The sequence below is a fragment of the uncultured Holdemanella sp. genome (assembly GCF_934754935.1).
Taxonomy (GTDB): Bacteria; Bacillota_I; Bacilli_A; order Erysipelotrichales; family Erysipelotrichaceae; genus Holdemanella.
The window spans coordinates 1-57671 of record NZ_CAKVJB010000005.1 but is presented as its reverse complement, the minus strand read 5'-3'; the positions used below and the strand labels follow the sequence as shown (position 1 = coordinate 57671).

The window sequence follows — 57671 nt, the reverse complement described above, 5'->3', positions numbered from 1 at the left end:
TTTCGATTTCTTTAAACATCTTCTTAGCTTTCTTAATAGATTGCTTTTCCGCCATCTTTTGTTTCCAAGCAGGAACATTTTGAGAAGATACATTTTCATATACTTCTTCATAGGTCACTTTAATTTTTGATTCATTTAATGCTTCAATCTTATATGAAATCGTTGTATGATCAATGGCTGTATTAAAGGTTGCCACATATAATTCATTTGGAACCAATCTTTTAATATGCACTGTAATTTCAGATCCAACCCCTTTTCTTTGGGTTGATTTTTTCTTATATTTCAATCCTTCTTTTAATTCCAATTTTTTCTTTGAAACATGGTTTAATTCTTCCTGCAATGATTTCATCATCACATTGTAGAACTCTTTATCACTCACATTTAATTCTACACTTACTTTCATGTTGCACCTCACTTAACACAATTATATACTATTTTAAGAAAGAAGGTTATTTATGTATACAGATAGTCATTGTCACATCACTTGTGATCGTTTATATACTCGAATTGATGAAATCATAGAGAATATTCAAGCCAAGAATATTACATCTTGCATGATCATGTGCACGAGTCCAGAAGAATTAGAACGTGCAAAAAAAATAAAGGAAAAGTATCCATTCTTTAAAGTCGCGTTTGGATGGTTTCCAAGTGATGCTAAAGAGATAAAAGAAAAAGAAATTCAATATTTAATTGATCAAACTCCATACTTAGATTGTTTAGGAGAAATTGGATTGGATTACTATTGGGATACAAGTTTTAATGATTTACAAAAAGAGCTATTTATCAAACAAATTCAAATTGCGAATAAACACAATCTTCCTATTTCTATTCATATGCGCGAATCAACAAAAGACTGCATGGATATTTTAAAACAATACGCAAAAACTAAAATCATCTTCCATTGTTTTAGTGGAAGTAAAGAAACGATGATGGAATGTTTAAAAATGAATTCTATGATTTCTTTTGCGGGACCTATCACTTTTAAAAATGCTAGACAAGCACCTGAATGTATAGAAGCATGCCCAATCGATAGAATTATTACAGAAACAGATTCTCCATATCTAACACCCGTTCCATATAGAGGTAAAGAAAATGAGCCTATGTATGTAGAATATGTCGCAAAGAAGATTTGTGAAATTAAACATCTTGATGAAGTAAGTGCGTGTAAACAAATAGAGGAGAATTTCAATTCCATTTTTAGATAAAGAAAGACCTGTCAGTGACAGGTCTATTTTTGTAAATTTTCGTATTCTGAAACTTTGTTTCCTATGATAATCATATCGCCTTGGATCACAATCGGTCTTTTTACTAACATACCATTTGAGGCAAGTAAATCAATCAATTGTTCTTGTGTATATGTCTCACGTTTTTCTTTTACATTTAATTCACGATACAACATACCACTTGTATTAAACAATTTCTTTAATTCTACACCTCGATCGATCCAACTTTGAATTTCTTCTTTTGTCGGATTTTCTTCTTTAATATTTCGATATGTAGCTTCAATCCCTAAATTCTGTAAAGCCTTATATGCTTTTTTACAAGTTAAACAAGGTGGATATCCAATGAACAATGTTTCCATATTAGTCATCAAAAGCGTGTGCTAATACTTCTGATAATGAAGAGTTTTCTTCAACTGCATGAATTAATCCAGCTAATAATGGTGCCATAGAAAGTACAGTCATTTCTGGATAGAGCTTTTGGTTTTCTGTTTGATCAATTGTATTTGTACAAACAAATCCAGCTAATTCAGCAGCTTTTAAACGATCGATAGCAGGTCCTGAAAGGATACCGTGTGAACATGATGCATAAACAGCTTTTGCACCTTTGTCTTTTAACATTTTAATACCAGCAGTTAATGTTCCAGCTGTATCTACCATATCATCAATGATAATTGCAGTTTTTCCATCCACATCACCAATTAAGTTCATAGCTTCAGCTACGTTTGGTCTTGGACGACGTTTGTCGATGATTGCGATTGGTGCACCCAATGCATTTGCTAAATTACGAGCACGTACAGCTCCACCGTGATCTGGAGATACAACAACGATTTCTCCTAATCCTTCTTGGTGTTTGAAGTAATCAGCAATCAATCCATTGGCAGTAATATCATCTGCTGGAATATCAAAGAATCCTTGAATCTGAGTAGCATGTAAATCAACTGTTACAACACGATCAGCTCCAGCTCTTTCTAATAAACTAGCTACTAATTTAGAAGTAATTGGTTGACGAGGTTTTGCCTTACGATCCTGACGTGCATATCCAAAATATGGAATAATAGCTGTAATACTAGCAGCACTTGCACGTTTACAAGCATCAATACCAATTAGAATTTCCATTAAATTTGAGTTTACAGGTTTATTTGTACTTTGTACAAAATATACATGTTTTCCACGAACAGATTCGCCTAATTCTACCAAAATTTCTCCGTCCGCAAAATGTTTTACTTCACATTTTCCTAATTCCAATCCTAATTCTTTACAAATATCTTCTGCTAAACCAACGCTAGATGATAAAGCAAATACAACAGTGTTTTTCATGATTTATCCTTTCTCATACCCTATCAGGCTTATTTTATAATTTTATTGTTACTTACATAAGACATAGGTCCCACAATAGTTCCTTCATCTATGCAAGAGTCAACGACTTTACTTGAATCTACTACAGCATGATCTTCAATTTTTGAATTATTCAAATAAGAACCCGGTAAAATTTCAACGAAATTTCCAATCTCTGTTTTACCTAAAATTTCAACATTTGGATGAATAATGACATCATGTCCAATTTTTACATCCTTTCCAATAACTGTACGCTTAGGATCTACAATTTGTACTCCTTCTTTCATCCAGTTATTGTTGATTCGATTTCGCATCCATTCATATGCCTTATTTAACTCTACACAATCATTGATTCCCATGACTTCATCACGATTTTCAACAACTAATCCTTTAACAACTTTACCTTGGTTAGCCAAAATCTTAACTAAGTCTGTTAAATAATATTCATTTTGAGCATTATTTGTTGTTAATTTATCAAGATTATCAAATAAATCTCTATTTTTGAAACAATACATACCCGCATTGATTTCACAGATTTTCTTTTGTTCTTCTGTACAATCTTTTGCCTCTACAATCGCTTGAACATGACCATTTTCATCACGAACAATACGGCCATAATGAGCTCCATCATCTAATACAGAAGTTAATAAAGTTAATGATGCATCTTGATTTGTTTGGAATAGTTTTTCCAAAGTTTCAGGTTGAATACAAGGACCATCACCATTGATAATTAATGTGTCTCCATCTTCATCCTTTAACTGTGTAGCCTGCATAACCGCATGACCAGTCCCTAATTGGGGTTGCTGCAAAGCAAATTCAACATCCGGAAAAGCCTCTTTGATACTTTCTGCTTGATATCCAACAATCAAAACGATTCTTTGTACAGATACAGCTCTTAAAGCATCAATGATATAAGCCAACATTGAACGATCAATAATCGTATGCATGAGTTTGCTACGATCTGATTTCATTCGAGTTCCTTTTCCAGCCGCCAGAACAATCGCATTACGCATATTTTCACCTGACTTTCCTTATCTATTCTAACAAAAATCGCAAGACATTAAAAGCTTACAATAGAAAAAGACAATACAAAAATGTATTGTCTAGTCTAAATCATCCAATTGACTTTGATAATCATTGATTTGTGAATTTAATGAATCCACTTTTGATTGTGCATCCTTCACATCTGAACCAGCACTATCTAATTTTGTTTGTGCTGTACTCAATTTATTTTCTAAAGAAGACACATTTGAATTCTTCTGCGCAGTGCTCAAAGCCGCATTAGCTGCATCCAAATCATCTTTAGCTGAATTGACTTCATTTTCTAAGTTTGGATGGTTTGTTCTAATATCCGATAATTCTGAAAGTTCATCCTGACTAATTTGATCATTTGGTATATTATCAAGTTCTGCTCTTCGCTTTAATATACTAACCAAATTATCGTACTCAGATTGTGCACTATTTACTGCGCTTTGCGCATCCTTTAATGAAGAATTCGCAGAATTGATTTTGGAAGTTAAAGAATCCACATCACTCTGTGCAGATTCCTGTGCTTTTTGTGCACTCTCTAAATCCGCTTTTGCCTTTGAAAGCTGATCCTTTAAATCACTGATTTTTTTCCTTAACTCTGCTTTCTTTTCGGCAATTTCAGTATTGTTGTTCTTCTTCTTAGAATTTGTTTTCTTGTTAGCCTTTGCAAGCAATTCATTAAAGTTTTTGCCCGTAGCCTTCTCTAAAATTTCATCAATTTTTTCTCTTTGTTTACGAGTCAAACTGTTATATTTACTCTCAAGATCAACAATTCCTTTCTTCTCGCTTGAAGATAATGAATCATAGTTGTTCGCAAAATCTAATAATTCTTGGTAATTCTTCTTTTGAACTTCTTCTGTTTTTTCATCCGAACCCGATAATCCACTTGTTACTAGTTTAATACCACCAAAAATCAATAATGAAATCAATAAAACACCCACAATACCTAAGCCAATGTATAATCCTGTCTTAGAGTTATTTTTCTTAGATGCTTTTTTCTTAGAATCCTTCTTCTTATTGATAACCTCTCTTTTTAGTTGAGGCCCCTTACCTTCTTCTAATAAAGATTGAATCTCATCATCATCGATCACAACGGTTTTGTTTGTAGCATCCGCTTCTTGTTTTAGTTCATCTGCATTCCACATCACTGTGCGTGTTGCAGATAAATCTTCTTTAGACTCAGGCTCATTTAAATCCTTTGATCCAACCACAAATGTATCTCCTAATGATGGTTCTACTTTTTTTGATTGAAACGGAATCTCTGGTTCAGGTTTATGTTTCTTAACTCGACTACGATTTTGAGTCTTTTTAAACTGATCCATCTTTTGTTCTAATGTATCTTCTTCATCCATTTGAAACGAATCTAATAATTGAGAAATCTCATCATTCTCATTCTTTCTTTTCTTATCCATAGCTTCTATCGCCCCTTTGAAACTATTTTACCAAAACCCCTTTGATTTGACCACTATGTTTTCTTTATTTGCCTTAATCCATAAGGGATGCGCCGCTATCACAAATACACAATCTGGATGAATCAAATCTATAGCTGCATATAATGTATTTCCCGTTGTACAAACATCATCCACCAACAATATTTTCTTTTTTTTAGGCAGTGGATACATCTCTTTTAAAGCTAATACATCTTTTATATGTGCTCTTTCAAGCCTGGATTTTGAAGATTGTTTTACATTTTCTTTTTTATAAAATGGCGAATGCACAAAGACACCTAAAGTCGCATATATATCCACCACTGGCTCAAATCCTCTTTCCATGCGCTTAGCATCACTACTACATAAACTACACACACAATAATGTTTAAAAGTCTTACTCAAGTATTTATGAGAATTTAAAAAAACATCTTTTAAAACAATATCCCTCTGTTCTTTATATTGAAAAAACAATCTTTCTAAAAATTCATCATATTCATACAATACATACATGAACGTTTCCTTGATTCTGTATGTCTGTTTATGCACTTTAAAATTTTTCATACAATCCGGACAAACTATCAAATCATTATAAAAGAAAATATCAAAATTTCGTATTTCACTCATTTTTTTGTGGCAGCATAAACAGTATCGTTCATCTTCGATATTTGATAAACACAATCTTTGATAGATTGACTTGAAAACTGACATAGACATATACCTTCTCCTTTAGGATCTTTAAAACTTCTTCCCACACGACCAAAAATCTGAATTAAACTAGCCGTTGTAAATACAGAATGATTCCCTTTAAAAACAACAACCTGAACACTTGGTATTGTGATTCCTCTTTCTAAAAGTGTTGTACAAACTAAAACATCTAATTCTTTATTACGAAAACAATCTAATATTTCATCCTTATTTTCAGTCGAAGAATGAACCAATGATGTTTTCACAAAGAGATTCAAAATCATTTTTAACCATGTTCCATCTCTTTTACGAGGCACAAACACAAGGGTTTGTTTATTATCCCTACAAAATTTTATGCATTCATAAATCACAATAAGGACTTGTAAAAACACAGAAACCTGAATCACTTTAGGCACAATCAAAGGATGCTTATGAGGCCTTTCAAATAAGCATACAAGTTCTGTTTTTTTCTCTTCTACAAGCCTCATACTTTCTTCATCCGGTGTTGCACTCAACATTAGCTTCTGACCAACACACGCCTGATTCGCGATGGCTTGCAATACTTCATTACCCGCAAAAGGAAAAGCATCTAATTCATCTAAAATCAATAAATCAAACGCATATGGATATCTATAAAGTTGATGAGTCGTACACACAATAATGTCTGCATCTGTTATTTGTGTATATCCTTGGGCCACCTCACATATACTCAATTCTGGAAATGCTTTTCTAAGTCTTGTAGCTATTTCAAGCACCACTTGTCTACGACTAATCGCAAATCCTACCTTTTTGCCTTGCGCTAAATATCCACATATACTTTCAAAACAAATCTCTGTTTTACCTGCTCCGGTACTCGCGTAAAGAATCACATCCTTTCCGTTACTTAAATGTTTGTATACCTCATGACTAGCTGATTTTTGCGAAGTAGTCAGTTCATAATCAAGTTTTGGCTTTCCTTTCCACGTTTTATGCATTAATTTTACTGGTTTTATTTTTTCATTAACCTCCAATCTAGAAAAATCAATGCACTTACGACAATAATAGACTCCATGATCATACGCAAATAATTTTGGATCTTCATTTTGACATCGATTACACTTCATATACTCTTATACGAAAAAAAAGTGCAAAATTTGCACTTTATTTAAAAATTTCTGATTTTTTTATTCTTTGAGCCGCTTCTTTAATATCTTTTATATCTTGTACTAAAGCTAAACGAACATATTTTTTCCCGTGGACTCCAAAAGCTTGACCAGGCGTTACGACTATTCCTGTTTTTTCTAGCAGATCTTTTGTGAAGGCATAAGAATCTTCATATGGATCTGGAATTTTTGCCCACGCAAACATTGTTGCTGGACTTGAAGCAATATGCCATCCGACTGAGTCAAATATTTCACATAATGCATCTCTTCGATCTTGATAAGCCTGACAAGTCGAGTGAATGCTAGCTCCACCATGCCTTAAAGCTTCTATACCAGCATATTGTACGGGTAAGAAAATGCCATAATCCATATTTGATTTAAGTGTGTTATAACATTCGATTACTTCTTTATTTCCTACACATACACCAAGTCTTGCACCTGCCATTCCATATGTTTTAGAGAATGAATTTAACTCAATTCCAACTTCTTTAGCACCTGCAAAAGATAAGAAACTCTTTCCTACCTTTCCATCAAATACCAATTCACTATATGCATTATCATGTAATACAACAATATCGTACTTCTTCGCAAACGCAATTAATTCTTCATAGAAAGAATCTGGAGCAATTGCGCAAGTTGGATTGTTTGGATAGGATACAATCATCATCTTTGCCTTTTTTGCGATTTCTTCATCAATTTTATCCAATTGAATAATATAATTGTATTCTTCTAACAAAGGCATATATTCTACTTTAGCACCTGCAATTTTAGGTCCATCACTAAAGATTGGATAATATGGATCTGGAACCAATACAATATCACCTGGATCACACATAGCTAAAAACAATGTGCTTAAAGCTTCTTGGGAACCTTGTAAACAAATCATTTCATCATTTGTAAGTTCTACTTGGTAACGATTTTTATACCAATCATGAATAGCTGCCTTCATTTCAGGTAATTCATTGATCGCATATTTATAATTTTCTGGAACCATGATTGCATCTTGTAAAGCCTTCATAATTGATGGTTCTGGTGCAATATTAGGTGAGCCTACAGAAAAATCAATTGTCGTATTTCCTGTGCGTTTCATATAGTCTAGTTTCATATTTTTTAATTCTGTGAATATAGAAGATTGAAACAAATCCATTCTCTTCGCTCTTTTCATTTCAAAATACCTCGCTATTTCTTAATGTATTGCCTTTATTATAAGCGTACAAAACAAAGTTTTCAAACACCATAGTGATTTCTATTATATTTTGTACACATTTTGTATTTTTAATATAACCAAACAATCATAATAAGCTTATTTTAAAGGATATTAAAATTTAAACCATAATTTTTTTATAACCAAAATAAAAAACAGTGCCATCTCTGACACTGTCATTATATTACTACTTCAAACCATATTTCTTGTTAAATTTCTCAATACGTCCCTGAGCAGCAGCGAAACGTTGACGACCTGTGAAGAATGGGTGGCAGTTACTGCAAGTATCTACACGTAATTCATCACCTTTGATTGTACTACCTGTTTCGAATTCTGCACCACAAGATGTACAGATACATTTAACTTTATGATAATTAGGATGAATTCCTTGTTTCATATCGATGTATCCTCCTTCCGCCTTAAGTCATATCGACCCAAAGTAAGTGCTATACAATTATAGCAAGCCTTTTTTCAATTCGCAAGCTATTTTTTTAAAATTGTGAATCATCTGCATTTTCAAACCATTCACGAACTAATTGTACAGTATCTTTTAAACATCCAGATTCAAAAGGAACTTTTAATCCTGCTTCTTTTACAATTTTTCTAAATGGCAATGTTCCACCAATCTTACAAATGTGTTTGTAGTCTTCAAAAGCTTTTTCATCTTTCTTTTGAATACGAGCCCAGAATTGTAATGCACAAACTTGAGCTAATGTGTAATCAATATAATAGAATGGATCCATGAAGATGTGAAGCTGACGCATCCACCATCCACCTTTTTCTAGAATCTCAATTCCTTCATAATTCTTTTGAGGTAAATATTGTTTTTCTAACTTTCTCCAAGTAGCTAATCTTTCTTCAATAGACATTTCTGGCTTTTCATATACTTCATGTTGGAAATGATCCACTAACACTCCGTAAGGCAAGAACTTAACAGCTCCTGATAAGTGGTTGAAATAATATTTATCTACATCTTCTTCAAAGAAAGATTTCATCCATGGATATGTAAAGAATTCCATTGACATAGAGTGGATTTCACAAGACTCATATGTAGGCCATACACAATCAATTGGGAAAATATCCTTACTTGAATATACCTGAAAAGCATGTCCTGCTTCATGCGTTAATACTTCAGCATCATGGCTAGTTTGATTGAAGTTTGCGAAAATAAATGGAGATTGATAGTTAGGAATGAATGTACAATATCCACCAGCTGCTTTACCAGGTTTTGAATCTAGATCCAACAATTCTCTTTCTGTCATAAATTCAAAGAATTCCCCTGTTTTAGGATCTAATTCCTGATACATCTTTAATGCACGTTTCACTAATTCTTCACGACTATACTTAGGTGCTGGATTCCCTGAAGTAAATTCAAACTTCTCATCCCAAGCATGCAAAGTATCATAACCTAAACGTTTTTGTTGACGAGCATATAACTCATTATCCAAAGGAACAACATCTTCTAATACTTGTTTACGATAGTTTTCAACATCTTCCTTATTATAATCAAAACGCATCATGCGATAGTAACCAAGTTCGATATAGTTTTCATATCCTAATTTCTTAGCCATACGCGTACGAACTTGCACTAATTGATCATAAACTTCACCAATTTCTTTAGCATGTTCATCATACCATCCCCAATAGGCTTGCATTGCACGTTTACGAGTATCTCTATCTTTATCATTTGTCTTTACTTCTAAAGCAGCAAGAGTATATGTTTCACCATCAAACTCAATTTGTGCGCTTGCAATGATTGCTTGATATTTAGAAGCTAATTTGTTTTCTTCTTGCATTTCTGGAATGATAATAGGATCAAATGATTTTTCTTCCATTTCTCTTTGTAAGAAATATGTTTCTGGTACTTCTTTTCTTAAATCAGAAACAAAAGTACTAGCCATAACTGCTTTATTACAATTGACAATATCTTCCTTCAACACGGGAAGCATTTCATTTAAGAAATCATTTTCTTTTGTGTAATATTCATCTCTTGTATCCACTGTATGACGTACATCAACTAGAGTCTGATTTGTATTGATATATTTATTAACATCATTCAATTCAATAAACGCATTTTTAAATTCTTCATAAGAAGCTGCATTCTGCAATTTTGAACAAATTGTCTTTAATTGTTCCTGCAAAGCTTCAATATCCATATGTTCATATTTATAATCTGTAAATTTCATATTCTTCTCCTAAAAAAATAGAGAAGCCGAAAGCTTCTCGTATTATGCAAAGATGGCATTCCAACCAAAAATTAATAGCGCTAAAATAACAATCGCACCTAATAAAATTGGCCAGAATGTACTACTAGCAGCAATTAATAAGGCTAGAAAATCCCCTTTTTCAAGACGATCTTCTTTACCTTTTTGTTTATCTTTTTTTTCTAACATCTCACGCATCGTTGGGCGCTTAGACATTAGAATTCACCTCCAAAGTGACACTTAACGAAGTGGTTTGGCTTAACCTCTTTAGTTGCTGGTTCTTGTTCACGACAAATGTCTTTCGCAAATGGGCAACGAGGGTTGAATTTACATCCCTTAGGAATATTTACGTTACTTGGAATTTCACCTTGAATAACTTTCATTTCTTTACGTTTTGTAGGATCTGGTAAAGGAATTGCACCAATCAACGCTCTTGTATAAGGGTGTTGAGGGTTCGAATAGATTTCATTCTTATCAGCAAGTTCCATCATACTACCTAAATACATTACACCTACACGGTCAGAAATATGTTTTACAACTGACAAGTCGTGTGAAATGAAGATATAAGAAATATTCTTTTCTTCCTGCATGTCTTTCATTAAGTTGATGATCTGTGACTGGATAGAAACGTCCAATGCACTTACTGGTTCATCACAAATAATGAAGCTTGGATCTAAAGCCAAAGAACGTGCGATACCAATACGTTGTCTTTGTCCACCTGAGAATTGGTGAGGATAACGATAGCAATAATAGCTTGGTAAACCACAACGGTCCATTAAGTTTTTAACATATGCATCTAGTTCTGGACCACGTTTGAATTTTCCGTGAGCAATCAATGGTTCAGCCAAAATATTAAATACAGTCATACGAGGATTCAATGAAGAATATGGATCCTGGAAAATGAACTGCATTTCTTCACGTAAAGCACGCATTTCTTTACGAGATTTTTTTGCGACATCTTCACCTTCGAAGATTACTTCTCCACTTGTTGGTTCATAAAGACGAATAATTGTACGACCTAAAGTAGATTTACCACAACCTGATTCACCTACTAGACCTAATGTTTCACCTTCATATAAATCGAAAGTAATATCGTCTACGGCCTTAACACATGGGTCGCCTTCTTTATATTTTCCTTTTTTTAGAGGGAAGTATTTTTTTAGGTTTTTAACTTCAAGAATTTTTCTTTTTTCTGCCATGACTATCCCTCCTGTTTCATTTCTTCTTCAACTTTGAAGCACCATACGTGGTGACGTGATTTAACCTTTGTATCTGTTGGTTGACCTTTTTTACAACGATCTGTTACATATGGACAACGATCTGCAAAGTAGCATCCTTCTGGTAAATACAATGGGTTAGGTACGCTACCTTCAATTGTATTTAAACGTTTACCTTCTTCAGCTAATGAAGGCATTGAATTCATTAATCCAATAGTATATGGGTGTTTAGGATTGCTGAACAATTCTTCAACTGGAGCTGTTTCAACAACTTTACCTGCATACATAACGTTAACATTATCAGCAACCTGGGCAACTACACCTAAGTCGTGTGTAATCAACATGATTGATGTACCTGTTTCATTCTTTAATTTGTTCATTAAAGAAAGAATCTGAGCCTGAATTGTTACGTCTAGGGCTGTTGTAGGCTCATCCGCAATCAATAATTTTGGATGACAAGATAAAGCCATCGCAATCATAACACGCTGACACATACCACCTGATAATTGGAATGGATAGTTATCAACAACTTTTTCTGGACGAGAAATACCAACTTCTGACAACAATTCAACTGCACGCTGTTTTGCCTCTTCTTTAGAAACTTCTTCGTGAGTTAAAATGTTTTCCATAATTTGATCCCCAACTGTAATAACTGGGTTCAAACTTGACATTGGTTCCTGGAAAATCATAGAGATTTCGTTACCACGAATGTGACGAATTTGTTCATCTGTAGCTGTAGCCAAGTTTAAACCATCTTCATCACGATCTACATTTCCCATATATACGATTTTTGATCCAGGCATGATTTCTCCTGGTTCACTTACTAAGCCTAAAATAGACATGGCAGTTACTGATTTACCACAACCTGATTCACCTACAATCGCAAGTGTTTCATTTTCATACATTGTAAAGTGGTTTCCATCAACTGCTTTTGAATCACCTTTTTTTGTATGGAAGTATACACGAAGGTCTTCCACTTTAATTACTTTTTTATTTACAGACATTGTGTATCCTCCTTACTACTGTAATTCTTTAGGGTCGAATGCATCACGTAAACCTTCACCAATTAAGTTGATAGAGATTACAGTTAATAAACACATTAAACCTGCAGGGATCCATTCCCAAGGATAGTTTTGGAACACGTAAGAATCACGTGCCAAGTTCATTAAGTTACCCCATGAAGGAGTTGGTGCCGTAACACCCATACCTAAGAATGATAAACCAGCCTCAGTCAAGATAGCACTTGCCATTTGAAGTGTAGCATTTACGATTACTAAAGAAATAACGTTTGGAAGTAAGTGTTTAAAGATTTTTGAAAAATCTGAAATACCTAAAGCTTCACAAGCTTGCATAAATTCTTGTTCACGTAAAGTCAAAATCTGTCCACGAACTAAACGAGCAAGTCCTGGCCATGATAATAAACCAATCAATAATGATACAGTGTACATTTTTTGACTTTGTGGAACCCACAACATTGTTGCAGCAACCGCAATAATCATTGGTGTAAATGGTAATGAATAAACAATTTCTGCAAAACGCATTAATAAGTTATCCAATTTTCCACCATAGTATCCAGAGATACCACCAATAGTACATCCTAAAATTACAGTAATAACAGCGGCAATAACACCAACCATAATTGAAATACGTCCACCTAAGAATAGACGGAATAAGCAGTCACGACCTTGTTTATCTGTACCTAACAAGTGTTCGCCTCCTGGAGCTAAGTTAGGATTTGATAAATCATAGTCATTTACGCTATATCCAAGCATTGGTGGAATCACAATAACAGCAATAACAATTAAAATAAAAATAATCAAACCTGCCATGGCAACACGGTTTTGTCTAAACTTACGCCATGCGATGGTCCAAGGACCTATAGATTCAATTTTTTCACCAGATTCTAAAACAACAGCATCTTTTTTAGCCATCTATAGTTCCCTCCTATTCATCAACCTTGATACGTGGGTCAACTAATGTATAACAAACGTCAGACAATAAGTTACCTAACAACATCAACAAGGCACTAAACATCAAACAAGCCATAACTAAAGAGTTATCACGTTGGTTGATCGCATCGATTAATACTTTACCAATTCCTGGCCAGATAAATACAGATTCCAAAATTACGGCTCCTGAGAACAATGATGGAATGTATAATCCTAGTAATGTTACTAAAGGAATTTGAGCATTTTTAAATGCATGTTTGTAAATAACAGTCTTTTCTTTAAGACCCTTTGAACGTGCTGTACGAACATAATCCATGTTGATGACTTCAACCATAGAGTTACGTACATAACGTGAGAATGACGCAAATGAACTAAACGCCAATACGATTACAGGTAAAATTGAGTGTAATGCGATATCTCCAATTTCTTGGAAAATACTTGAGTAACCAAAGCTTGAAAGCATTGTGTCACGCATTCCATTGATTGGCATACCTGGGATGTTCAAACCAATGAAGAAAATTAATACTAAGGCAAAGAAGAATGTTGGAACACTTATTCCTAACAATGAAAATACTGTCCAGAAGTTATCAAACACTGAACCTTTCTTTACGGCTTGCTTAATTCCAACTGGAATGGCAAAAATCAAAGCCACTATTAAAGAAACAACATTCAAATAGAATGTATTCCATACATAGTCACCAATAATAGTTCCAACTGGTTTTTTAAGGGTAATACTTGACCCTAAATCTCCTGTACACATACGTCCAACCCAACGTACATATTGTTCAGGTAACGATTTATCCAATCCTAACAACTCACGAACGTGATCACGTTGCTCTTGTGTAACCTTTGAACCGGCTCCAAAGTAAGCTGTTACCTCATCACCTGGCATCGCCTTTACGGTACCGAAAATAACGATTGAAATGATGAAAAGGACAGGAATCATCGCTAAAATTCTTTTTAATACATACTTTAGCATAGTTATCGATCCTTTCTATCCACTAAATGCATATAAGAGCAAGTCAATACGGCTTGCCCTTAATTTTATAAACAATCCACGAGTTTTCATGCAGACTATTTAACGTTGCAGCGTTTCTGTCAATGAACATTCGTCCTTTAACATCCACTATTTTAACACATCTTTGTGCAATTTTTAAATTTATTTTACAGTAATTGTATCCATTGATTGAGACCAGTTACGTAATGTTCCTGTTCCAGTCAAGTCAACTCTCTTATTGTAAAGGTTGAACTGCATACCTGAGTAAACTGGCATGTATCCTGCATCATCAGCAGCCATCTTCATAGCTTCAACATAATCAGCTTTTGATTGAGCAGCATCTGAATCAGCACGAGCTTTTGTCAATTGGTCAACCAATGCTTGATCATTAACACGAGAGTAGTTATTTACAGCCATGTTATCTGGATTATTTGTATATGAATCATTAGCTGAAGTATCTTGGTTATTTGTAAATCCAGTAGCTAAGAAACACATATTCCATTCGCTATCGTGGCTTTCATCTTGAATGTTGCTTAATAATGTAGAGAAGTCAACTGTAGTTTGTTTCAAATCAACACCTAAATCTAGATAAGTTTTCTTAACCATAGGAATTAATGTTTCAAGTACTGAGTTACCTTCTGAACATAAGAATTTGATTTCTAATTTTTGTCCGTCTTTTTCACGGATTCCATCAGCACCACGAACCCAACCAGCTTCATCTAATACTTGGTTCGCTTTATCCATATCAAATGCATATGTATTTAATCCATCGATTGTTTCTTCATTACGAACAACGGCACCAGAGTTTACTGATGCTGGATTCCAGTATGCAGCTGGTACATATCCACCTTTAACTTTTTTAACTTCGTCACTTGCTTTTTTATCCCATCCGAAGTATGAATCACAGAATCCTTGACGATCTGTCGCATACATCAATGCTTGACGTACAGCTTTGTCAGCTGTAGCTCCATTGTTAGCGTTCATAGCTACAAAACCAACAGCACTACGAGAGTAGTAGTTGAATGCCATGTTTTTATCTTGACTCGCTTCACTTACTTTATTTGTTTCAATTACATCTGGAATTAAATCAACTGTTCCTTTTTTCAATTCAGAAACTTCTGTAGTTACATCTGTTTTCTTAATAATGATTTGATCTACTTGGTATTGTCCCTTTTCACGTTTGAATTCTTCATTACGAACAAATGAAGCTCCACTTGCTTTATCATAGCTCTTTATTTGGTAAGCACCAGAACCACATGATTCTTCTTGGTTCTTTTCAACAACTTTTACTTTACCTTGTTTGTATTTTGAGTAGTGATCTGCACTAGTGATTCCCATTCCACCAAATGTTGAGACTGCATCGATTTGAGGCGATACTAAGTGGAATACTACTGTGTAATCATCTGGAGTTTCAATACCAGTTAATTCTTTAGCAGCTCCGCTATTATATTCTTTATATCCTACTAGGTTTTCCAATCCACCACCATTAGGACCAGCATAGCTTGGGTCAGCTAATGTTGCGAATGTAAATTTAACGTCTTTTGAAGTTACTTCAGTTCCATCACTGAATTTGTGTCCTTTTTCCAATTTGTAAGTTAATGTTAAACCATCTTCACTTACTTCTGGTAAATCTTTAGCCAATTCTGGTACCAATTCGTTATCCGCATTGTACTTTAACATTGATTCATAGCATAAGTTTACTACATATTGATCATAAGCACTTGATGCATATTGAGGTGTAAACTGTCCAGTTAAACTTTGGTTTACAGATACTGTTAATGTTTTTGCGTTACTGCTAGATCCGCCTGAACATGCTACTAAAGTAGAAGCCATTGCTACAGATGCTAAACCAGCAACAATTCTTTGTTTATTCATTTCTCTTTCCTCCTATAGTCTGCTCACTATGTGTGATGAAATTATACTATGTTAGAAACACGTTTTCAAGGGTTTAAGAAAAATTTTTACATACAATTTTACATTAATGTATATTTTTCATGAACATAACGCATCATTTTGTCTTTATATCAAGTATTTTCATTGTATTCGCTTACAATTAAGTTTTCGTGTTTTTCTTATAAACATTTGTCTATAAACACTAGATTTTTATGTAAATCATGAAAATCTAGTTCATTTTAAATCCAATCATCCTTTATTCATATTTCAAGAAAAAACTTATTCTAACTTATGAAAATGGTTTACTTTACAATTTCACATAATTCATTTTGATTTCACAACATTTACCAAAGTTATACTAAATTTATGACAACATGGAATGATATTCTATAAGTGCCTTAAAGATAAAGCAATGAATATAGAAATAAACCAATATTCATATCTCTCTCCTAATAAATAATAATAATAAACAAAAAGAAGCCATTCTAGACGCCAACACTAGAATGGTTTTCTTGTTCTATGCTAAAATAATCAAGAAAGAAGTGAAGTTATGAATAAAGCATTAGCCCATTTACATACAATCAATAAACACAAAGTAAAAGTTACATACTTATGTTTTCGCTGTCATTTATATAAACAAGGATTACTCCATGACTTAAGCAAATATTCCTATATCGAATTAAAAACAGGTTTTCATTACTACCAAGGATTCCGCTCTCCTATTGATGCTGAAAAAGAAGAGAAAGGCTATTCTTTAGGATGGTTACACCACAAAGGAAGAAACAAACATCATTGGGAATATTGGCTTGATTTTGGCGTAGATGGTATTTATGCATGTAAAATGCCTACAAATTATGTCATTGAAATGTTTTGCGATCGAGTCGCCGCAAGTATGATCTATCAAAAAGAAAAATATACGGATTCTAGCGCATTAGAATATTATGAAAATGGACGAGGTAAAATTCTGATTCATCCCGAAACAGACGCCCTCATCCATCATTTATTAAAATATTTATCTGAACATGGTTTAGATCAAACCATTCACTACATTATTACTGAAATTAAAGAATAATTATTCTACAGTTACACTTTTCGCAAGGTTACGAGGTTTATCAACATCGCAGCCTTTTTCTTTTGCGACATAATATGCAAGTTCTTGCAACAAGACAGTTGCTGGAATACAACTCAATAGTGGATCCACATCTGGAATGCGAATTACATAATCAAAGCCATCTGCATTCTGATTTTTTGAAGTGATCAAAATAACTTTTGCCCCACGAGCCACTGTTTCTAAAATATTTGAAATTGTCTTTTGTGCAACACTAGGCTGCGTAGCTAAGGCAATCACTACCGTATCTTTTTCAATCAATGCGATAGGACCATGTTTTAATTCTCCAGCCATATATGCATCGGCATGTACATAAGAAACTTCTTTTAGTTTTAATGCCCCTTCTAAAACACTTAAATAATCCAATTGTCTACCAATAAAGTAAGCATCTTTTTGATTCGTTAATAGTTTTGCAAATTCTGCCATTTTATCTTCTTGTTGAAGCATTTCTTCTACCACTTCTGGCATTTGTTTCAACTGATCGATCATATTATATTTGTTTTCTACATCCCCATTACATAATGCTGCAAGTTTTAAACATAAACATGCCAACAGCACAAGTTGTGTTGTATATGCCTTCGTACTTGCGACTGCAATTTCTGGCCCAGCACAAGTATATAATACAAAATCAGATAAACGAGCTAGACTAGAGCCTAATACATTTGTCACAGCTAATGTTTGTGCTTTGTTTTCTTTTGAAAGTTTTAATGCCGCCAAAGTATCGGCTGTTTCTCCAGATTGTGAAACAAAGATGCATAAAGTGTTTTCATCAATTCGATAATTTCCATATCTAAACTCACTTGCACTAATGCAGTAAATTGGTTGATTGATCCATGTACGCAATAAATATTGAGCATATAAACTAGCATGATAAGCTGTTCCGCATGCAACAAAGTAGATTTGATTGATTTTTGAAGCATCTAAACCCGATAATTCTGGCATTGCCAAATTATTTTCAATATGAGCTCTTAGTGTTTCTTTGATTACATATGGTTGTTCATGCATTTCCTTCTGCATAAAAGTATCATATCCACCTTTTTGAGCTGCACACGCATCATACGAAATATGTGTCCATTTCATATCTACTGGATCTCCAAAGAAATCATACAATTCAATACTTCCTGGTTTCAAAATAGCCATTTGATCATCTTCTAAAGCACAAATATCCTTTGTGTAATCTAATACAGCCGGAATATCACTTGCACAAAAAGCAGCCGTATCGGTTTTTCCAACAATCATTGGACTTTCTTTTTTTGCGACAAATACGCAGTCTGGATAATCTGTACAAACCACACATAACGCAAAACTTCCTTGAAGATATTGTACACATTTCTTTAAGGCATACATCATATCTCCTTGATAGTAATAATCCAACATATGAACAATGACTTCACTATCTGTCTGTGATTGAAATTTATATCCCTGTTCCAATAAGCATTCTTTGATGGATGCATAGTTTTCGATGATTCCATTATGTACAATTGAAATTGTCTCACTCTCATTTGTATGTGGATGTGAATTCATATTACTTGGAACACCATGTGTTGCCCAACGTGTATGTCCAATTCCTGTATGTTCAGGATGTTCTTTTTCGGATAATATTTCCTCTAAATTTGTTAAGCGTCCCTTGGCCTTATACGTTTCTAAATGATGACTTGAAACTAATGTCACTCCTGCAGAGTCATATCCACGATACTCCAGTTTTTCTAACCCCTGCAATAAAAATGGTAAAGCATTTTCTTTACCCGCGTAAGCTGTGATTCCACACATTATAAAAAAATCCTCCTATTATATTATTTTCATGGAGGATACTAAATGGCTTTGTTCAATATTCACACATTGGTTTTGTCCATCGTTAAAGGTTGTATCAACCTCCAGACTACCCGCCGAATCTTTCGATAAGTCTGGTCCTCGTCAACTAGTTTCTAGTCCTGGCGCTATTTTTTTACTACAACTCCATGAATAATGAATATTATACAAAAAATAATACATATGTCAAAAAAAGAAGACTTATTCTTCTTCAACTAGATTCAATAATTCTAGTATTCGATTTAAGTCTTCTTTATTTTCATAATGAATAGAAATTGAATTTTTACTGATAGATACAGATGTTTGGAAGAATTCTTGTAGCTTTTCTTTCGCTGCTTTCACATAAATATCTTCCTTTGGTTTTTCTACCGTTTTTTTATTATTTGTATCCTTTACAATTTGTTCTACTTTACGCACAGACAACCCTTGATCAATGGCCTGCTTAGCAATCTTACGCATGCTAGATTCCGTTTTAAGACCCAACAAAGCACGAACATGCCCCATACTTAATTGTTTATTTACAACATATTCCTGTACATCTTCAGGAAGTTTTAATAGACGCAATAAGTTTGTGATATGTTCACGTGATTTTCCCACACGATGAGCCAATTGTTCTTGTGTATATCCTAAACGCTGAATCAATTTTTCATAAGCTTTTGCTTCTTCAATTACATTTAAATCTTCACGTTGAATATTTTCTAACAACGCAATTTCCATCATTTCCTGATCATCAAAATCAACAATGATAGCTGGAATATTCTCTAATCCAGCAAGTTTTGAAGCTCTAAGTCTTCTTTCACCGGCAATTAAATCATATCCCTGAATACTTTTTTTAACTAGAATAGGCGTAAATACACCATGTTGTTTAATGGATGAACTTAATTCTTTTAATGCTTCATCATCAAATACTTTACGAGGCTGATATGGGTTTGGACGAATTTCATTTACAGGAATCTTTGACTGTTGTTGACTTTCGACTTCCATATCTCCATTTTGAATATCATCTAATACCTTGGAAACATCTTGCCCAAAAATACTAGACAAACCTTTTCCTAAACGAGCATTATTTTTGTTATCCATAAATTATGCCTCCTTTGAATTACGTTTTAGTACTTCTTCAGTTAAACCAGCATATGCCTTGGCACCTGTACTTTTTGGATCATATTCAAAAATCGATATACCACGACTTGGTGCTTCAGACAATTTTACATTTCTTGGAATTGAATTTTGATATACAAGCTTTCCAAATGTTTGACGAACATCTTGCGATACATCAACACTCAATCTTGTACGAATATCAAACATCGTTAATAAAATTCCTTCGATTTTCAAATTACGATTACTTGTTCTTTGTACAAGACGAATTGTAATCAACAATTGCGTTACACCTTCCAATGCATAATATTCACATTGTACTGGAATCAAAATACTGTCAGCTGCCGTTAATGCGTTTGTATTTAATAAGCCAAGTGAAGGTGGACAATCAATAATAATATAATCATATTGATCTCGAATGGGTGCAATTGCCTTTTTCAACAATTCTTCCTTGCCATATTCCATTTTATCCATATCCAAATCAGCTCCAGCTAAATTAATGTTAGCCGGTACAATATCAATTCTAGGATTCACCTTAGGCACGATAGCTTGCTGTATTGGAACACCTTCCATTAAAACTGAATAAATCGTTGCTTGTGAATTATTTTGATTCGCACCCAATCCCTGTGTAGCATTTCCCTGTGAATCGAAATCAATCAATAATACTTTTTTACCTACATGTGCAAGTCCACTCGCCAAATTTATAGAAGTTGTCGTTTTTCCAACTCCACCTTTTTGATTCGAAATCGCCATTACTTTTCCCATACTTAACCCTCCAAAGGTTTTTTCTTGATTTGCCCATACGCCCTAGGATATTTACTAGGTGTATGTTTTACCTTTTTAAAATATAAATTAATACGTGTTGCATCCTCTTCAATCATGAATTTTTCTTCATCAACCAATTCAACACCTAATGTATCAATTGCCTTTTTCGCATTTAATAATTCTTCATGTCCATTTTTTCCTTTTAGTGCCACCATTGTACGATTCATTTTCACAAAAGGAACACAAAGTTCTAATAAAATCGATAATTTCGCAACAGCACGTGCACTGACCACATCAAAACATTCACGTTTTTCTTTTGCCAAATCTTCAGCTCGAACATTCAATATATCTAAATTTTCTAAGTTTAGTTGAGTTTTCACTTCATTTAAAAAACGACAACGCTTTTGTAAAGGCTCCACCAAAGTCATATGCACATGTGGAAACGCAATTTTTACTGGAATTCCAGGAAAACCTGCCCCCGAACCAATATCACACATTGTTTCAAAATCAATATTTGAAAAAGGCATGATTGAATCATAAAAATGTTTCTCCCACACTTCTTCTTCCTGTGTAATTGCCGTTAAATTCATCTTCTCATTCCATTCAACTAGAAGATGCATATATTTTTCAAATTGATTTATTTGTTCTTCATTTAATTGGATGCCAGCTTCTAAACAAGCTTTTTGAAATTCTACTTTAGTCATGAAAACCCTCCACGCTAACCATTATACCATATAATCGTTTACGTCGTATTTTTACTATACGCAATAATTTGACACTATGAATGTCAATTTATTAGTTTTATTCATTTATGTTACAATTTTAAAGAGGAGGTAACTTATGAAAAACTTTAAAAAGATTTTATTCATTCTTATATTTATCTTAATTGCCTTTATTGGTGGAATGTTTTTTGCGAATAAACAAACAGAACCAGAAATCACATCGACATTGATTCAAAATCGAATTGAACAAGCTAGTGATTTAGTAACGACAAAATATCATTATACGAAAGTAGGAAAATTTGAAAATTCATTAAATCTAAATGGATGGTCTATCCCTTTGACAAATAAATACTTCATCTTAACATTTGAAGGAGAAATTCAGTTAGGAACTGATTTATCTAAGGCAAATGTAGAAATCAACGACTCTACTATTCATGTAACTGTTGATAAACCTGCTGTTATTTCGAATGTAATTGATGAATCGAGTATTGAAGTTTATGATGAAACAAAAAATATATTTAATCCAATTAGTGTGAGTGACTATAAAGCCTTTGCGCTAGAACAAAAAGATAAAGCTTTATCTGAGGCAAAAGAAAAAGGATTAATGAAAACGGCTCAAGAAAACACAAAGAAAAGTATTAAACAAATCATTTTCATTATCCCAGATACAGATGATTATAATATCGAAGTAACATTTAAGGATTAATTATGCCAAATTTAAAATTAGTTGATGCATTCACAGATTTTGTAGAAGAAAGTACGCTTCCATATCGTCAAATGATGACCTACTACAATTGTGCATTAATGGAAGTGGAAACTAAATTTAAAGTTCTTAACGAACAATTTTCACTATTTTATGATCGTAATCCTATTGAGTCGATTCATACACGAATTAAATCGCAATCTAGTATCTTAAGAAAACTTCAAAAGAAAAACTTGTCACTTACAATATCAAACATTGAAAACAATCTGTTTGATATTGCCGGTGTGCGTGTTGTGTGTTCTTTTACAGAGGACATTTATTCTTTGGCCAATTCTTTTCTTAGCCAAGACGATGTTCGATTGATTGAAAAAAAGGATTACATTCAAAATCCTAAAGAAAATGGATATCGTAGTCTTCATTTAATTGTAGAAATCCCTATCTTTTTATCCGATGAGAAAAAATGGGTTAAGGTAGAAGTACAATTTAGAACGATTGCGATGGATTTCTGGGCAAGTCTAGAACACAAGATTCGCTATAAGAAAAACTTGTCTAAAGAAAGACTTGATGAAATTGATAAAGAATTATTAGAATGTGCGAAGATTTGTAAGACACTGGATGAAAAAATGCAAGAAATAAAGACGGGAAATTAATTTTCCCGTCTAATTTTCTTCATACACTTCTTCAAAAGATACTTTCGCCTCTTGTGAATTTTCTTTCATGAATTTACGATTCTTATAGAATCCTATTGTTAATAATGGAACGATGATGATGGCAATTCCTAAATATCCACAATATCCATATCCATACTTAACAACGTTTGTTAGTCCTACAAATGAGATTCCCATAGAAACGACCATGATGAATGCAGAAACTAAAGCTCTACGTACAGGTACATTTTCTACTTTTTGCAGGAATTTCACATTTTCAAAGCGATTCACAAAACCAAAGATGACACAAACTGCACTTGAGATCAAACATAAGAATAATACCACTCCATAAAGTGCTACAAGCCAGTTTGCTCCAAATGATTTTAATGTTGTTAATGTTGGTAAAGTTGTTCCGTTTGGCTGTGTTAAATAATAGTGTTGCCAACAAAGTAACATCAATACCGCAAGTCCTAGACCTAGCATATTTAATGTGAACGTTAATGCCATTGAACGATCACAATCTTGTTTTGTCTTTAATACACTTGTTCCACAAACTAAGATAGCAGGTACTGTAACCCATTGGAAAGCTGAATAAGTAACACCGTTCCAAACTGCTTTTGGAAGTTGACTCCAACCATTTGCAGAAAAATCAACACGCATAACATCTAATAAGTTATGTCCATTTAGTAATCCAACTGTATAAATAGAAACAGCTAAAACTAAGATAACGATACCCATATATGTGCTTGCTCTACGAATCAAGTCAACTCCAAAAATTGTTAGGAACAATACAACAAGACCAATCACAAATGTTCCTAAATAGTAATTTAATCCAAAATATTGTGTTAATGCACTTGCAGCTCCAGAAATACATGATGCGACAACCATTAAAACCATAATGTTAAAGAATAATTCAAATAATAGTTCTACTTTATCAAATGGATGATATAAACATTCAAATAATTCTTTATATGTTTTTAATCCTCGTGAATTCATCATAATCTGACCTTCACGAATTGTCATTGCTAAAAGCAACATCGCAACGGCAACGCCAACAATAGCTGGCCATCCTAAACTTACAAACCATGTGTTTTCTTGATTTCCAGTCGCAAAGCCTCCGCCTGCATGAGCCGCAAATGCAGTTGTTGCCACTGAAAATGCTGCCATCCAGGAACGATTTAATTTTGTGTTTTCATTTCTCTTCATTCTCAAATCCTCCTTTTCTGCAACAAAAAACCTTCCGTCTCTTGTTGCTTAATAAACAAGAGACGGAAGGTAATATTTTTATTCTTCCGCGGTACCACTCTAATTCATTCTAACGAATGCCCTCATCGATGCAATCACATCTAGTCTTTATATCGTAAGACTCACGTCTATAACTACATTATCGCTATAGCCACTCCATGGTGATTTTCATTCTCTAGCTTTACAATATTTTCCACCAAACAATATCTCTCTAGGCTAAACCTTAGTGAATTACTCTTCCATATCAATGCGTTGACAGTATAATACTACAATTTACATTTTGTTTCAATAGTTAATTGAAATATTTTTACATTAATTTGTAAACAAAAAGAAAGAGGATTATACCTCTTCCATAATTTGATGGATTGTATCTACAACTCGACTTGTATTTTTACCATCTGTATATACCATATACTTCATTTGAAAATAAGATAACTTATCATAATCATAATCTTCAAATTTCAAAGCTTCCTTTAATTGATTCTCATCTGTGCATATTGGACCAGGAAAATCATTAAAATCAATATTCAATCCTATATCTTGTTTGTATTCATCAATATCCGGAATATAGCTAATCATTGGTTTGTTTAATAAAGAATAATCAAATATTACACTTGAATAATCCGATATTAAACAATCACTCACTTGCATCAGGGTATATAAATCTTCCTTATTCATATTGATTCCACCCTTGCACTGAATATCTCCAAGTAATGGATGAAACTTATATAGGACAATATAATCTTTTATTTTTGTGAAATCAAAAGACTGGATCTTAAAGCCATCAATAATATTTCCTCTAAAAGTAGGTGCATATAAACATAACTTTTTATCCTTCAATTCAGGATATCTTAAATAGAATTTGTCTTTTTCATTCATGTTTAATAATGTATCAATTCTAGGCATTCCCGTTACCAAAACTTGATCTTTTTCTACATGAAAAGCTTGGGAATAAGGTTCTTTCCAATATTCCGCATTACATAAAACATAGTCATAGTTTCGTACAGGATATTGCCTTTTAATTTGATTTCCAAATTTCTTGACAGCACCGCACGCATGCCAAATTTGTAGTACCTTAACATTTTTAGGCTTCATATGACTAATCACATAGTTATTGTCATTTAAAATTACTAGACTTGATTTTTTTATTTCAACAAGTTGTTTTAAGCAATTCAAAAAGTATTTAAAATCACCCCATAAATTCTTTTCAAACATCAATAAAATATAATGAATATCGTATTTATTCTCATGACGTAATTTTTTATCAATCAATTTAAAATCAGACGATAATTCACTTTGAGTTAAACTGATAAAAGTAATGCGATTTTTCTTTGGATGAATATAAAAAGTTAAAAGATCTACAATTTTCAAAGCAATATTTAAGATTATCTTACTTAATCCCATTTTAGTGCACCGCCTTGTATAAAATATCTACAACTCTTTTAGATGCCTTTCCATCTTCATGATTATTAAAATATTGATTAAACTCATTCAATTTAGAATAGTCATATACTTCGTTTTTAATATCTTTCAACATTGTTTCTTCATCCATATAGATTTCACCTGGAATATCCTTATGAATATCTAAATAGAATCCTCTTAAGTCAGTCGCATATTCTTTTAAATCATACATATAGAAATAGATAGGTCTTTTTAATATCGCATAATCAAAGAAAACACTTGAATAGTCAGTAATTAAAATATCACTAATTACATATAATTCATTGATTTCTGCTTGTGCAGGAATCGAATACAAGAATCCATCTAATTCAGGATCATCTTTAAATGTATTAATAATTAAATAGTGTGGTTTAAATACAACAATTGTATCTTTGCCTAAAATTTCTTTCCATTTTCTAAAGTTTGCCTTCAATTCAAAAGTATAACCAGCAGAAACATAAGAATTGTCTCTCCATGTCGGTGCATACAATACAATTTTTTTATCCATAGGCAAATGATACTTCTTCTTGATCGTATCACACTCTTCTTTTGTGGCATTTGAAATAAAGTCATTTCTAGGATAACCTGTTTCAATCAGTCTTTCTCTATTGATTTTAAAAGATGTTTGAAATACACGGGTACAAAATGCATTAGGACTGATCATATAATTGTATCTTGCGACATCTACATCGTAGGAATGACACATCTGTTCATAACTAACTCCAGATCGATAGAACGTTGTATCTTCACTTACATCAATATCGTGAGCTAATCGTTTTAACGGAGTTCCATGCCATGTTTGTAGATAAACCTGATTCTCTTTTTTAAAGATGTATGTAGGAAGTTTACAATTGACAACCCATAATTTTGCCTTGGACAAATAATAGAAATAAGGAATGCTGAAATACTCCTTTATTTCAGCTCCTTCAATATGAATATTCTTTTCTTTATGATTTTTTATAAACCAAATAAAACGATATCCATCAAATCGTGGATCTTGTTTCATTTGTTCATAAATAGCTTTAGGATTATCAGAATAGCCACGACCATGAAAAGATATAAATATGACAAGTTTTTCATCCACTTTAAATAAGCGATATGTTAACTTATATGCCAAGCGAATACACTTTCCCGCTAACTTTTTAATCGGTCTTAAAAGTTTTATAAGCATGGCTATCCCCTCCTTTTTACTTAAATACTTCCTCTACAATATGCTTTGACGCATTTCCATCGTCATAACAACAGAAACGTTTATAGAATTCTTCATAACGTTCTTTATATTCTTCATTGATTTGATCAATATTCAAAATCGCATTCACAACTTCTTCGCTTGTATATAATAGTGGACCTGGAACCTCCGTATTCATATCAATATAGAATCCTCGTAATTGATTTTTATACTTTTCAATATCATATGTATAGAATAGTACTGGTCGTTTCAAGTTCGCAAAATCAAAGAATACACTTGAATAGTCTGTGATACAAATATCACTAATCAAATAAATCTCACTAATATCATCATACTTACTTAAGTTATACACAAAACCTTCAAGCCCTGTTGTATCAATGTTATCCGCAATATAATGGTGTGTTCTTAATAAAACAACATATTCATCAGATAATTTTTCCATCATTAACTTTAAATCTAAAGCCAATGTGAATTTATATTCACCTTTTCCATAATGCTCATCATCACGCCATGTTGGTGCATATAAAATAGTTTTCTTATCTTCTGGAATACCAAGCTTTTTTCTTAAGTCTTTGGCAATTTGATCTTTGTTTGGCCAATATAAAATGTCATTTCTTGGATATCCATATTCAAGCATCTTACCTTCATACATAAAACAACTTCTAAATGTTTTCGTACTAAATGGATTGGCACTTACTAAATAATCCCATTCTTGTCTTTGACGATAGAATTGCTGTTTATATTTTGGTGATGCCGAAGTTACTTCTTCTTGATCGAACACAAGACGTTTTAATGGTGTACCATGCCAAGTCTCAACAAATACTTGTCCTTCTCTTTTGCGATACCATAATGGTTGTCTAACATTAAACACAAAATATTTGCTGACGGCTAAATAATAAGCATATTTAAAAGAGAAACGCTTTACAACTTCTGCTCCATAAGGAACTTCATGCCCATCATTCAAAGCCCATACACATTTATATTTGCCTGGATAATTCTTAGCAATATATTCATATATATATTTAGGGCTGTCTGAGTAATTTTTAGCCATAAATGTTTCAAATAAAATTGTGTTTTCCTGAATCGGTTTCTTTGAATAGATATGATAATAAGCTAATTTAAATAGCACATTCCTATTTTTGAAGACTCTAAAGAATTTTTTAACCCCTAGTTTTCTTCGTACACAACTTTGGACACCCTTTAAGTCACGATTTTGTAGATAAGCTACCATTTTTTTAGAATTACGCTTATATCGATTCATAACTTCAGGACGAATACCATCGATAGTTTTTGCGATTCGTTCGAAGTATTCAGTACGCCATAAATCATCTTGACTACGACGAATCTTCTTTGCCATTTGAGAAACAAAATACGATACAATTTTACGATCTAAGCAGAAACGTACAACGCCTTCTTCTTTCAATAAAGTACGTGTATATTCAACCGCATCGCATCTTTCATTAAAACGATTTTCATTTTCTTCCTGACTCAATGCTGGTTCATTAATAGGATCATTATGTTTACGTTTCACATAGATGGCTTCTTCTACTTGTAAAGCGGAAGTCAGTTTTTCTAATAATGGACACATGAATGTCATATCACAATAATATCTAAAGTTCTCATTAAATTTTAAGTTATTGCGAACCACAAAATCACGATTATACAAGTTACCTAACACTGTAAAGGTACGAATTCCTTTTCGATTGTCCATTGTATAAAAAATAGCTTTAGCTTGCTGTTCATCTTTTTCATAAGACGAAAATGAAATAAAATCAGAAAGTCTATTTAGACGTTGTTGTTCTCTTTCTTCTTGATCCTCTTCATCCACTTCTTTATTTTCAATTTTATGAAGGTAATTTGCCTTATTATTCCAAGTATGATTAATCATACCGTAGACCATATCCACATCATGATCCATTGCCTTGATCATATTTTGTAGAGTATCTTCCAAAACATAATCGTCACTATCCAAAAAGTAAAGATAGGCTCCTTTAGCTTCTTGAATACCAACATTTCGACAAGCTGCAACTCCTGTTACTCCTTCAGGTAATGTGTATACTTTCATATCAAAAATAGAATTATATTGTTCTAATAAATCATCTATATCTTCAGTTGGATGATCTAAAACGACAATTAATTCAAAATCTTTAAATGTGCTTTCTGCTAAATTTTGTAGACATTCTTTAAAATAATGCTTGTACCTAAAAAAAGGAAGGATAATACTGATAGTACGCATATTAACCCTTCAATTCCTCTTTTAATTGTGTTGTACTAATACCTTCTGTTCTAGGTAAGTAAACGACTTCACAATAATCTTTTAAGAAATCAAATTTTCCCTTCCAATCATCGCCCATAACAAACACATCTACATTATATTTTTTAACATCTTCAATTTTTTGTTCCCAACTTGTTTCTGGGATTACCTTGTCTACATATTTAATTGCTTCTACAATCTTCATACGATCTGTGTCTTTAATTTTACACACTTTATTTTTACCCAAATTAAACTCATCACTACTTACCGCAACAATCAAATAATCCCCTAATTCTTTTGCGCGGCGCAATAAATTTAAATGGCCTACATGAAATAAATCAAAAGTTCCATATGTTATTACTGTTTTCATGAGTATAAACCTCCCTATATAAACACTGTAATTGTAAACTATTTTTGACAAATTGAAAAGGAGTCACATAAACTCCTTTATTAACCAAATAGTTTTGCGATCCCCTTTTTTTCTTTTTTTGGAAGTAAACGCTTTTCGAATTTTTCATCTAAGAATTTTTTCTTTTCCTTTTTACTCATCGCCTCTAACTTATCTACATAAGCTGAATAGTCATCACAAACTTTATTAATGTCACCCATTTCGACAAGCTGACCACCTTCGATCCACATTCCAGTTTTACAAAATTCACGGACTTGGCTTAATGAATGAGAAATAAAGAAGATTGTTTTTCCTTCTTCATCTCTTAATTTCATCATGCGCTTCATGCATTTCTTCGCAAAACCTTTATCTCCAACACTTAATGCTTCATCGACAATAAAAATATCTGGATTTAAGGCAAGTGAGATAGAAAATCCTAAACGAGATTTCATACCTGATGAATATTTTTTGACAGGCTGATATAAGAAATCTCCTAATTCTGCAAAATCAATAACATCGTTTGTGATTTCTTGAATTCTTTTTTTTCTAAGCCCCATCAATGCACCTTTGACATTAATGTTTTCAAGCCCTGTCAATTGTTGATTCAACCCCGTATTAATGGCAATCAATGCTTGTTCTCCATTAATTTTCATGGTTCCACTATTGATTTCAGAAATACCTGATAATAATAAAGATAATGTAGATTTACCAGAACCATTCGTTCCAAGAATTCCAACTACATCGCCTTTTTTTATTTTAAAAGAAACATCTTTTAATGCATAGAATTCCTTCTTATCTGTTTTATATTGATTGTTTTTATTTCTTAAAGTATAGATTTTTGAAATATTTTCGACTTCAACAGCATATTCTTCTTTAGACATAAAAACCTCCTTAAATCATATCGATGAATTTCTTTTTGAAGGTGTACATCAAATAGCATCCTAACGCAAAAATCAAGAAAACTAGACACCAAAAATAAAGTGTAATAGCAGGATGATCAAATGCGTTTCTTCCATAGAAAACGGCATCTCTATATCCTTGAATAATATAATAGATTGGATTTACCTTCACAAGTTTATTTAAAATACTTGCGAATGGAACATCGGCTTTAAAATGACAATCCCATAAAATAGGAGAGAAGTACATCAACATACGCATGATTGAAGAAATAAATTTCTTTACATCACGCCATAACATTGTAAGTACAGATAATACGAGTGAAATAGCTTCTCCAAGCATAAATGCGCAGAACATATAATATAAAATCCAAAGCCAATTTAAATTTGGATACCATCCACTTAAAATCAAAGTAACAAATGTGATAATCAACATCACAAAGTGATTGAATAATTCTCTTAAACAAACGGTTGCCGGTAAAACCGATACTGGAAACTTCATTCTTGTGATGACATTAGTCTTTGAAAATACGGCAGAACATCCATCTACAATGCATGGACGAATATACCACCATACACTAAATGCTACAACAAGCCATGGTAAATATTCGACGGTAATACCTCTGTATGTTTGTGCTTTTCTTCCCCAAGCAATCCCAAAGACTAACCAATATGTGAATACTTGAATGGCTGGAGATGCAAAGTTCCAAAAAATACCAAATTTAGAATCGCGCATATCTGACAACAATTCATATTTTGCGATACAGAAAATACGATAGAAATTTGAACAATTTTCTTTTATAACGTATGAAATGCTTTTAAACATATAAATTTCTCCTTAACAACTTCTAGGTTATCATATTTTTCATAGAAAAAAAATCTGCATGAAGCAGATTTTCTTGCATTCCTTCTCCTTTCCACTTCAATTCTAACAATTCAATGTGAATTTATTGTGAAAAAGGATGCGTTTTATTCGTTTTCTTCTTCCATTTCTTTTTCTACTTCGTCTAATCCATCTTCAACGATTTCTGATTCTTCTTCTTCCTCATCATCCTCGTCGATTGCGATAGAATCCGTATCCATTACACTTTCTGAATACGTGTGACGTGAACGTAAATCCCAAGTATTTTGTGACATATTCAAGAAACGGCCGTCTAAAGATAAATCTGTATAAAATTGTGCGATATTATCTTCAAACTGTGTTTGAGTAAATCCCATTTCTTGACTTACATCTTTCCAAAGATCAACAAATGGCATAGAACCCTTGTTGTTGGTCAATACTTGATATGCTACTTCAATCATAGACTTTTTCATAATACTATAAAACTCCTCTTAATACTTACATTGATTCAACTGCTTCAACACCAATACATTCTAATGCGTTAGCTAAAACAATTTGAGTTGCCTTTACTAAGGCAAGGCGTTGTGAACTTAATTCTAAGTTATCACGATCTACAACCTTACATACATTATAGAAGCTGTGAAACTTACTAGCTAAATTTTGAATATAATGACACATTTTATGAACTTGACGAGATTGTGCTGTTTCTACAATAACTTTATTGAATTCTTGTAAAGACTTCATCAATTCAATTTCTTTTTCATTTGTTAAATCTTCAAATGATGTTGCTAATTCAATATCTTGAGCCTGTTTTTGGATTGAACACATACGAGCATGTGCATATTGTGCATAGTAAACTGGGTTTTCATTCGATTTCTTAGTTGCCAATTCAATATCGAAATCTAAATGTGAATCTAATGCACGTTGTACGAAGAAATAACGAGCTGCATCAACGCCTACTTTGTCGCACAACTCATTAATTGTTGTCGCATTTCCTAAACGTTTTGACATTTTCATTTCTTCACCGTTTGATACTAAACGAACCATCTGAATAATATCTACATGTAATTTGTCTGCATCGTTTCCTAAAGCTGTCATACTTGCTTTTAAACGAGGAATATATCCATGGTGGTCAGCTCCAAAAAAGTCAACCAACATATCAAATCCACGTTGACATTTATCATTATGATAAGCAATGTCTGGAACTAAATATGTTAATGATCCATCTTGTTTTCTTAAAACACGATCTTTATCATCCCCAAATTTTGTTGTTTCAAACCATAAAGCGCCATCTTTTTCATATACATAGCCCTTTTCATTTAATTCATTGATGGCAGCCTCTACTTTACCTGCATCACGAATACTTTGTTCACTTGACCAAACATCAAAATGTACACGATAACGATCTAAATCTTTTCTAATTTTATCTAATTCAAATTTAATTCCTTCTTTTCTGAAGAATTTCAAATTCTCTTCTGTAGGTTCTAAGTATGTTTCAGGATATTCTTTCGCCAATTCATATCCTTTTTCTTCAACATCCTTACCCATGTAACCATCTTGACCAATTTCTGTTGGAATTCCTTGTGCTTGACGATAACGAGCATTTAAAGATAGTGCCAAGTTTGTGATTTGATTACCCGCATCATTTACATAATATTCACGAGTTACATCATATCCCGCTTTTTTCATGATACGTGCACAACTATCTCCCCAAGCAGCTCCACGAGCATGTCCTAAGTGTAATGATCCGGTTGGGTTTGCACTTACATATTCTAGATCTACTTTAATTCCATTCGCTGGTTGTTGACCATAATTTTCCTTTTGTGCTAATACATCTGAAATTACTGTACTAAAACGATCTTTAGATAATGTAAAGTTCAAGAAACCAGGTCCTGCAATTTCAATATTAGAAACCATTTCTAATGAGAATGCATCTAATAAACTTTGCGCAATCATTCTTGGATTTTGATGTAATTGACGAGTTAACTGCATCGCAACGTTACTTGAAAAATCACCATGATCTTTGTTTTTTGGTGTTTCAACAACAATGTTTTGAACATCTAAATCTAAATCAAATGCTTTTTTAACCGCACTTTGAATGGCCTGCTTTAATTCAACTTCAATTGACTGCATATGTATCCTCCTTATTTATATATAGTACAAAGTGAAATTTTTGTTCTTCATTTCCCTGTATAAGACTGTATTTTACTTCTATATGATTTTCATCCACATCATAATGACTTGTATGACAATCCAAATCTATTTGCCCAAATTCTGTTTCAATATGCCCCTTTGTTTGACTATTCAAACGAAGTGTCAAATTCACAAGAACCTCAGATTCACTACGGATCACTAATCCATTTTTCCATATTTTCCATTCAAATCGATGTGTATCATTACTAAAAGAAACTAGAAGGCCTTCGTTCGCACAAAAGTCAATTATAGCCTCTCCTTTATATAATGTTTGATTTGAAATTTTATCAAATAAATGTACCTGATTTGTCATAGCTAGTGCATAATATCACACTCTGATTTTTTTGCAAGAAAATTTATTAAAAAACGTAACAATTTAATTAAAATATGACCATTTTAATCTAAAATTCATATTTTTTTATATAATTACCTCAATTTTTCACAAGTGAAAACGGTAACACCACACATGTTACCGCTCGTTTTATAGTATTTCTTTTGGAAAATAAATTCGTTTATTCGTTTGATTTTTCATCTTCAACAATGCCTTAACAATCTGTGAACAACTTGATAAAGACACCAATTCATTTTTAGAATCTAACATCCAAATGATTTGATTTTCATCATTTTCTGTATATGGTAAATACGCCTTAGAATGTGAAATTGCTTCATAATAGTAATAATCTAAATCATATCCAGATTCAACAAGCTTCTGTTTGATATCTTGCATCTGTGGATCACTTGGATCTTCAATCCATTCAAATAGATGCCGATTTAAAATACGATCTGCGAAATCTTTTAAAATTTCATCTTCACTCTCTAACGCTTGTTGAAAGCCATAAAACATACGGTGTTCATCCATTAAATAAAAGTCGTTATTCGATAATTCTCCATTCATTAATGGTTCAAACACATCGATATTTCGAATTGTTGCGTATCGTTTAAAAAATTGTTGAATCATAATTTCATATGATTTCGCATCTGGATGTAAGTAAACCTGCCAATACATATGATATCTTGCCATAATATAGTCTTCAATACTGTGCATACCACTCATCTTCACACACAATGAATCATTTTTTACACGCAAAGTACGCAAAATTCTTTCTAAATCAAAAGTACCATAGCTTGTACCCGTTTCATATGCATCTCTTAAAAGATAATCCATGCGATCCGCATCCAATTGTGAGCTGATCATTTGATGCATCATTGGTTTGGGATGTTTATGTGTTAAAATCAATACAATATTTTGTGGAAGTGAAGCATCCTCTTTAATAAGTACCTTATGAATTTCTGTTTTTGGATCCAAAATCAAATCACAAGTCATTTGTTCGTGATGCTTCTTATGAAGTGTTTCAAAAAAATGTGAAAAAGGACCATGGCCCAAATCATGCAACAAAGCAGCACATAAAACTTGAATTTTTTCATATTCACTTAGAGAGGCTGTGATTGAATCCACTTCTTCACACATTCGTCTAGTGATTTCATATACACCTAGACTATGTGAAAAACGCGAATGCTCTGCCGTATGATAGATTTGAAAATCTCCACCTAATTGATGAATGCGATGTAATCTTTGAAATTCCTTTGCGTTGATACAATCCCATATCACTTGATATTTCACATGAATATATCCATGTACAGGATCTCTTAATACTTTAGTTTCGTTGGTTTTATCAAACATGGCCATACCTCCTTTAATGCTTCTACAAGCATTTTATCAGATTTAAAGAAGTTATAGTCATATATATGATCTGGAGTTGTCCAAATATATTGTGAATGCACACTTAATTTTGTTGGTTTTTCATTAGAAGTACATGTGAAACAAGTTAAGTGAATTTCATATCCATCTTGATAATCAATACTGTTAGCTAAATATTGAACATTATAAATATCGATATCACATTCTTCTTTCCATTCACGAATCAAAGCTTCTTCTTTTGTCTCATTTTCTTCAACTTTTCCACCAGGAAACTCAAAGAAACCTTTGCTCGAACCATAATTTCTTTGTGCAATCATGACTTTTCCATTTACGATAAGAGCTCCACACACAACATTAAGCTTGTTCATCTTCAATTCTTTCTTCATGAATGATTTCAAACAATAATTGTGCGTTTTGTTTAGAAACTTGTTTTTGAATATCTAGTACACGAATTTCAAGCAATCTTGCTCCAAAACGAATACGAATCGTATCCCCAATTTTTAATTCTGTACTTGGTTTAGCCACTCGATCATTTACCCAAATACGACCTTGTAACGCTAGTTCTTTAGCGGCTTCTCTTCTTTTTAAGATTCTTGCTGTTTTTAAATATTTATCTAATCGCATCAAAATTCTCCTTCTAATTTATCAATCACCTGCATCATCAATTCAATATGTTTCTTCAAGCGTTTTGAAATCATAATTTTAATTTTTCCATCTTCTAATTTCAAATTGATCTTTCGACTAATGTCATTGATGGCCCCAAATAGTTTTACACCATCACAATTCTTTGACCATTCTTTACTCATAGTGATAGTAACAACATCTTCTGTTTCTTTTAATGATTCAACACCTTCTCGATTCACAAAGAAATCCAATTTTTTCTGTTCAAACAATTGTTTTACTTCATTTGGAATATGTCCAAATAAGTCTTCCACACGCTTTTCATATTCAATCAATTCAGCAAGACTCTCTGTTTTTTTGATATGTTGATAAATTTCTAATTTATCTCCATCATTATCCGTGAATTTTTCAGGTATATATCCCGATAATTGCACTTGAGCTACTTTATCATTTTTCTTTTTTTCGATTGGCTTACCTTGTTTTTCTTTAATGGCACTTGCCAACATTTCAAGATATAAATCCAAACCAACATCGTCAATAAATCCAGCTTGTTGAGGACCAAGCATATCTCCAGCTCCACGAATCGTTAAATCTCGCATAGCTACTTTATAACCACTACCTAAAGATGTAAATTCTTTGATAGCTTTTAATCTTTTATGGGCTTGCTCTGTTAATTCTTTTTGTGGCTGCACTAATAAATAACAATATGCGATTTTTTCACGACGACCTACACGACCTCGTATCTGATACAATTGCGATAATCCAAAACGATCCGCATCATCAATAATCATTGTGTTCGCATTCGCAATATCGAGTCCTGTTTCAATAATTGTCGTGCATACTAAAATTTGATATTTCTCTTGCTCAAAATCAATCATAGTTTGTTCAATATCATTTTTTTCCATACGACCATGCGCTACGGCCACTTTTGCGTCCGGAAACATACTTTGAATATTTTTAGCTACAGAATAGATGTTTGAAACATGATTGTATAAATAGAATACTTGTCCTCCACGTGATAATTCTCTTTGAATAATTTCTTTGACAACGCTTTTTCGATTTTCCATCACATACGTTTGAATCGGATGACGATGCAAAGGAGGTGTATTTAATTGTGAAATTGTACGTACTCCAATCAAAGACATCTGTAGAGTTCTTGGTATAGGTGTTGCACTTAAAGATAAAACGTCGATCGCATTTTTCATCTCTTTAATTCTTTCTTTATGTTCTACACCAAAACGTTGTTCTTCATCAATAATCAATAGACCGAGATTTTTATATTGGAAAGATTTATTCAACAATTTATGAGTACCAATAATAATATCTACTTGGCCTTCGGCTAATTCTTTTTTTATCTTACTTATTTCTTTTGTCGCTACAAAACGATTCACAACACGAATATTAGCTCCCACATTTTCAAATCTTTTAACAAATGTTTGGTAGTGCTGCATAGATAAAATGGTTGTTGGACATAATAATGCCACTTGTTTGTTGTTGGAAATTGCCTTGAATGCTGCACGCATCGCAACTTCAGTTTTTCCAAATCCAACATCTCCACAAAGTAAATGATCCATTGGTTTTGGTTTTTCCATTTCTCTTTTAATTTCTTCGGTTGCTCTTATTTGATCTGGCGTTGCCTCATATTCAAAGGCATCCTCAAATTCTTTTTGTAGATCATCATCTTTACTAAACGCAAATCCAATATCTTCATTTCGTTTCGCATATAATTCAACCAAACGAGCTGCAATTTCTTCAACCTTTTTAGAAACTTTTTCTTTTGTTTTTTTCCACTTATTTGAGCCTAATTGAGATAGCTTTATACCTACCCCTTCTTTAGATACATATTTTCTTACAAGCTGAAATTGTGATAGTGGTACAAATAGTTCGTCTCCACCATTATATATAACATGCAAATAATCTAAGGTTTTTCCTTTTATCTTTCTTGTTGTGATTCCAACATATTGACCAATACCATATTGTTCATGCACAACATAATCGTTTGGTTCTAGTTCAAGAATATTTTGTAAAACTTGTCCTTGTTTAAATGTTTTCTGATACCTTTTGATCTGGCTTGGACGGTGAAATAATTCTTGCTGGGTATACACAGAAATATCTTCATACATGAAGCCTTCATAAAAATCATCTTCTATAAATGTGATATTCCTATGAATCGAATACGCTTTTAAAGCTTCTTCCACCTTCTTAGTATGCTCTTTGTCCAATGAAATATAGATTGTATTTCCTTTTAAATTCTCTAAAATTTGAATCAATGGCTGATCTGATTTTTCAAGTGTCTCTATTTTTGAAAAAATTGGATTTTTAAAATCCATGAAATCATGGAACATCTGAATGTTATGTTCTTTTTCAAATGTGAATACATCATGAAACATACTATATGAAGGTAAGTATTGATGGGATTCAACCATTTCTTGTATGAATGAAATGGTTTCTTCATTTAATTTTTTATATCCATTTTCTACTTCTTCCTGACTTGAAAAAATAATATGACCACTCACATAATCCATAAATTGGTTTGCCTTTAAATAACTAAAATAAATATATAAATGCGGATCTATATCATAATTTTCTAAAGCAATTTTATCTTTTTCAATATAATCCAATAAGAAATCATAATCATCTTGAATGAGTTTTTCATGTTGTTTTTCTAGTTCAGAATCAATTTCATTTTGTAGAAACTCAATCTGATCATCTGTAAATAATAAATCTGTAGCTGGATTAATAAATACAGAATCAATTGTTTCAATGGTTCTTTGTGTCTCTTCATGAAAGATTCGGATGGATTCAATGACTGTATCAAAAAATTCAATACGAATCGGATGGTCATATTCAAGACAATATACATCCACAATCCCACCACGACTTGCGTATGTGCATGGACGATCTACATAATTTACTTTGGTATATCCTGCTCGATTTAGTTTTTGTTTCAATTCAGTCATTGTGATTTCTTGATCGACTTCAAATTTGAAACAAAGACTTCTAAATAATTCTTTATCGGGTAAATAACGGAAAAAGGCCGCCGTATTACATATAATAATACGTGGCTTATCTTCTTTTACCAGCTGTGTTAATACATAGAGTTGTTCTTGTTTATCTTCTGGACTTGAAGCAATGGCTTGAACTCGTAAAGATTCTTCCATCACAAATAATAATGTATCATCAATAAGTGGCTTCAATCTTTGATAGAGTTGTTGCGCTTCATAGCGATTCTTTTTAACTACAATCCTTGTTTGTTTATCTTGCATAAACGCACTAGCTAAACACAATGCTTCTTCGTTTGGAAGTAAGTTTCCTATATTATTTCCAAATTGAAGCATTTGTTGAACGATAGGATTGTCTTGTAGTTTATTTAATATTGTCTCTTTCAAGAATATCACCTTCTACTTTTTATTATACCTATTCATCGTATCACTAAAAGAGTGTTTAATTGAAAATTTAGCTGCTTTTGCGGCCTGCTCTAAAGCATGGTTTAAATCATCTTGTTGTTCTTGAGGAAATTTTCCTAATACCCAATCTACAACGGGAATCAATTTATCTTTTCCAATACCTATGCGAATACGATCAAATTCTTGCGTACCAATATGAGAAATTATACTTTTGATTCCATTATGGCCTCCGGCACTGCCTTTTTGGCGCAAACGAAGTTTTCCAACAGGCATATCCATATCATCATATAACACAAGAATATCTTCTGATGATACTTTATAGAAATCCATGCATTGTCTTAGAGCAATACCACTATTATTCATATATGTGGTTGGTTTTAATAAAATAATATCTTCTCCATCAATTTTCTTTTTCGCAAAATAAGCTGAAAACTTTTCCTGATTAAAATCCATTTCTAGCATTTGTGCCAATTTATCGATGGCCATAAATCCTGCATTATGACGTGTATTTTCGTATTCTCTTCCGATATTTCCTAATCCGATAATAATTTTCATGAAAAAAATCCTCCTTCAAAAAAATAACGGGATAATCCCGTTATTCTTCATCTTTTCCTGGTGTATATAAAATGTGTAAACGACGTCCTTCGCCTTCACCTTCACTCTTAGTAGAAATATCATTCATTCCTGCTAAAGCATTGTGAATTGCCTTTCTTTCATCGGCTGGCATTGGATCTAATACGGCATCTACTTTTGTACGACGCACATCTTTTGCGACGCGAACTGCCATTTTACAAATTTTTTCGTATCTTTCTTCCTTATAACCATTTACATCGATTAATAGGCCAACACGTTTTTTGAATGCTGCACTAACGGCTGCTTTTACCAAACGATTGAATGCTTGTAAAGACTTACCAGCTTTACCAATCATAATCGCATTGTTCTTTGTATTTACAGTAATGCGATAGAAACCATGATCATTTTCAATTTCAACAGTTCCATCTAATTCTGCATTGTCAAAATAGGTTTGAATATATGATTTAATGAAATCTTCAATATCTTTTTGGCAATATACTTCAATTTCAATTGTTTTTCCAATTCCTAAAAAACCACTTTTTTCTTCTGTAACTTCATAATGAAGTTCTTCTTTTGTGCATCCCTTTGCGTTACATGCAGAGTTTAAAGCTTCATCTAAAGTTTTCCCAGTAAATTTTTCGAATTCCATATGTATTACCTACTTTTTATTCATAACTTGGTGTAGGATCAATGATTGACATACACGAATTACACTTGATACTAACCAATAGAATGACATTGCCATTGGCCATGAAATATACATAACACAAATCATAGCTGTCATGAAGTACACTGACATATTCATACTGTTAGCCATTGGATTTGTTTCTTCTTGTGCATATTTTTTAACTTTAACGTTATCTTTCTTATCTTGCCATTTCTTCAACCATTGAGGTAATTTCATTGAAACAATATAGAAAATAACCATTAATACATAAATTGCGATATATGCGATATCTAAAGCTTTAAATCCATCAAGTGGAGTACCCGCTAAAGAAATACCCATAAAGCTTCCGCTCACAACGCTTACAGAACGCATTGTCGCATAATACATACCCATCATGATTGGTAACTGAATGAAAGTAATCAACATTGAACCAAATGGATGAATATCATATTTTTGATAAAAATTTTGCATTTCCTGAGCCATCTGCATTTTAGAACGCTCATCTGTTTTATCTTTATATTTATTTTGGATTTTTTGAATTTCAGGTTGAATTTCCTGCATTCTTTGTGTAGACATTTGTGATTTACGTGTAAATACAAATACTAACATCTGAATCAACAATGTAGTTAAAATAATACCTACACCTGCATCTGTCTTTGAAGAAATTAAGTTGATAATTTGTGCGATTGGCCAAACAATTAAACCTTCAAACCATCCTTTTGACATAGAATCTTTAAAAGTTGTTGGTTGAATTGTATATTGTCCATCTTTAATATTCTTTTTAATTTCTTTCTTTAATTCTTTATCAGAAATGTCTTTGTAATTGATTTTGCTTGCATCAATTGTTGTCTCTTCACTTGCAATAATTTGGTCTGCTAATGTTTTTCCATCTCTACCTCTTGGATTTGCACAAGCCGTACATGTTAATAATACCAACATACATAGAAAGACCAATTTTGCTTTTTTCTGCAAAAATTGTTTCATTTTTTATTCCTCTACTTTTTCAAAAATCTTTTATTTATCCGATTTTGATTTTCTTTCATTTCATTTTTATTTTCTTCAAACGATTTATTCGCGTAGGCAGGTCGAACTATAATAATAACATCATATCCCTCTTCAAAGGTAAATACGTCATCTACAATACTACGAAGTTGTCTTTTTACTTTATTTCGACAAACCGCATTTCCTAATTTTTTGCCAACACTGATTCCGACTCTTGCATGGTCCAATTTTCGTTTTTGAAAATAACAAACAAATGACGACGACTTAACAAATTGTCGATTCTGGATGATGGAAGAAAACTCATAGTTTTTTAATACACGAAACTCTTTTTTCATGTCATTTCCCTATCCAGACAAAAAAATCACCTAGCAGGTGATTTCTATGCGGATAAAACCTTTCTGCCTTTCGCTCTTCTTCTAGAAAGAACGTTACGTCCACCAACAGTTGCCATACGAGCACGGAAACCATGAACTTTTTGGTGTTTTCTCTTACTTGGCTGATATGTTCTTTTCATCTTGATTACACCTCTCAGTCTTTTCTTCTTCTAAATTTTCAAATAAGATTGCTCAAACATTATAAACATAAAATAAAATGATTGTCAATAAAATAATTATCACATATGCTTACTTTTCAATATTTTATATGCTTTTTGTGTTAAACGATACATGATTGGATAAATTGGTATATCAAATTCACCAATAAATTCATTTATTGTTGGATTGAAATTGTCTTTGAATTTTGTTAATCCATCATCCAAAGTTCCTTCTACGCCACCCATATTACTCCATTGACATCCTCTTTCAAATGCCCATTTAAAGTTTTCAACATATTCTTTATATTGTGGCATGAACTTTTTAAATCTTTCATCCATTCCTGCATATAACATTTCACAAGTATTTCCATATTGAATACTAAGTATTCCTGCAATTGCAATGTCTTGATCTTCTTGCCCAAATTCTGAAAATATTTCTTTAAATTCTTTTATATCTTTATCTACACTTCGCAATTGATCTTCTAAACGATGCAATTTCTTTTTTGCATTTCCACAAGTTTGAGCAATTTCCTTTTCAAGTTTTCCCTTTTTTATTTTTGCATCTTCATTTATTTGCATCTTCATTTAATTTATATACATTACATGTAGCTAAGAAGATAACGCCTCCTTCAGGATAATTTTCTAACAACGTCTTAAAATAGCCTTTATCTCTTAGCGCAACTCCTTTTCTTGATTTCGCCAATTCTACAAGTCGGCTAAATTCATCTAGTAATTCACCTTGTCCATGAATAATTTGAACATTTCTACGGTCTGCATCCTTTATTAAACGTTTCGTATGTTTTGGCAATGTTTCGTCTATATTTTCATATGAATATACGTTCGATTGAAATCTTGGCTGCACTGTATCCGCAATACTTGTCGTATATCCTTTATGAATAGCTTTACAGCTTTTAAATGTATCTAAATATAATTCTGTTTCCTTATATCTATTTATATTATATGATTTTGAATCATAATCATTAACATGAACAGCTGGATCAAATTTAATGAAGATACAATGATCTTTTTTAGCTAACTTTTTTAATTGATCAAAATAATATTGAACAAGCTCTTTATCCTTATAATCCATGATTGGACCTCTAGTTGACGTACTCTCATCATTAAAATGACGAGATTCTCTTTCTCAAAATGCGAGAAATGGAGCATCGCAAAGCTTTCAGCATGGTTCTAGACCTTGCATATAGTCTTTGCATAGCTCTTGTTTTTCGAGCATTTCCAATCCATATGGACTGTACTTTGTATACTCATACTACATCCAGCAGGGCTTACGCCTAAGACCTGAACTAGATGAGGGATTCTTTAAGCTAGAATCCAAAGCAGTGTTTCATTGTGTGTCCACATTTTTTCATTTTTAGAATCAATGTATCCTGCATCTTGACAAAGTGTGGAAAGTCAAGATGGCAGGTTTTAAAATCAGGTGCAGTCAATGTATCGTCCGTATGACAAATTAGAAAGGCAGAATATAAATCTCTTTGTACTTTATGTCCTTCAATCGTTTTAAATCTTTCACTTAAATTAGGTTTGATGTATTCACCTGTATCATGGTGAAGTTGTGAAGCACGATATTGATGAATATCTATTTCATAGTATGGAATTCCATACTGTGTTGCCTTTGTTTTTAAATCGGCCTGCATAAGACCTGGAGAACGGTTCTTGATGGAGTGTCCATAACGTTTCTTACGTTTGTATTTACGCACCATTTTCAAAGAACCGTCTTTTTGTTTAATAGCCGTTGCCTCATCTTTACGCTCTGTCTTCTTTGATTTCTTTTGAAGAGCCTTGAAATTCATTGGCTCAAGGATGAATTTGCTTGTGTTCTGAACGACTCTGTTGATAAAGGTATGATGTGAAGTCTTAATGTAAGCAGACTGTTTTCGATAGAGCACGCGTATCTGCCGTTTCAGACGTCTGCATCTTCTTGTTGTCTTCCATTTATGTTTTCCCTTTTTGACTGTACCATTCTTGTTATAGTTTTCTGGATTATGTTTTCGCATAGAGGCATCCACCAGATTCTGCTTATGGCGGATCTCTTTTTCATATTTGGCTGATTCTGGAGCCAATTCTTCCAGATGGACCTCGTTGTTTGAGACTGTCGCAATCGTTGATGTTCCAAAGTCAACGCCTGTACGATGTCCGCCATCTTTTGACAGCTTGATTCGTTTTGGTGCATCACCTCGAAGTGTGATCACTACATAATATTTGAATCCACTGTTGAATTCGATTCTCTTTAAAAATGAATAAACAACATCTTCTTTTAAATCAACAGATGAAATGATGTTTTGAATATATTCATTTTTTGGGACACGAACTTTAAAATAGTGCTTCATAAAACATATGGTATCCCATCTTGAAAGACGTACACCTGTTGCAGCACATTTTTGTTTGATACAATCGAAACTGTTGTATCTTCGATAATGAAGATGACGCCCATCCTCAAAAAGAACTTTTTCCACTCCCTTATATACAGCTTCAGCTTCTGCCTGTGCCTGATGAGAGTTGATGTAGTTCTTGTATTTCTTTTGTTCTTTGGATACGAACTTACACAAAGAAGTCTTCGTAAGATTATACTCTTTTTGTTTAATACACATGATATTGGACAACTCTTTTTTCTTCTTCTTTTCAGAAGCTGACAATTCAGATACTTTCTTTTTAGAAAATTCAGCTTCACCATAAGCTTTGCGTGCACCCACATATTCTTTATCATGAAATAAAGCATTCAAACGGTTTGTAGCATATCGAACCAACTGATTATGCATCTGATTCGCATAGAAAAAAGACTTCGACAAAAAACGTTTCTCAGATCCACTTAGTTCCAATTGAAAGCGTACTGTATACATATCGAAATCTCCTCTTTTGTGACGTATTCTACGTATATATTATATCATGGTTCACGTATAGAAACAGCTGAAAACCAGTTACATACGTCATTCATCTCATGATTAAAGTCACGAGCGTTCTGACTTCAACAGTAAATTACAATATTCATGATTTTTCACAAATTCATCAAATTCTTCTTGGTTTATATTTTTAAAAAATAAATACGACATATCAAATTCCATCCTTACTTGGACATAATAGATAGTCGTACTTAAATCATCCTTAAATTATTTGTGTTTTGTGTTTCTTTCTTTGATTTTTTTATAAAATTTAAATGCTACATTATATAGTAATGAATTTACTGGAATATCAAATTCTCCAATATATTCATTGATTCTTGGATGATAAATTTCTTTAAAATCCACAAGTCCTCCTTTTAGAGTTCCTTCAATTCCGCCCATATTACTTGTATTACATCCAAGTTCAAAACATTTTTCCATCGTTTTATACCAAGTTAAATATGGTCCCATTAATCGTTTGAAATCTTCATTCATACCTGCATATAGAATTTCTGATGTATGTCCATATTTTACAGTTAATGTTCCACAGACACAGACTGTTTCTCCATATGTTTTTACATCTTCTTCATATTTGCTGATTTTCTTTTCTAATGAATCTTTTAATTCTTCTAATGTGAAACGTTTTTTCTTTGCGTTTTCCGGACAATTATCTAAATCTAATAAACATTTTTCATATCTTTCCTTAGTTTCATTTAACATATCATGGATATGGAAATATGCTAATGTGATAAATGCATCATCCTTATATGTGTCTAGAAGCAATTCATAATATTCCTTTGTTCGTAAAGAAATGCCTTTTCTTTCTTCTGTACATTTCATAACTTTGTCAAAATCATCTAATAGTTCTTTATGTCCAAATTGAATATCCAAATTTTGTTTCTGAGCTACTTTGATATTCTTTTTCCCTTTTTTAGATAAACTATCCATGCCAAAATCATCCGCATATTCAACCATATTGTATCTTGGCTGAACGGTTGTATCAAAGTCCTTATTGAATCCATAATGAATTGCTTTACATGCTTTAATATTTTCAAACTCTTCCTTATAATTAAATTCTTTTCTTTCTTCATCTAAATGGAAACTAGAAACTAAAATACTAGGATCGAATTTTATAAACAAGCAATGTTCTTTTTTGGCAATTTTCTTTAATTCTGTAAAATAATAATTTAATAATTCTTTATTCTTAAAATCTAAAATTGGGCCTCTTGGCAAATAGAACATTGAAAAAGACAAAGGCAATGGACGAATCAACACCAATCCAGCTGCTACTAATTGTTCGTTTTCATATACTCCAGTATAAATAGGTTTCCAATTATTTTTTATATTTGCCCAGTTATAGCTTTGAAGTAAATTACAACTAGGATGATTTTCTACAAAGTAATCATATTCATTTTTATTTATATCCGACTTAAAAATATACATATACTTTTATACCCCTTTATATTCCTGTATGCATTATAGCATTTTATTAGTTTTACACAAAATGGTCTATAAATTATCCACATATAATACATATGGATATGTGTGTTTTCAAATTCCGTTACGATGTATACAGTTAAATTGTATATAAATACATAAGTTATACAGTGGATAAAGGTAAGTGTTTTTTATACTCTGTATAACTATGGAAAAGTGTTTTATATGCTTTATTTTAGAATGATTCTCGATGTATTTAATATGAATATAAAGTGAATTATCCCGATTTTATTTATTTTTTTTACACATTTATCCCCATGTGTATATTTTATTTCCACAAATAATAAATGGGGATAAGTGTAAAAATCGTGTATAATAATACTACTGCAAGGAGGTTTTACTATGTCTACCATGTCTTATGCATCGATATGGAATGAAACTTTACAAAAAATTCAAGAATCCAACTATTTTGATAGTAATACATTTAATTCATGGATTTCTAAAACCACTCTATTTAAAATAGAGGATAATATAGCTTATGTAGCTTATCGTTCGACCATTACTTTCAGTATTTTAAAGAAACAAAAAGAAAAAGATCTATTTGAATCTACACTGAGTGAAGTTTGGGGAGATACTTTAACCATTCAATATATTCATCAAAGAGAAATGGAAAAGATGATGCCTGAAGAGGTGGTTAAACAAAGAACGAATGTTTTATTAGAAAACAAATTTAATCCTTCGTATACATTTGAAAACTTTGTCGAAGGAAATTCGAATGCGGAAGCGTATGCCGCATGTTTAGCGTGTTGTACTCAAACAACTTCACATCTTTTTAATCCGCTTATGTTATATGGAAATTCTGGCTTAGGTAAAACACATTTACTTCATGCGATGGGAAATTATTTAGCTAAGGAACATCCGGAGTGTAAAGTCATCTACATGTATAGTGGAGATTTAGTTTCCTTATTAATAGAGGCTATGAAGACTAAAAATGTCCATGGAAATACTGTGGAAAGAGTCAAAGAACAGCTTTTAGATTGTGATTATTTTTTAATTGATGATATTCAAAACTTACAACAGCACTCAAGTAGCCAAGAAATCTTTTTTACCGTATACAATCAATTGATTCAGAAAAATACACAGATCATTATCACAAGTGATATGCATCCTAGCGAAATCAGTGGTTTGCAGTCACGTTTGATATCACGCTTCGTTTCCGGATTAACCATCAGTATTTCTAAGCCTGAATTTGAAACAAGTAAAGCTATTTTAAAGAAGAAGATAGAAGGGCGCGAAGAAAGTGTAAATATGAGTGAGGATGTTATTGATTATTTAGCTGGTAAATATTCAAATGATGTCAGAAATCTAGAAGGTACCTTAAATCGCTTGATTTTTAATGCAACTTTATTCAATCCAGATGTAATTGATATGGATTTTGCACGTAAAGTATTAGTTAAAGAGCCGATTGTATCGCAATCGGATGAATTAACCATTAAAAAAATAAAAAAAGCTGTTACACGCTTTTATGGCTTATCATATAAGGATTTAGAAGGAAAATGTCGCCAAAAATTCATTGCGAATGCACGTCATATCTGTGTTTACTTATCTAGAGATTTGCTTCATAAGTCTTATGTATCGATTGGTCAAGAATTGGGTGGTCGAGATCATACGACAATATCGAGTTCGTATGAGCGTGCTAAAAAATTGATTCAAAAAGATGAAGCTTTTAAGACGGCTGTTGAAAAAATACGTGGTACTTTGGATTCTTGATTTATACACTGTATTCCTCATGGAATCCACATACAAAAAATAACAGAAAAACATGTATTTTAAAGGGTCTGTGCAATTTTTACACACTTATACAGTCGCTTATATTATAATTAATATATAAATATATTAATAAAAGGAGGATTTTATGCATTTTTCAATTGATCGAAAATATTTTTATGAGAAACTATCTATAGTTTCTAGAGCTATTAGTGTTTTTTCTCCATTACCTGCATTATCAGGTATTTGTATAGATTTAAAAGATGATTCTATGACTTTAACGGGTAGTGATTCAAATATCTCTATTCGTACTGTCATTGTTCCTGGTGAATTGAATAATTTGGATATTGAAGAAGAAGGTTCAATTATTATTGATTCTAAATACTTACTTGAAATTGTTCGTAAATTAGATTGTAAAAATATTGAAATTGAAGTTATTGATTATTCTTTAGTTCGTATTTCAAGTGACAATGGACAATTTAATTTAAATGGTATTCGTTCCAATGAATATCCAGATATTGATTTTACACAACCAAATCATCATTTTGTATTAAAGGCAACGGATTTAAAATCTATTGTTTCTCAAACAGCCTTTGCATGCAGTGATAAAGATCAACGTCCAGTTTTAACGGGGGTTAATTTTAATTCTCAAGGCAATATGTTGTATTGTTCAGGAACAGATTCTTATCGTTTGGCAAGAAAGACGATTGAATTAAACTCAAGCCAAGATTTTAATATTACGATTCCTAGTAAATCTTTAACGGAAGTGGTTCGTTCCGTTTCTGATGAGGATACTATTGATATTTTTGCAGATTCTAAAAAAGCACAATTTGTATTTGATAAAACAATTATTCAAACTCGTTTGATTGATGGAACTTTCCCAGATGTACAAAGAATCATCCCAACTAGTTGTGTTTCAAAAATGTTAGTGGACTCATATGAAATTGCCGGTACTATTGATCGTACAAACTTTATTCGTAATGACAAGGTACATTTAATTAAATTGGAGTGTTCACAAACTGAAACGCATGTTAAGACGTATTCTAGTGAAATTGGTAACTCGGATGAAGTTTTAACAAAATGTGAGTATGAGGGTGAGGAAATCTCATTAACATGTAATGGTACTTATATGTTGGATGCGATCAAAGCATTAGGTTGTGAAAAGGTATTGATTGAATTTTCTGGTTTTATGAAACCAATCAAGGTATCGAATCCAGAAGATGCGTCAGTGTTAATGATTTTGGTGCCAATTCGTAGTTATGATTAAAGAAAATGCCGTTTAAATTCGTTTTAAACGGTTTCTTTTTATATCGGTATCTCTGTACGCATAGATATTTATGAGGTTTTATGATATAATTAGAGTGCGAAAAGAGGTATTTTCATGGAATTTGAATTAAGAGATGAGTATATTACATTAGCACAATTGCTGAAAGCTTGTGACGTTGTTTATAGCGGTGGACAGGCTAAGGAATATTTAGCAAGCATGGAAGTATTAGTAAACGGCGTTAATGAAAATCGTCGCGGAAAGAAAATCTACCATGGAGATATTGTAGAAACTAATGGAATAAGGATCGAAGTGAAATGAATGTTGAAAAACTGACATGTTTTCATTTTCGCAATTATGAAACCATGTCTTTTTCTTTTGCACCTAAATGTATTCATTTTTTATATGGTAAAAATGCACAAGGAAAAACAAATTTAATTGAAGCCATCTATTTTTTAAGTCATTTGCGTTCATTTCGAACAAATCAAATGGACAGTATGATCATGCATGGATGTAATGAATTCTGTGTTCAGGCAACGGTAGAATCCAATCATAGAAAAGAAGAATTGAAAGTGATTGTGGATCATCAAAAAAAGCATTTATTTCGTTTTCAAAATTCGATTAAGAAATATTCAGATTTTATTGGAATTGAAAATGCCATCTTGTTTTGTCCAGATGATTTATCTTTATTTACTTCATCCCCAAAAAATCGGAGGCGATTTATTGATTTGGAATTGATGAAGTTATCAAAAACTTATACATCTACGTTGTCTTCTTATCAAAAGCTTTTAAAACAAAGAAATCAGGCTTTGAAGCAAAGTAATGTAGATGAGTGTTTAGTACAGATTTATTTGGATCAAATGATAGAAGTTCAAAGTGTGATTATCAAACAGAGAAATGAATTTCTAAATTCTTTGATGAATAAAGCGCGTGAGCTTTATCCTTTCTTTTCAAATGAAAAGGAAGAAATTGGTGCAAAATACATGACTTTTATTCCTATAGATCAGGATATGAAAAGTCACATGAAAGAAGCATATGATAAGGTTTTTGAAAAAGAAAAAAGATATCATCAAACTTTGATTGGAATTCATAGAGATGATATTTTGTTTGAATTAAATGGAAAACTTGTATGTGAAGTTGCAAGTCAGGGGCAAAAAAGAAGTTTTGTTTTGGCACTTAAGTTAGGTTTGGCTCAAATTATTTATGAAAAGAGCGGGCAATATCCAATCTTATTGTTGGATGATGTATTTAGTGAACTGGATGATTTTAGAAAGCGTCAGTTAATTGAAAAGCTTCCTAGAGATATGCAGATTTTTATAACAACAACAGAAAGATTAAATATGAAATGGAATCGTGAAGTACGATTTTATGATATAGAACAAGGGAGAATCAAGGAGGTCTTAAAATGAGTCAGGATGAATTACAAAAAGAGATTCTTGAATTTGAAGAATTAGAATCACAAGCTACACAAGTAGAACATTCGTATACTGCGGATGATATTCAAGTGTTGGAAGGGTTAGAAGCGGTTCGTTTGAGACCAGGAATGTATATTGGTTCGACTTCGGCTCGTGGACTTCACCATTTGGTTTGGGAAATCGTAGATAATGGTATTGATGAGGCATTAGCTGGATTTGCGAATCGAATTGATGTGACAATTGAGCCTGATAACATTATTGCGGTACGTGATAATGGTCGTGGTATGCCAGTTGGTATTCATGAAAAGACAGGAATCAGTGCTGTTGAAACAATTATGACAGTATTACATGCCGGTGGTAAATTTGGTGGAGGCGCATATAAGGTTTCCGGAGGTTTACATGGTGTTGGTGCTAGTGTTGTTAATGCGTTGAGTGAATGGTTAGAGGTAACTGTTTATCAAGATGGTAAAATTTATTTTATTCGTTTTGAAAATGGTGGGCATGCGGTTGAGCCTTTAAAAGTTATTGGTGAAACAACTGAAACGGGAACTTTGGTTCGTTTTAAGGCGGATCCACAGATTTTTAAGGATACAACAGTTTATGATTATGAAATCTTAAATTCTCGTTTGCGTCAGCTTGCTTTCTTAAATAAAGATATTCGTTTAACTTTAACAGATAAAAGAACGCCAGATGGTCAAAGTAATGACTATAAATATGAGGGTGGAATTATTGAGTATGTTCAATTCTTAAATAAGAATAAGAGTACAATTAGTGATAAAGTTATTTATGTAGAAGGATTGCAGGATGGAATTCTTGCAGAAGTTGCTTTGCAGTATAATGATGGCTATCAATCAAGTATTTATTCATTCTGTAATAATATTCATACGCATGAAGGTGGATATCATGAAGATGGTTTTAGAATGGCTTTGACTCGTTGTATCAACACATATGCGAAAAATAATAACATGATCAAAAAGGATGAGACTTTATCTCAGGATGATGTTAAGGAAGGTTTGGTTGCGATTATTTCAGTGAAGCATCCAGATCCTCAATATGAAGGACAGACAAAGACAAAATTAGGAAATAGTGAAGTTCGTAAGATTGTTTCAAATATTGCTGGAGAACAGATCAATCGTTTCTTCTTGGAAAATCCAGATGTAGCTAAGGCTATTGTGGAAAAAGCAGAAATCGCAAGTAAGGCTAGAATTGCGGCTAAAAAGGCTCGTGAATTAACACGTCGTAAATCTGCATTGGATGGTATTAGCTCGTTACCTGGTAAGTTAACGGATTGTTCAAGTAAAGATGCAAGTGAATGCGAAATCTATATTGTCGAAGGTGATTCTGCCGGGGGCAGCGCGAAACAAGGTCGTGACGCGAAAACACAAGCAATTTTACCTTTGCGTGGTAAGATTTTAAATGTTGAAAAAGCTAGAACACATCGTATTTTTGAAAACCAGGAAATCCGTAGTATGATTACTGCTTTTGGATGTGGTATTCAAGAAGATGTAGATGTATCTAAATTACGTTATCACAAGATTGTTATTATGACCGATGCCGATGTTGATGGTAGTCATATTTGTACATTGATGTTGACGTTCTTATATCGTTTTATGAAGCCTGTTATTGAAGGTGGATATGTTTATATTGCACAACCGCCTTTATACAAGGTGCAAAAAGGTAAAAAGATTGCCTATGCATATAAAGAGCAGGAAATGGATCAGTTGCGTGAAGAATTTAAAGAAGGATACAAAGTTCAGCGTTATAAAGGTTTAGGTGAAATGGATGCAGAACAGTTGTGGGAAACAACTATGGATCCACATCATAGAGTATTGAAACGTGTCACGATTGATGATGCGATGGAAGCGGACAGTGTATTTGATATGTTGATGGGTGAGGATGTAGAACCTCGTCGTGAATATATTCAGGAAAATGCTGTATACGCTAATTTGGATTACTAGTAGGAGGTCCTTATGGAAGAAGAAAATAAGCGATATGACTATGTAGAAGATGTTGAAATATCCAAAGAAATGCGTACAGCCTTTCTAGATTATTCAATGTCTGTTATTGTTTCACGTGCATTACCAGATGTTCGTGATGGTATGAAACCTGTTCATCGTCGTATTTTGCATGCGATGAATCAATTGGGTATTACTTCGGGAGTAGCACATAAAAAAAGTGCTCGTATTGTTGGTGAAGTTATTGGTAAGTATCACCCTCATGGTGATACAGCTGTATATGATGCGATGGTTCGTATGGCCCAAGATTTCTCTTATCGATATCCATTAGTGGATGGTCATGGAAACTTTGGTTCTCTAGATGGAGATGGTGCTGCGGCAATGCGTTATACGGAAGCTCGTATGTCTAAAATTTCTATGGAAATGATGCGAGATATTCAAAAGGATACAGTTGATTTTATTCCAAACTATGATGGTGAAGAAAATGAACCGGTTGTGCTTCCTAGCCGTATTCCTAACTTATTGATCAATGGTGCTGTGGGTATTGCGGTTGGTATGGCAACAAACATTCCACCTCACAACTTATCAGAAACAATTCAAGCTATTTTTGCGGTAATGGATGATCCAGATATTACAATTCCTCAATTGATGGAAGTCATTAAAGGGCCAGATTTTCCTACTGGAGGAATCATTTTGGGTCGTAAAGGTATTCGTCAAGCCTTTGAAACTGGACGTGGCTCAATAATGATTCGTTCTAAGTATCGTGTTGAGGAATTATCAAATGGAAAGAAACAAATTATTTTCTATGAAATTCCTTATCAGGTCAATAAGGCAAACTTAATTACTAAGATGGCTTCTTTAATTCGTGATAAAGCGATTCAGGGTGTTACTTATTTAAATGATGAAAGTAACCGTGAAGGTATTCGTATTGTAATGGAGTTAAAGAAGGATGCACAAGAAGAAGTAATTTTAAATCAGTTGTTTAGATTAACGCCACTTCAAACTTCATTTGGTATCAATATGTTGGCACTTGAAAATGGTCGTCCTAAACAATTGCCATTAAAAGATATTATTCATGATTATATTGATCATCAGGTTGATGTAGTTGTTAGAAAGACTCAGTTTGAGTTAAAGAAAGCGCAAGATCGTGCACATATCTTAGAAGGTTTACGTATTGCGATGGATCATATTGATGAAGTTATACATATGATTCGTAGTTCTAAAAAGGATGAAGCTGGTTTATCTCAAGATTTATGTGATGCGTTTGGATTGAGTATGATTCAAGCAAAAGCAATCTTGGCTATGCAATTAAGAAGATTATCTGGATTAGAAAGAGATAAGATTGAAAATGAATATCAACAATTATTGTTGACAATTGAAGATTTAAAGGATATCTTGGCAAATCATGATCGTGTTCTTCAAATCATTCGTGATGATTTAACTGAAATTGATCAGAAATATGGTGATGAAAGAAGAACCGAAATTAGTGATGCTTCCGTAGATATGGAAGATGAAGATTTAATTCCAGTTGAAGATGTGATTATCACTTTAACAGAGTCAGGGTATATTAAGCGTCAGCTTGTAGACACATATCGTGCTCAAAATCGTGGTGGTCGTGGAATCAAATCATTAACATTAAATGAAGAAGATTCAATTGATACAATGATTTCAATGTCGACACATGACTTCTTATTGTTGTTTACAGATAAGGGTCGTGTATATCGATTAAAAGGATACAATGTTCCTAGTGGCTCTAGAACTTCTAAGGGAATTCCAATTGTGAATTTAATGACTTTGGAAAAGGGCGAAAAAGTAAATGTTCTTGTAGCTGTTCCTAAGGATGATGAAAGTGAAACATTATTATTTGTCACAAAGAACGGTATTGTAAAACGTACATCTGTATCTGAGTTTGAAAATATCAATCGTAATGGTAAGATTGCGATTAGTTTAAAACCAGATGATGAATTACGTTTTGTGAAATTAACTACAGGACAAGATGAAGTAATCATTTCAGGATCAAATGGTAAAGCTGTTCGATTCAATGAAGATCAAGTTCGTATCATGGGACGTAGCGCAAGTGGTGTATTAGGATTCAATTGTGATGGCAGTGAAGTTGTAGGTGCTGCACTTTCAAGCGAAGGAGATACAGTTCTTGTTGTTTCTGAAAATGGTTATGGTAAGCGTAGTAAGTTCGAAGATTATCGCTTGACTTCTCGTGGTAAAAAAGGTGTTAGTACAATTAATATCACTGAAAAGACTGGTAAGCTAATGTGTATGCGTGCGGTTACTGGTAAAGAAGATGCGATGATTGTTGCCAGTGATGGTATTATGATTCGTGTAGCTTTAGAGAATGTAGGAATCTACGGAAGAAATACACAAGGTGTAAGATTAATCAACTTAAATGGCGATGCGAAAGTAACGCGTATGACATTGGTAGATCATGAAGAGCCTGAAGAAGAATCAGAAGAAAACACAGAAGAATAAAGCATATAAGGAGTAGAATTATGATTTCACTCCTTTTTCATATGATAAATCAGATGGAATTAAGCTAAATGAGATGAATATATATATGAATGTAAAGATATAAGAAAAGAAAACAATATGACATAAATGGAATTAACAGAAAAGATTTATGATAGATATAAAACTATTCGTCGGTAGGAACATGAAATTGGCTATACAGATATTCAATTGTTACCTTCCCTAGTAGAATTGATGTAAAAAAGTTTAGGAAGAAGTCATAAATAGTATTCGCAATTTAGATGTATATATAAAAGTAATGTTTTAGACAAGATAAAATCACCTTGGTATGTATGATCTTTGTTGCGGCATGTGTTTATGTTTCTGGTCATGGAAATATTATTGGTTCTTTGTGCATTGGAGCTGTTTTCGCATTGTCAGTGATTGGCTTATATTATTTGTATTATGATAATTCAACAAAACGAATTTATGCCTTCTTTTCTCTATTAGGGTTACTTTTGTTTATTCAGTTTTTAATATTTATGGGAATGGATTATAGATGGATTTCTTATATTTTGACACTCTATATCTTTGTGATATTGAATATGATTTGTAGATAAGTTGAATCATATGACAAATCCGATTTGATGAGGTTAATTCACAGAATAAGAGGTTGACTTTAGCTTTATTTTAATGGTATAAATGTGTTGAAAACAAAGATAAGGATAAGTAGATTATTTCATTTATGAATTAGAGACAGTATGGTTGGTGAAAATACTGATATGAATAATTGAATAGCACCTTAGAGTGATCAAATGAAAAGGAGTAGTTTGATCCGGTACATACCGTTATCATGTTAAGAGATCATATATGTATATATATGGTAAAAAGGGTGGCAACGCGAGACATCGTCCCTTTATGGGTGCGAGTGTCTCTTTTTTTATGCAAGGAGGATATCATGCTAGATATGAAATTTGTCCGTGAAAATCCGGACATTGTCAAAGAGAACATTAAGAAAAAGTTCCAAGATTACAAATTACCTTTAGTTAATGAAGTGTTGATGGAGGATAAAGAACTTCGTCAAACACAGCAGCATGCGGATGATTTACGTGCGAATCGTAAAAAGATTTCTAAAGAAATCGGTAAATTAATGGGTCAAGGCAAAAAAGAAGAGGCTGAAGAAATTAAGCAACAAATGGCTGAAATTGCCCATGAATTAACAGCTTTAGAAGAAAAAGAAATCAAATTAAGAGAGTCTGTAACAGAAAAAATGATGCAGATTCCAAACATCATTGATGATAGTGTTCCTATTGGAAAAGATGATAGTGAAAATGTTGAATTAGAAAGATTCGGTGAACCTGTCGTTCCTGATTTTGAAATTCCTTATCACACTGAAATTATGGAACGTTTAAGTGGCATTGATTTAGATGCAGCTCGTCGTGTAGCTGGAAATGGATTCTATTATTTAATGGGAGATATTGCTCGTCTACATTCAGCAATCTTAAATTATGCTCGTGATTTCATGATTGATAAAAAAGGATTTACTTTTGTTATTCCACCATATATGATTCGTAGTTCAGTTGTGGATGGTGTAATGTCATTTGCAGAAATGGAAGGCATGATGTATAAAATCGAAGGTGAAGATTTGTATTTAATTGGTACAAGTGAACACTCTATGATTGGTAAATTTAAAGATACAATTCTTGAAGAAAAAGATCTTCCATATACATATACTTCATACTCACCTTGTTTCCGTAAAGAAAAAGGTGCTCACGGTATTGAAGAACGTGGTGTATATCGTATTCACCAATTTGAAAAACAAGAAATGATTGTTGTTTGTAAACCAGAAGATAGTATGGAATGGTTTAAAAAATTGTATATGAATACTGTTGAATTCTTTAGAACATTAGATATTCCAGTACGTACATTGGAATGCTGTTCAGGTGATTTGGCAGATTTAAAATGTAAATCAGTGGACGTTGAAGCATGGTCTCCACGTCAAAAGAAATACTTCGAAGTTGGAAGCTGCTCTAACTTAACAGATGCTCAAGCACGTCGTTTAAAGATTCGTGTTAAGGGAGAAAATGGTGAGAAGTATTTTGCACACACATTAAACAACACTTGTGTTGCTCCACCAAGAATGTTGATCGCATTCTTAGAAAACAATTTACAAGAAGATGGATCTATCTTGATTCCAGAAGCTTTACAACCTTACATGGGTGGTAAAAAGAAAATTGGTTAATCCTTAAGGCTGTCATTTGACAGCTTTTTCTATTGCGAATTGAAAATGGATTTGATATAATCCCGTTTTCGACAGTTATATAACGCAACAATGAGCGCAAACCTTTTGTTTAAAGGCCTTACGCTCATTTT

55 protein-coding genes and 2 other annotated features (1 of these 57 running past the window's edge) are annotated in these 57671 nt (G+C 32.7%); of the genes, 12 read left to right on the top strand and 43 right to left on the bottom strand.

Translation table 11 applies throughout. From position 1 onward, the window contains the following. On the bottom strand, window positions 1-403 hold the 5' portion of the coding sequence (locus Q0E86_RS02360; RefSeq protein ID WP_295754331.1) for a DUF3284 domain-containing protein. It extends 29 nt beyond the left edge of the window; the window shows 403 of its 432 coding nt (coding positions 1-403); it begins with the start codon at window positions 401-403; its stop codon lies beyond the left edge, outside the window. 52 nt (window positions 404-455) lie between these two features. Here Q0E86_RS02360 and Q0E86_RS02355 point away from each other — a divergent pair, with 52 nt between their 5' ends. Further along, window positions 456-1205, top strand: coding sequence for a TatD family hydrolase (locus Q0E86_RS02355; RefSeq protein WP_295754329.1), 750 nt, complete (start codon window positions 456-458; stop codon window positions 1203-1205). A gap of 23 nt (window positions 1206-1228) precedes the next feature. Here the strand turns inward: Q0E86_RS02355 and Q0E86_RS02350 are convergent, their stop codons facing one another. From Q0E86_RS02350 to Q0E86_RS02280, 15 genes are all read right to left on the bottom strand, one after another. Beyond that, window positions 1229-1582 (bottom strand): Spx/MgsR family RNA polymerase-binding regulatory protein, encoded by a 354-nt coding sequence (locus Q0E86_RS02350; protein WP_295754328.1) that lies wholly within the window; start codon window positions 1580-1582, stop codon window positions 1229-1231. A 1-nt stretch (window position 1583) separates the two neighbouring features. Next, on the bottom strand, window positions 1584-2540 hold the full coding sequence (locus Q0E86_RS02345) for a ribose-phosphate pyrophosphokinase (protein WP_295754327.1): 957 nt from the start codon (window positions 2538-2540) through the stop codon (window positions 1584-1586). A gap of 29 nt (window positions 2541-2569) precedes the next feature. Then, the gene (locus Q0E86_RS02340) at window positions 2570-3571 is read right to left on the bottom strand and encodes a bifunctional N-acetylglucosamine-1-phosphate uridyltransferase/glucosamine-1-phosphate acetyltransferase (RefSeq protein ID WP_295754326.1); all 1002 of its coding nucleotides are present in this window, start codon (window positions 3569-3571) and stop codon (window positions 2570-2572) included. Window positions 3572-3661: 90 nt separating this feature from the next. Further along, complete coding sequence (locus tag Q0E86_RS02335) at window positions 3662-4999, bottom strand: hypothetical protein (RefSeq protein WP_295754325.1); 1338 nt, start codon at window positions 4997-4999, stop codon at window positions 3662-3664. 27 nt (window positions 5000-5026) lie between these two features. Beyond that, entirely contained in the window at window positions 5027-5578 is a 552-nt protein-coding gene (locus Q0E86_RS02330; RefSeq protein WP_295754324.1) for a ComF family protein, read from the bottom strand. A gap of 59 nt (window positions 5579-5637) precedes the next feature. Further along, on the bottom strand, window positions 5638-6804 hold the full coding sequence (locus Q0E86_RS02325; RefSeq protein ID WP_295754323.1) for a helicase-related protein: 1167 nt from the start codon (window positions 6802-6804) through the stop codon (window positions 5638-5640). Window positions 6805-6841: 37 nt separating this feature from the next. Beyond that, on the bottom strand, window positions 6842-8008 hold the full coding sequence (locus tag Q0E86_RS02320) for an aminotransferase class I/II-fold pyridoxal phosphate-dependent enzyme (RefSeq protein ID WP_295754322.1): 1167 nt from the start codon (window positions 8006-8008) through the stop codon (window positions 6842-6844). Window positions 8009-8234: 226 nt separating this feature from the next. Continuing rightward, window positions 8235-8444: a 50S ribosomal protein L31 gene (gene rpmE, locus Q0E86_RS02315; protein WP_003865737.1), complete on the bottom strand. Its 210-nt coding sequence runs from the start codon at window positions 8442-8444 to the stop codon at window positions 8235-8237. 94 nt (window positions 8445-8538) lie between these two features. Further along, complete coding sequence (locus Q0E86_RS02310) at window positions 8539-10233, bottom strand: M3 family oligoendopeptidase (protein WP_295754321.1); 1695 nt, start codon at window positions 10231-10233, stop codon at window positions 8539-8541. Window positions 10234-10275: 42 nt separating this feature from the next. Further along, the gene (locus Q0E86_RS02305; protein ID WP_288536622.1) at window positions 10276-10467 is read right to left on the bottom strand and encodes a hypothetical protein; all 192 of its coding nucleotides are present in this window, start codon (window positions 10465-10467) and stop codon (window positions 10276-10278) included. Next, complete coding sequence (locus tag Q0E86_RS02300) at window positions 10467-11450, bottom strand: ABC transporter ATP-binding protein (RefSeq protein ID WP_217798356.1); 984 nt, start codon at window positions 11448-11450, stop codon at window positions 10467-10469. The genes Q0E86_RS02305 and Q0E86_RS02300 overlap by 1 nt, the downstream gene beginning before the upstream one ends. Window positions 11451-11452: 2 nt before the next feature. Further along, window positions 11453-12472, bottom strand: coding sequence for an ABC transporter ATP-binding protein (locus tag Q0E86_RS02295; RefSeq protein ID WP_295754319.1), 1020 nt, complete (start codon window positions 12470-12472; stop codon window positions 11453-11455). Between the two features lie 15 nt (window positions 12473-12487). Continuing rightward, window positions 12488-13399, bottom strand: coding sequence for an oligopeptide ABC transporter permease (opp4C, locus tag Q0E86_RS02290; protein WP_227991887.1), 912 nt, complete (start codon window positions 13397-13399; stop codon window positions 12488-12490). A 13-nt stretch (window positions 13400-13412) separates the two neighbouring features. Then, window positions 13413-14396, bottom strand: a complete 984-nt coding sequence (locus Q0E86_RS02285) for an ABC transporter permease (protein ID WP_288536625.1) — start codon at window positions 14394-14396, stop codon at window positions 13413-13415. Window positions 14397-14576: 180 nt separating this feature from the next. Beyond that, window positions 14577-16289 (bottom strand): ABC transporter substrate-binding protein, encoded by a 1713-nt coding sequence (locus Q0E86_RS02280; RefSeq protein ID WP_295754318.1) that lies wholly within the window; start codon window positions 16287-16289, stop codon window positions 14577-14579. 568 nt (window positions 16290-16857) lie between these two features. Between Q0E86_RS02280 and Q0E86_RS02275 the strand changes: the two genes are divergently transcribed. Then, window positions 16858-17379, top strand: coding sequence for a DUF5662 family protein (locus Q0E86_RS02275; RefSeq protein WP_295754317.1), 522 nt, complete (start codon window positions 16858-16860; stop codon window positions 17377-17379). On the opposite strand, the gene glmS is transcribed toward Q0E86_RS02275, so the two are convergent. From glmS to rsmG, 4 genes are all read right to left on the bottom strand, one after another. Next, on the bottom strand, window positions 17380-19185 hold the full coding sequence (gene glmS / locus Q0E86_RS02270; protein ID WP_295754316.1) for a glutamine--fructose-6-phosphate transaminase (isomerizing): 1806 nt from the start codon (window positions 19183-19185) through the stop codon (window positions 17380-17382). It abuts the gene before it with no gap. A 240-nt stretch (window positions 19186-19425) separates the two neighbouring features. Next, window positions 19426-20304 carry a ParB/RepB/Spo0J family partition protein gene (locus Q0E86_RS02265; RefSeq protein WP_295754315.1) on the bottom strand — a complete coding sequence of 293 codons (879 nt, stop codon included), beginning with the start codon at window positions 20302-20304 and terminating at the stop codon, window positions 19426-19428. A gap of 3 nt (window positions 20305-20307) precedes the next feature. Next, the gene (locus Q0E86_RS02260; protein WP_118010585.1) at window positions 20308-21084 is read right to left on the bottom strand and encodes a ParA family protein; all 777 of its coding nucleotides are present in this window, start codon (window positions 21082-21084) and stop codon (window positions 20308-20310) included. Window positions 21085-21086: 2 nt separating this feature from the next. After that, window positions 21087-21788, bottom strand: coding sequence for a 16S rRNA (guanine(527)-N(7))-methyltransferase RsmG (gene rsmG, locus Q0E86_RS02255; protein WP_288536633.1), 702 nt, complete (start codon window positions 21786-21788; stop codon window positions 21087-21089). A gap of 136 nt (window positions 21789-21924) precedes the next feature. Between rsmG and Q0E86_RS02250 the strand changes: the two genes are divergently transcribed. After that, window positions 21925-22512, top strand: coding sequence for a DUF4230 domain-containing protein (locus tag Q0E86_RS02250; RefSeq protein WP_295754313.1), 588 nt, complete (start codon window positions 21925-21927; stop codon window positions 22510-22512). Window positions 22513-22514: 2 nt separating this feature from the next. Further along, complete coding sequence (locus tag Q0E86_RS02245) at window positions 22515-23159, top strand: GTP pyrophosphokinase family protein (protein ID WP_295754312.1); 645 nt, start codon at window positions 22515-22517, stop codon at window positions 23157-23159. A 9-nt stretch (window positions 23160-23168) separates the two neighbouring features. Here the strand turns inward: Q0E86_RS02245 and Q0E86_RS02240 are convergent, their stop codons facing one another. The 23 genes from Q0E86_RS02240 to Q0E86_RS02130 form a co-directional block, all read right to left on the bottom strand. Then, window positions 23169-24362 carry a hypothetical protein gene (locus Q0E86_RS02240; RefSeq protein ID WP_295754311.1) on the bottom strand — a complete coding sequence of 398 codons (1194 nt, stop codon included), beginning with the start codon at window positions 24360-24362 and terminating at the stop codon, window positions 23169-23171. A 55-nt stretch (window positions 24363-24417) separates the two neighbouring features. After that, window positions 24418-24658, bottom strand: a binding site (T-box leader). A gap of 82 nt (window positions 24659-24740) precedes the next feature. Then, a complete protein-coding gene (locus Q0E86_RS02235) occupies window positions 24741-25805 on the bottom strand; it encodes a CDP-glycerol glycerophosphotransferase family protein (RefSeq protein ID WP_295754310.1) in 1065 nt (354 codons plus the stop codon). A 1-nt stretch (window position 25806) separates the two neighbouring features. Beyond that, window positions 25807-27012: a CDP-glycerol glycerophosphotransferase family protein gene (locus Q0E86_RS02230; protein ID WP_295754309.1), complete on the bottom strand. Its 1206-nt coding sequence runs from the start codon at window positions 27010-27012 to the stop codon at window positions 25807-25809. A gap of 16 nt (window positions 27013-27028) precedes the next feature. Continuing rightward, window positions 27029-29266, bottom strand: a complete 2238-nt coding sequence (locus tag Q0E86_RS02225) for a CDP-glycerol:glycerophosphate glycerophosphotransferase (RefSeq protein WP_295754307.1) — start codon at window positions 29264-29266, stop codon at window positions 27029-27031. A gap of 1 nt (window position 29267) precedes the next feature. Beyond that, on the bottom strand, window positions 29268-29654 hold the full coding sequence (tagD, locus tag Q0E86_RS02220) for a glycerol-3-phosphate cytidylyltransferase (RefSeq protein WP_040466417.1): 387 nt from the start codon (window positions 29652-29654) through the stop codon (window positions 29268-29270). 80 nt (window positions 29655-29734) lie between these two features. Next, window positions 29735-30553, bottom strand: a complete 819-nt coding sequence (locus Q0E86_RS02215) for an ABC transporter ATP-binding protein (RefSeq protein ID WP_288536646.1) — start codon at window positions 30551-30553, stop codon at window positions 29735-29737. Between the two features lie 10 nt (window positions 30554-30563). Beyond that, on the bottom strand, window positions 30564-31394 hold the full coding sequence (locus Q0E86_RS02210) for an ABC transporter permease (protein WP_295754306.1): 831 nt from the start codon (window positions 31392-31394) through the stop codon (window positions 30564-30566). Between the two features lie 143 nt (window positions 31395-31537). After that, window positions 31538-31882: a DNA-directed RNA polymerase subunit delta gene (rpoE, locus tag Q0E86_RS02205; protein WP_288518974.1), complete on the bottom strand. Its 345-nt coding sequence runs from the start codon at window positions 31880-31882 to the stop codon at window positions 31538-31540. 25 nt (window positions 31883-31907) lie between these two features. After that, a complete protein-coding gene (gene argS, locus Q0E86_RS02200) occupies window positions 31908-33542 on the bottom strand; it encodes an arginine--tRNA ligase (RefSeq protein WP_295754305.1) in 1635 nt (544 codons plus the stop codon). Next, the gene (locus tag Q0E86_RS02195; RefSeq protein WP_295754304.1) at window positions 33529-33915 is read right to left on the bottom strand and encodes a DUF1934 family protein; all 387 of its coding nucleotides are present in this window, start codon (window positions 33913-33915) and stop codon (window positions 33529-33531) included. Before Q0E86_RS02195 ends, argS begins: the two co-directional genes overlap by 14 nt. Window positions 33916-34083: 168 nt before the next feature. After that, a complete protein-coding gene (locus Q0E86_RS02190) occupies window positions 34084-35283 on the bottom strand; it encodes an HD domain-containing protein (protein WP_295754303.1) in 1200 nt (399 codons plus the stop codon). Further along, a complete protein-coding gene (locus Q0E86_RS02185; RefSeq protein WP_295754302.1) occupies window positions 35250-35669 on the bottom strand; it encodes a (deoxy)nucleoside triphosphate pyrophosphohydrolase in 420 nt (139 codons plus the stop codon). Before Q0E86_RS02185 ends, Q0E86_RS02190 begins: the two co-directional genes overlap by 34 nt. Continuing rightward, window positions 35656-35925 (bottom strand): RNA-binding S4 domain-containing protein, encoded by a 270-nt coding sequence (locus Q0E86_RS02180; protein WP_003865701.1) that lies wholly within the window; start codon window positions 35923-35925, stop codon window positions 35656-35658. The genes Q0E86_RS02185 and Q0E86_RS02180 overlap by 14 nt, the downstream gene beginning before the upstream one ends. Then, entirely contained in the window at window positions 35925-39320 is a 3396-nt protein-coding gene (gene mfd / locus Q0E86_RS02175) for a transcription-repair coupling factor (RefSeq protein WP_367117373.1), read from the bottom strand. Before mfd ends, Q0E86_RS02180 begins: the two co-directional genes overlap by 1 nt. A 3-nt stretch (window positions 39321-39323) precedes the next feature. Then, window positions 39324-39884 carry an aminoacyl-tRNA hydrolase gene (pth, locus tag Q0E86_RS02170; protein ID WP_295754301.1) on the bottom strand — a complete coding sequence of 187 codons (561 nt, stop codon included), beginning with the start codon at window positions 39882-39884 and terminating at the stop codon, window positions 39324-39326. Between the two features lie 40 nt (window positions 39885-39924). Beyond that, window positions 39925-40551 (bottom strand): Jag N-terminal domain-containing protein, encoded by a 627-nt coding sequence (locus Q0E86_RS02165; RefSeq protein ID WP_295754300.1) that lies wholly within the window; start codon window positions 40549-40551, stop codon window positions 39925-39927. A gap of 9 nt (window positions 40552-40560) precedes the next feature. Continuing rightward, entirely contained in the window at window positions 40561-41553 is a 993-nt protein-coding gene (locus Q0E86_RS02160) for a YidC/Oxa1 family membrane protein insertase (protein WP_295754299.1), read from the bottom strand. Between the two features lie 11 nt (window positions 41554-41564). Further along, window positions 41565-41906 (bottom strand): ribonuclease P protein component, encoded by a 342-nt coding sequence (gene rnpA, locus Q0E86_RS02155; RefSeq protein WP_118325504.1) that lies wholly within the window; start codon window positions 41904-41906, stop codon window positions 41565-41567. Between the two features lie 44 nt (window positions 41907-41950). Further along, a complete protein-coding gene (gene rpmH / locus Q0E86_RS02150; RefSeq protein WP_003865695.1) occupies window positions 41951-42085 on the bottom strand; it encodes a 50S ribosomal protein L34 in 135 nt (44 codons plus the stop codon). A 99-nt stretch (window positions 42086-42184) separates the two neighbouring features. Next, entirely contained in the window at window positions 42185-42688 is a 504-nt protein-coding gene (locus tag Q0E86_RS02145; RefSeq protein WP_295754298.1) for a peptidoglycan bridge formation glycyltransferase FemA/FemB family protein, read from the bottom strand. Then, a complete protein-coding gene (locus Q0E86_RS02140; RefSeq protein WP_295754297.1) occupies window positions 42669-43193 on the bottom strand; it encodes a peptidoglycan bridge formation glycyltransferase FemA/FemB family protein in 525 nt (174 codons plus the stop codon). Before Q0E86_RS02140 ends, Q0E86_RS02145 begins: the two co-directional genes overlap by 20 nt. A gap of 235 nt (window positions 43194-43428) precedes the next feature. Beyond that, window positions 43429-44961 (bottom strand): hypothetical protein, encoded by a 1533-nt coding sequence (locus Q0E86_RS02135; RefSeq protein ID WP_295754296.1) that lies wholly within the window; start codon window positions 44959-44961, stop codon window positions 43429-43431. A gap of 267 nt (window positions 44962-45228) precedes the next feature. After that, window positions 45229-46443: a peptidoglycan bridge formation glycyltransferase FemA/FemB family protein gene (locus Q0E86_RS02130; RefSeq protein WP_295754294.1), complete on the bottom strand. Its 1215-nt coding sequence runs from the start codon at window positions 46441-46443 to the stop codon at window positions 45229-45231. A 396-nt stretch (window positions 46444-46839) separates the two neighbouring features. Between Q0E86_RS02130 and dnaA the strand changes: the two genes are divergently transcribed. From dnaA to serS, 8 genes are all read left to right on the top strand, one after another. Further along, window positions 46840-48207, top strand: a complete 1368-nt coding sequence (gene dnaA, locus Q0E86_RS02125) for a chromosomal replication initiator protein DnaA (protein ID WP_295754293.1) — start codon at window positions 46840-46842, stop codon at window positions 48205-48207. A 145-nt stretch (window positions 48208-48352) separates the two neighbouring features. Further along, window positions 48353-49471: a DNA polymerase III subunit beta gene (gene dnaN, locus Q0E86_RS02120; RefSeq protein ID WP_295754292.1), complete on the top strand. Its 1119-nt coding sequence runs from the start codon at window positions 48353-48355 to the stop codon at window positions 49469-49471. Between the two features lie 114 nt (window positions 49472-49585). After that, complete coding sequence (gene yaaA / locus Q0E86_RS02115) at window positions 49586-49789, top strand: S4 domain-containing protein YaaA (RefSeq protein ID WP_295754291.1); 204 nt, start codon at window positions 49586-49588, stop codon at window positions 49787-49789. Further along, window positions 49786-50877 carry a DNA replication/repair protein RecF gene (gene recF / locus Q0E86_RS02110; RefSeq protein ID WP_295754290.1) on the top strand — a complete coding sequence of 364 codons (1092 nt, stop codon included), beginning with the start codon at window positions 49786-49788 and terminating at the stop codon, window positions 50875-50877. The genes yaaA and recF overlap by 4 nt, the downstream gene beginning before the upstream one ends. Then, entirely contained in the window at window positions 50874-52841 is a 1968-nt protein-coding gene (gene gyrB / locus Q0E86_RS02105; protein ID WP_295754288.1) for a DNA topoisomerase (ATP-hydrolyzing) subunit B, read from the top strand. Before recF ends, gyrB begins: the two co-directional genes overlap by 4 nt. Window positions 52842-52853: 12 nt before the next feature. After that, a complete protein-coding gene (gene gyrA, locus Q0E86_RS02100; RefSeq protein ID WP_295754287.1) occupies window positions 52854-55322 on the top strand; it encodes a DNA gyrase subunit A in 2469 nt (822 codons plus the stop codon). 329 nt (window positions 55323-55651) lie between these two features. Continuing rightward, window positions 55652-55918: a hypothetical protein gene (locus Q0E86_RS02095; RefSeq protein WP_295754286.1), complete on the top strand. Its 267-nt coding sequence runs from the start codon at window positions 55652-55654 to the stop codon at window positions 55916-55918. A gap of 87 nt (window positions 55919-56005) precedes the next feature. Beyond that, window positions 56006-56217 (top strand) — a binding site (T-box leader). Window positions 56218-56256: 39 nt separating this feature from the next. Beyond that, window positions 56257-57540 carry a serine--tRNA ligase gene (gene serS / locus Q0E86_RS02090; protein ID WP_295754285.1) on the top strand — a complete coding sequence of 428 codons (1284 nt, stop codon included), beginning with the start codon at window positions 56257-56259 and terminating at the stop codon, window positions 57538-57540. The last annotated feature ends 131 nt before the right edge of the window (window positions 57541-57671 follow it).

Bases quoted from the DNA above. Each gene is read 5' to 3' on its own strand.
- Q0E86_RS02355 (WP_295754329.1), top strand. From the start codon at position 456: ATGTATACAGATAGTCATTGTCACATCACTTGTGATCGTTTATATACT.
- Q0E86_RS02350 (WP_295754328.1), bottom strand. From the start codon at position 1,582: ATGGAAACATTGTTCATTGGATATCCACCTTGTTTAACTTGTAAAAAA.
- Q0E86_RS02345 (WP_295754327.1), bottom strand. From the start codon at position 2,540: ATGAAAAACACTGTTGTATTTGCTTTATCATCTAGCGTTGGTTTAGCA.
- Q0E86_RS02340 (WP_295754326.1), bottom strand. From the start codon at position 3,571: ATGCGTAATGCGATTGTTCTGGCGGCTGGAAAAGGAACTCGAATGAAA.
- Q0E86_RS02335 (WP_295754325.1), bottom strand. From the start codon at position 4,999: ATGGATAAGAAAAGAAAGAATGAGAATGATGAGATTTCTCAATTATTA.
- Q0E86_RS02330 (WP_295754324.1), bottom strand. From the start codon at position 5,578: ATGAAAAATTTTAAAGTGCATAAACAGACATACAGAATCAAGGAAACG.
- Q0E86_RS02325 (WP_295754323.1), bottom strand. From the start codon at position 6,804: ATGAAGTGTAATCGATGTCAAAATGAAGATCCAAAATTATTTGCGTAT.
- Q0E86_RS02320 (WP_295754322.1), bottom strand. From the start codon at position 8,008: ATGAAAAGAGCGAAGAGAATGGATTTGTTTCAATCTTCTATATTCACA.
- rpmE (WP_003865737.1), bottom strand. From the start codon at position 8,444: ATGAAACAAGGAATTCATCCTAATTATCATAAAGTTAAATGTATCTGT.
- Q0E86_RS02310 (WP_295754321.1), bottom strand. From the start codon at position 10,233: ATGAAATTTACAGATTATAAATATGAACATATGGATATTGAAGCTTTG.
- Q0E86_RS02305 (WP_288536622.1), bottom strand. From the start codon at position 10,467: ATGTCTAAGCGCCCAACGATGCGTGAGATGTTAGAAAAAAAAGATAAA.
- Q0E86_RS02300 (WP_217798356.1), bottom strand. From the start codon at position 11,450: ATGGCAGAAAAAAGAAAAATTCTTGAAGTTAAAAACCTAAAAAAATAC.
- Q0E86_RS02295 (WP_295754319.1), bottom strand. From the start codon at position 12,472: ATGTCTGTAAATAAAAAAGTAATTAAAGTGGAAGACCTTCGTGTATAC.
- opp4C (WP_227991887.1), bottom strand. From the start codon at position 13,399: ATGGCTAAAAAAGATGCTGTTGTTTTAGAATCTGGTGAAAAAATTGAA.
- Q0E86_RS02285 (WP_288536625.1), bottom strand. From the start codon at position 14,396: ATGCTAAAGTATGTATTAAAAAGAATTTTAGCGATGATTCCTGTCCTT.
- Q0E86_RS02280 (WP_295754318.1), bottom strand. From the start codon at position 16,289: ATGAATAAACAAAGAATTGTTGCTGGTTTAGCATCTGTAGCAATGGCT.
- Q0E86_RS02275 (WP_295754317.1), top strand. From the start codon at position 16,858: ATGAATAAAGCATTAGCCCATTTACATACAATCAATAAACACAAAGTA.
- glmS (WP_295754316.1), bottom strand. From the start codon at position 19,185: ATGTGTGGAATCACAGCTTACGCGGGTAAAGAAAATGCTTTACCATTT.
- Q0E86_RS02265 (WP_295754315.1), bottom strand. From the start codon at position 20,304: ATGGATAACAAAAATAATGCTCGTTTAGGAAAAGGTTTGTCTAGTATT.
- Q0E86_RS02260 (WP_118010585.1), bottom strand. From the start codon at position 21,084: ATGGGAAAAGTAATGGCGATTTCGAATCAAAAAGGTGGAGTTGGAAAA.
- rsmG (WP_288536633.1), bottom strand. From the start codon at position 21,788: ATGACTAAAGTAGAATTTCAAAAAGCTTGTTTAGAAGCTGGCATCCAA.
- Q0E86_RS02250 (WP_295754313.1), top strand. From the start codon at position 21,925: ATGAAAAACTTTAAAAAGATTTTATTCATTCTTATATTTATCTTAATT.
- Q0E86_RS02245 (WP_295754312.1), top strand. From the start codon at position 22,515: ATGCCAAATTTAAAATTAGTTGATGCATTCACAGATTTTGTAGAAGAA.
- Q0E86_RS02240 (WP_295754311.1), bottom strand. From the start codon at position 24,362: ATGAAGAGAAATGAAAACACAAAATTAAATCGTTCCTGGATGGCAGCA.
- Q0E86_RS02235 (WP_295754310.1), bottom strand. From the start codon at position 25,805: ATGGGATTAAGTAAGATAATCTTAAATATTGCTTTGAAAATTGTAGAT.
- Q0E86_RS02230 (WP_295754309.1), bottom strand. From the start codon at position 27,012: ATGCTTATAAAACTTTTAAGACCGATTAAAAAGTTAGCGGGAAAGTGT.
- Q0E86_RS02225 (WP_295754307.1), bottom strand. From the start codon at position 29,266: ATGCGTACTATCAGTATTATCCTTCCTTTTTTTAGGTACAAGCATTAT.
- tagD (WP_040466417.1), bottom strand. From the start codon at position 29,654: ATGAAAACAGTAATAACATATGGAACTTTTGATTTATTTCATGTAGGC.
- Q0E86_RS02215 (WP_288536646.1), bottom strand. From the start codon at position 30,553: ATGTCTAAAGAAGAATATGCTGTTGAAGTCGAAAATATTTCAAAAATC.
- Q0E86_RS02210 (WP_295754306.1), bottom strand. From the start codon at position 31,394: ATGTTTAAAAGCATTTCATACGTTATAAAAGAAAATTGTTCAAATTTC.
- rpoE (WP_288518974.1), bottom strand. From the start codon at position 31,882: ATGAAAAAGTCTATGATTGAAGTAGCATATCAAGTATTGACCAACAAC.
- argS (WP_295754305.1), bottom strand. From the start codon at position 33,542: ATGCAGTCAATTGAAGTTGAATTAAAGCAGGCCATTCAAAGTGCGGTT.
- Q0E86_RS02195 (WP_295754304.1), bottom strand. From the start codon at position 33,915: ATGACAAATCAGGTACATTTATTTGATAAAATTTCAAATCAAACATTA.
- Q0E86_RS02190 (WP_295754303.1), bottom strand. From the start codon at position 35,283: ATGTTTGATAAAACCAACGAAACTAAAGTATTAAGAGATCCTGTACAT.
- Q0E86_RS02185 (WP_295754302.1), bottom strand. From the start codon at position 35,669: ATGAACAAGCTTAATGTTGTGTGTGGAGCTCTTATCGTAAATGGAAAA.
- Q0E86_RS02180 (WP_003865701.1), bottom strand. From the start codon at position 35,925: ATGCGATTAGATAAATATTTAAAAACAGCAAGAATCTTAAAAAGAAGA.
- pth (WP_295754301.1), bottom strand. From the start codon at position 39,884: ATGAAAATTATTATCGGATTAGGAAATATCGGAAGAGAATACGAAAAT.
- Q0E86_RS02165 (WP_295754300.1), bottom strand. From the start codon at position 40,551: ATGGAATTCGAAAAATTTACTGGGAAAACTTTAGATGAAGCTTTAAAC.
- Q0E86_RS02160 (WP_295754299.1), bottom strand. From the start codon at position 41,553: ATGAAACAATTTTTGCAGAAAAAAGCAAAATTGGTCTTTCTATGTATG.
- rnpA (WP_118325504.1), bottom strand. From the start codon at position 41,906: ATGAAAAAAGAGTTTCGTGTATTAAAAAACTATGAGTTTTCTTCCATC.
- rpmH (WP_003865695.1), bottom strand. From the start codon at position 42,085: ATGAAAAGAACATATCAGCCAAGTAAGAGAAAACACCAAAAAGTTCAT.
- Q0E86_RS02145 (WP_295754298.1), bottom strand. From the start codon at position 42,688: ATGAAGATGCAAATAAATGAAGATGCAAAAATAAAAAAGGGAAAACTT.
- Q0E86_RS02140 (WP_295754297.1), bottom strand. From the start codon at position 43,193: ATGGATTATAAGGATAAAGAGCTTGTTCAATATTATTTTGATCAATTA.
- Q0E86_RS02135 (WP_295754296.1), bottom strand. From the start codon at position 44,961: ATGTATACAGTACGCTTTCAATTGGAACTAAGTGGATCTGAGAAACGT.
- Q0E86_RS02130 (WP_295754294.1), bottom strand. From the start codon at position 46,443: ATGTATATTTTTAAGTCGGATATAAATAAAAATGAATATGATTACTTT.
- dnaA (WP_295754293.1), top strand. From the start codon at position 46,840: ATGTCTACCATGTCTTATGCATCGATATGGAATGAAACTTTACAAAAA.
- dnaN (WP_295754292.1), top strand. From the start codon at position 48,353: ATGCATTTTTCAATTGATCGAAAATATTTTTATGAGAAACTATCTATA.
- yaaA (WP_295754291.1), top strand. From the start codon at position 49,586: ATGGAATTTGAATTAAGAGATGAGTATATTACATTAGCACAATTGCTG.
- recF (WP_295754290.1), top strand. From the start codon at position 49,786: ATGAATGTTGAAAAACTGACATGTTTTCATTTTCGCAATTATGAAACC.
- gyrB (WP_295754288.1), top strand. From the start codon at position 50,874: ATGAGTCAGGATGAATTACAAAAAGAGATTCTTGAATTTGAAGAATTA.
- gyrA (WP_295754287.1), top strand. From the start codon at position 52,854: ATGGAAGAAGAAAATAAGCGATATGACTATGTAGAAGATGTTGAAATA.
- Q0E86_RS02095 (WP_295754286.1), top strand. From the start codon at position 55,652: ATGATCTTTGTTGCGGCATGTGTTTATGTTTCTGGTCATGGAAATATT.
- serS (WP_295754285.1), top strand. From the start codon at position 56,257: ATGCTAGATATGAAATTTGTCCGTGAAAATCCGGACATTGTCAAAGAG.